This window comes from Pontibacter populi (genome assembly GCF_040278685.1).
GTDB classification, from domain to species: domain Bacteria; phylum Bacteroidota; class Bacteroidia; order Cytophagales; family Hymenobacteraceae; genus Pontibacter; species Pontibacter populi.
Window position 1 is genome coordinate 115,343 of sequence record NZ_JBEOKT010000009.1, and the last position, 57,439, is coordinate 172,781.

Sequence of the window (57,439 nt, forward strand, 5' to 3'; positions counted from 1 at the left end):
TACAGTTTGGCTCTTATACCAACATCACTTTACTTCCTATTATTGGCTATAGGGTTACAGATAAGTTGAGTGTGGGAACCGGCGTAGTCTACCATTTTATAAGTGGCGGTGGCATATCTCTGAATAACTATGGAGGCCGTGGATTAGCGCAGGTAGAGGTAGTTGATATTATGGAGGGCGCTTTGCTGGCACACGCTGAAGTGGAGATCCTCAGCCGGGAATATTTGCGCGATAATCCAAACAATACGTTCACAAAACTCAGAAAGACCATGACACTACCCATGGTTGGGGCTGGTTACAGGCAGCGAATCGGCGAAAAAGCTTCGTTAGACCTGCTGATACTATACAATGTAAACGATGATATTGTAAACCCTTATAGTAACCCGGTTATTCGTGCTGGTGTAAATATACCTTTCAGGAAATAAAACTTACAAACTATAAAATACAAAAGGACTGCCTTACAGGGCAGTCCTTTTGGTTTAAGGAGTATAGATCGTAGTGCTAGCCTCGTATGAGTCGTAAAAGCACCATGATAACGGCGATTACTAATAAAATGTGGATCAGTCCACCTACGGCATCAGGGAATCCCAGGAAGCCGATTAGCCAGAAGATCACAAGGATAACTGCTATAATATACAATAAATTTCCCATAGTTTTAATTGTTTAATGAAGTTGTACGTTGTTTGTTTAATTTATTAACGTGTAATCTAACTTGAGGTTAAACTCCCCGGATCAGGCGCAGCAGTACGGCAATTACAGCCAATACAAGCAACACATGAATAATGCCACCAACGGCATCCGGAAATCCTAAGAAGCCGATCAGCCAGAAAATTATCAGCACAACGGCTATGATATACAATAAATTTCCCATAGTTAAGAGTCTTTAGTTTATGACAACTGCCGTTTTGAATTCGGCTACACACCGGTAAATGCCAGCAGTTGTACTTTTTTGTTTAAGCTTTTACGCATATATATTACAAAGGATGTATTAACCGCAGGTTTTTTCTTAAATAATCTGATGTTGCAACCTTAATTGCATTTCAACCCCCACCCCTCCAGCTATATTTAACTACTTAAACAACAGGCAACTTACAATGATGCTAACATAAGCTATAGTCAGAAATCGACTACCTTCATATTTTTATAGCTTCCTGCACAATATGAACTATAGTTAGAAATGACATATAGGCTAAAAGTTGAAGTCTGCCAAGATGGTATTGAATACAACTATAGAATAAAAGATTTTCTTTTAGCTTTGTATGGATTACCAAACTATATGTTTACAGAACCTATGAAAAAAGTAGCAGTTATTGGCTCAGGTACGATGGGCAACGGCATAGCCCACGTTTTTGCACAAAATGGTTTCCAGGTATCTCTGGTTGATATAGCTGAAGAAGCATTGAACAAAGCGCTGGGTACCATCACCAAAAACCTGGACCGCATTATAGCCAAAGGCAACCTGACCGAAGAACAGAAACAACAAACCTTAGCAAATATTACCACCTGCACGAATATGCAGGATGGCGTGAAAGATGCCGATCTGGTAGTAGAAGCTGCTACCGAAAACGTTGACCTTAAACTGAAGATATTCCGTGACCTGAACAGCTTCGCCAAACCGGACGCTATTCTTGCCAGCAATACCTCCTCTATCTCCATTACTAAAATTGCATCGGTTACAGACCTCCCGGAAAGAGTTATAGGCATGCACTTCATGAACCCTGTACCGGTGATGAAGCTGGTAGAGATCATTCGTGGGTATTCTACATCTGATGAAGTAACGCAACAGGTAATGGACATGTCGCTGCAACTGGGCAAAGTACCTACCGAGTGTAACGACTACCCTGGCTTTGTTGCAAACCGCATCCTGATGCCGATGATAAATGAAGCGATCTATAGTTTATATGAAGGCGTAGCCGGCGTAGAAGAAATAGATACTATCATGAAATTGGGTATGGCTCACCCGATGGGTCCACTGCAACTAGCTGACTTTATAGGTCTGGATGTATGCTTGTCTATCCTGAATGTATTGTACGATGGCTTTGGCAACCCGAAATACGCACCATGCCCGTTGCTGGTAAACATGGTACAGGCCGGCCACAAAGGTGCAAAATCAGGTCAGGGCTTTTATTCCTGGACACATGGCACCAAAGAACTTATAGTTGCCGACAGATTTAAAAAGAAGTAATTGATGAAAGTTAGAGGTTAAATTGTTAGTTGGGTGATGGTTTAACATTCAAGAAACCGGCATAATTACAAAAAGCCGCTGCAGGTAATACTTGCAGCGGCTTTCTTATTATAAGAATCAGGTTTAATAAGATTTAAGGATTACCAGGATGATTTTAACCATCAGTAATTCTTAAAACTGTATACTATATAAACCAACTATAAAACAAAAGAGCCTCCACCATAAAGGCAAAGGCTCTTCTTATGCTATAGTTGATTACCGTTTCGTTTTCTGGTTTAACAATTTAACCTTCCAACAATCAACAATTAAACCTAAACCGCTACCGCATTATCACGCAGCGCGTCGTTTAAGGAAGTTTTCAGGTCTGTGCTTTCTTTACGTTGACCAATGATAAGGGCGCATGGCACCTGGAAATCGCCGGCCGGGAATTTTTTGGTATATGAACCCGGGATAACAACAGCGCGTGGTGGCACATAGCCTTTGTATTCTTTCGGCTCGCTGCCAGTCACGTCAATTATCTTAGAGCTACCGGTTATAGTTACACCAGCACCGATTACGGCTTCCTTACCAATGCGGCAGCCTTCAACCAGTATACTTCTTGATCCTATAAAGGCACCGTCTTCAATAATAACCGGGGCAGCCTGAACCGGCTCCAACACACCGCCAAGACCTACACCACCGCTAAGGTGTACGTTTTTGCCAACCTGGGCGCAACTACCAACTGTAGCCCAGGTATCTACCATAGTTCCTTCGCCTACCCAGGCACCAATGTTTACATAAGAAGGCATCATAATCACACCTTTAGAGAGGAACGAACCATAACGTGCTACTGCATGAGGTACTACACGTACGCCAAGCGCTGCATAGTTTGTCTTAAGGGCAATCTTATCATGAAACTCGAAAGGGCCTACTTCTATGGTTTTCATGGCCTGCATCGGGAAGTACAACAGCACCGCTTTCTTTACCCACTCGTTCACTTTCCAGTCGTCGCCAACCGGCTCGGCAACGCGCAGTCTGCCTTTATCTAAATCTTCTATCACAGCACGTACCGCATCTACAGTAGCCTGTTCCTGCAACAGTTCCCGGTTCTCCCAGGCCTGCTCTATTATCGTCTGAAGCGTCATCTAAAATATAGTTGATATTGAATAATGCGTAAAAGTATTAAATTTAACCGATGTCTGAAAAGAGAATTCTGCTTGCCTCGCTGTTAAAACCCGTGAACGATACCCGTATGTACGGCAAACTCGGGCTTTCGCTATGTAAGCTACCTTATGCCCAAGTGCATATCGCCGGTTTTGCAGCCCCTGTTCCTGACAATATCCCTGCAAACATGCAGCTGCACCCCATCTTTTCATTTAAAAGGCTAAGCTCCGGCAGACTTACAGCGCAACAGAAATTCTGGAGATTACTTCAAACTGTAAAACCCGATCTGTTTATAGTCTGCACACACGAATTGCTATTATCGGCATGGCTCTATGCCAGGAACCATAATTGCCGCCTGATCTATGATGTAAGAGAGAACTATAGTTTGAACCTTACAGCACAGGATGCCTACAACCCTATACTTAAAAGAGTTCTTGCAGCAGGCGTGAGAAGTATTGAGAAACTGACTGCCCCAACTATAGCTCACTTTCTGTTGGCTGAAAAAAGCTATGCTCAAGAGCTTCCTTTTATAGGTAACCGTTATACTATAGTAGAGAACAAGTATAAACCTGATACAGACTATAGATTACCAGACACCCCTGTAAAAATAAACCGTGAAAGGATAAAGTTGCTTTATTCTGGCACCATTGCAGGCATTTACGGCGTATTTGAAGCAGTAAAGTTAACAGAACAATTATATCACCTTAACCCTAACTCAACACTAACTATAATCGGATACTGTGCCCACGGCCCTACGTCGCAGAAGCTGAAGCAAACTATAGCTGACAAGCCATACATAACTTTAATTGGTGGAAACAAACTGGTACCTTACCCTGAAATACTACACGCTATTGCCACGCACGATATAGGTTTACTGCCGTATCACCCAAACCCGAGTACGTTTCGGTGCATCCCTACAAAACTATATGAGTATATGGCTTATGGCCTTCCCATACTTATACAGCAAAACCCTATTTGGCAAAACCTGTTATTAAATGCAGATGCAGGCCTAACGATTAACTTTAACAAAACAGGGGCAACCAATTTATTACAAACCATTTATGACACTATATTCTATAAAAATGGAATACCTACTGATATTTTCTGGGAGTCAGAGGAAGAAAAGTTAATACAGGTTGTGAGCCGTGTTTTAAAGCATTATAAAACCTAGATGCAAATAAATTTATTTTTAGACGAATCTAAATTTAAGAAATAACAGTATATTTGAAAACTTTAACAACTAAACTATGCGCAATTCAAAAATAGCTGGCGTTGGCCATTACGTACCTGAAACTATAGTTACCAACAAAGACCTGGAGCAGATCATGGAAACCTCTGATGAGTGGATCCGGGAGCGAACTGGTATAGTTGAGCGACGCTATTTTAAGGAAGGTACTGACACAACTGCCAACATGGGTGCCAATGCGGCTCGTATGGCGCTTAAGAATGCCGGACTCGAAGCTACTGACCTGGATCTGATCGTGTTTGCTACGCTAAGTCCTGATTATGTATTTCCGGGTTCTGGTGTGTTGTTGCAACGCGAACTTGGCCTGAAAGAGATACCTGCCCTGGATGTGCGTAACCAATGTTCCGGCTTTATCTACGCCCTGTCTGTGGCCGATCAGTTCATTAAAACAGGTATGTATAACAACGTGCTTGTAGTTGGCTCTGAGATTCACTCCAGCGGTCTTGACTTTTCTACCCGCGGTCGTGGGGTATCGGTAATTTTTGGAGATGGCGCTGGTGCTGTTGTATTAACTCCTTCTGAAAGCACCGACAAAGGCATACTAAGCACACACCTGCATGCCGATGGCGAATTTGCGGAAGAACTGGCTGTACTGGCCCCGGACACAAATAAAAAAGAACGCCTGACCCACGAAATGATCGACAATGGCTCTATCTACCCTTACATGAATGGCAATATGGTGTTCAAGCATGCCGTAACCCGCTTTCCGGAAGTGATTGAAGAAGCACTTAATAAAAACGGCTATAAAGCTACTGATATAGACATGCTTATACCCCACCAGGCTAACCTGAGAATTACTTCTTACATACAACAGAAAATGGGGTTGCCTGCTGAAAAAGTAATGAGCAACATCCATAAATACGGTAACACTACGGCGGCTTCTGTGCCTATTGCGCTAAGCGAAGCAATACAAGAGAACCGCATAAAAGAAGGTGACCTCGTTTGCCTGGCAGCCTTCGGAAGCGGCTTCACCTGGGCATCGGCACTTATTCGTTGGTAACTGTTCAATTTTGAATGACTGAATAACTGAAGGAGTGAATAAAGCAGGAACGTATATCTCCTTTAGCACTTTTCACATTCAGTTATTCATTCATTCACTCATTCAAAATTATAAAGGTGCTCAGTTTTACAGAAGAGAACTATATAAAAGCGATCTATAAGCTATCGGGCGGTGGCAGAGATGGGGTTAATACCAATGCCATTGCCGATGCTTTGGATACCAAGGCCGCGTCGGTAACCGATATGTTGCGTAAGCTCAGCGCTAAAGGCCTGGTAGATTATGTGAAGTATAAAGGTGTATCGCTCACGGAAGCAGGTGAACGTGTGGCCCTAAACGTGATCCGCAAACACAGGCTATGGGAAGTTTTTTTAGTTGATAAGCTTAAATTTAACTGGGATGAAGTGCACGAAGTAGCCGAAGAACTGGAACACATTAGTTCTGAGCTGCTTACCAAGCGACTGGATGAGTTTCTCGGTCACCCACAATTCGACCCGCACGGCGACCCGATACCATCTGAGAACGGCGAACTGAAACTGAAACCCCAGAAGCTGCTGGCCGATATGGAAGTACAGGATAATGGTATAGTGGTAGGTGTAAATGATTCGCAGCCGCTGTTCCTGCAATACCTCGATAAGATGGGGATTTTTTTGGGTGCAAAAATTAAAGTATTGGATAAGATACCTTACGATAGCTCCCTGGAGATCAACATAGAAAACAAAAAGAACCTGGTGGTTTCCAGTGAAGTGGCGCGCAATATTTTCCTCTCTGCTTAAGCTTATGCAACCTTACCGCTCTTCTCTCCTGCTACTGCTTTTCGTGTGCCTGCTTTCATGGGGTTGTAAGCAAACTATAACCAAAGGCCCGGTGCCCGAAGGTAAAAAAATGTATGTAGTCACCACCACCGGTATTCTCGCAGATGCTGTCAAGAATATAGTTGGCGATGCTGCCACCGTAGAAGCGGTTATGGGCAGTGGCGTAGACCCGCACCTGTACAAGGCCACGCAAGGCGACCTACAGAAACTGACCGATGCTGATCTTATAGTTTACAACGGCCTGCACCTGGAAGGCAAAATGGGCGAAGTACTTTCAAAACTCAACCGCTTTAAATCTGTGGTGGCCGCCGCCGAAGAATTGCCAAACGAAAGGTTACTACAATCGCAGGACTATGCCGATAGTTTTGACCCGCATGTGTGGTTCGATGTTTCGTTGTGGCAGCAGGTTGTGCAACACCTGGCAGACGAATTAAGGAAGAAAGATCCAAAAAATGCCAAACAATACGAACAAAATGCGGCAGCATATTTAAAGGAACTAGAGCAACTTCACAGCTATACCGGGCAGGCCATCGCTTCCATACCAGAGCAGCAGCGCATACTCATCACAGCACACGATGCTTTCGGTTATTTTGGAGAGGCCTATAAAATTGATGTCCGCGGCTTGCAGGGAATCTCAACGGTGTCGGAGTTTGGACTGCAGGATGTATCTGTGCTGGTAAATTTTATAGTTGATAACCGCATAAAAGCTGTGTTTGTTGAGTCTTCGGTTTCGCCTAAGGCAATAGAAGCAGTTGTAATCGGAAGCAGGAAGAAAGGCCATCAAGTACAAATTGGTGGAACCCTTTTTTCAGATGCGCTCGGTGAGGCAAGTACACCTGAAGGTACTTACACAGGCATGGTAAGGCACAATGTCAGCAATATTGTAACGGCTTTAAAATAAACAAATTATACCATGATACTTCATGTAGATAACCCGGTAGTGGAAGTGCACGATTTAACTGTTAGTTATGATCGCAAACCTGTGCTCTGGGGCGTAGACCTTACTTTGCCAGCCGGCTCGTTGGTGGGTGTGATAGGGCCAAATGGAGCTGGTAAGTCTACCCTTATTAAAGCCATTATGGACCTGTTACCGGCAAGCAGCGGCTACATCCGCATTTTTGATGAGCCGATAAAGGAGGTTCGCAACCGTATTTCGTATGTGCCGCAGCGTGAGTCTGTGGACTGGGACTTCCCGGCTTCGGTGTTTGATGTGGTGCTAATGGGTCGGTATGGCAAACTCGGTTTATTTAACCGGCCACGCAAAGCTGATAAAGATGCTGCCATGCAGGCCCTCGAAAAAGTAGGCATGCAAAGCTTTGCCGACCGGCAGATCTCCCAGTTATCCGGCGGACAACAGCAGCGCGTGTTTTTAGCAAGAGCACTGGCCCAGAACGCCGACATCTACTTTATGGACGAACCCTTTGCCGGGGTGGACATCGCTACTGAAACCGCCATTATAGAACTGCTAAGAACCATGCGCGCTCAAGGCAAAACGGTTATAGTAGTGCACCACGACCTGCAATCGGCCAGCGAGTATTTTGACTGGGTAGTATTACTGAACATGCGCCTGGTAGCATCCGGCCCCACAGAACAGGTACTGACACAGGAATTACTGGAGCAAACTTACGGTGGCAAGCTAACAGTACTCAGCAAAGTAGGCGACCTGCTCCGCAAACAGGAATTCCCGGCGAGAGAGAGTCGGAGTTAGAAAGTTTGGAAGTTAAAAGGTTAGAAAGTTATAGTTGTAGAGACGCATTACATTGCGTCTTATATGAGGGAAAAAACCATTTAACCTTCAACCATTCAACAATTAACAATTAAAAAGCATGCAGGAGTTTTTAGAGTTCTTTTCGTTTGCCGATGCCAACATCCGTTATGTAACGATTGGCTCGGTGCTGCTGGCGAGTAGTTCGGCGGTGGTGGGCTGCTTTTCGCTGCTTCGTAAGAGAGCTTTGGTTGGTGATGCGGTGGCGCATGCCGTGTTGCCGGGTGTTTGCCTTGCTTTTATAGTTTCAGGTACCAAAAACCCTCTTATTTTGCTGCTTGGGGCTTTTATAACTGGCTGGATCTCGCTGGTGCTTATAGATTACATCACTTCCCGGTCACGTATTAAAGAAGATACAGCCATCGGATTGGTACTGTCAGTTTTCTTCGGAATAGGCATATTGCTGCTCACCTCCATTCAACATTCAGGCAATGCAGCGCAGAGCGGTCTTGATAAGTTTTTGTTTGGTAAAGCAGCCTCACTGGTTGGCGAAGACCTTATCGTATTCGGGGCGGTAGCTATACTCCTGCTTATCACAACTATACTTTTTTACAAAGAGCTAAAACTACTGTGTTTTGACGAGACATTTGCAAAAAGTATTGGTTTCCCGGTGCGGTCGCTGGAGTTGTTGCTTACCACGCTTACCGTTTTTGCGGTGGTGGTGGGCATACAAGCCGTTGGTGTAGTGTTGATGGCAGCCATGCTGATCACCCCTGCCGCAGCAGCCCGTTTCTGGACCGAACGACTGGGTGTAATGCTGGTTCTGGCTGCCGTTATTGGTGCTTTTTCAGGAATATCAGGCGCTTTTGTTTCGTATACCGCTCCGGCTATGCCAACCGGCCCATGGATCGTACTGATCGTTTCGATGGTTGCTATCCTATCGTTTGCTTTTGCGCCTAAACGTGGCTGGGTTGCCCGTATGCTTCGCCGTCGTCATAATAAAATTCAGATACTGGAAGAAAACCTGCTGAAGTTATTTTACCAGCTGGGTGAGCAACACGAAGACTATTTCAGTAATAGGACCCTGGATAACATCCTTACCCGCCGCAACATACCCAAAAGTCAGGCTTTGGCTGGACTGGCAAAACTTAAACGGCAAGGCTATATTCAGCGTCATCCGGATGGCTGGGCACTAACCCGCGAAGGTGAGATAAGAGGCAAGCGTGTCGTTCGCCTGCACCGCCTCTGGGAACTATACCTGACCCAATATTTACAACTGGCCTCCGACCATGTGCACGAAGACGCAGAAACGATAGAACACATAATTACCCCGGAACTGGAGCAGAAACTGATGGAAGAACTCAACTACCCTGCCCTGGACCCACATCATACCCGGATTCCGTAGGAATCTGAATTATAAATTGTTGCAATACAAACATAAAATTGCTTACTGATAATTATTAACTGATAACTGAAAAGTGAACGCATTCTGGATAATACTGACCGGATCTTTGGTAGCTACCTGCTGTAGTTTGCTGGGTTGCTACCTTATACTTCGTCGCATGGCTATGGTAGGCGATGCTATTTCGCATGCCGTATTGCCGGGTATTGTTATTGCGTTCCTGTTCACGGGCTCACGTGACTCTATTCCTATGATCATCGGTGCCGGATTGTTAGGTGTACTGACGACTTTTCTGATTGAGTTCTTTCACCGCTATGCCCGTGTGCAGGCCGACGCATCTATTGGCATTACCTTTACCTGGCTATTCGCGATTGGCATTATTTTGATCTCCGTTTTTGCCGGACAGGTAGACCTTGACCAGGATTGCGTGCTTTATGGGGAGATTGCCTACGTTCCCCTGGACCTATGGCTGACGGAAGATGGCCTCAGCTACGGCCCGCAAACTATCTGGACCTTAGGCTTCGTAACTATACTTATCATTGCGTTTATCACGTTTGGGTATAAAGAGTTGTTTTTAACAGCTTTCGACCCGGGCTACGCTGCTGTTATCGGCATTTCCACTACACTCTGGTATTACCTGCTCATGACGGCTGTTTCACTTACAACGGTGGCCTCGTTTGAGTCGGTGGGTGCTATCCTGGTAGTGGCATTTTTAGTTGGTCCACCGGCAACGGCTTACCTGCTTACCGATAACTTTAAGACCATGCTGATATTTTCCGTGATCATCGGGATCGTGGCGTCTATAGTTGGTTATTACCTGGCTTACTGGCTCGACGGGTCTATTGCAGGTGCTATAGCAACAGTTACAGGAATACAGTTTACACTGGCTTTCCTGTTCTCGCCAACGCATGGGTTACTGCTGAAGAACAGGAAAACTATGGCTGTATAGCTAAGTTTCAGGCGTAAAAAGAAACTGTTTCGGGTTATGGTTTGTGTTAAGTCAAAGATCAGGACAAAATGAAAAAAGGTCTTTATATATTGCTCCCGCTGCTGGTACTTTTAGCTGGTATCTCTGCTTTCAAAATGAATACCGCCCAGGGCAACGGTAAACAAACCAAAACCGAAAAGGCTGAAACTATAAAATGGCTGACCATGGAAGAGGCCGAAGCCAAAATCAAGAAAGAGCCCCGCAAGATCTTTGTTGATGTGTATACGGACTGGTGCGGGTGGTGCAAAAAGATGGACAAAGACACGTTCTCTGATCCTGAAATAGCCGCTTATGTAAATAAACATTACTACGCCGTAAAACTGGATGCTGAAGGCAAAGACCCTATTACCGTAAAAGGCCACACCTACACGTTTAAGCCTGAATACAAATCGCATGAGTTGGCGCTGGCACTTCTGAACGGACAAATGAGCTACCCTACCACTGTATACCTCGACGAGCAGATGAACATGCTCACCCCTGTTCCCGGCTACCTCGACAAAGCGACTTTCAAAAGGATCATTAGTTACTTCGGCGACAACCACCACAAAACTATGACCTGGCAGGAATATGAGAAGAAGAAGTAAAATTTAGAGTTTAGTTCTTCATTTTGTCAACCTGAGCAAAGCCGAGGGATCTTATATTTCCTATAGTTTACTTAACTGTCATTTCGAACAGCGTGAGAAATCTATCTCAGCTTATAGTTGATATTCTTTCCAACTTCCACCAAGCTTTCTTTTCAAACTTCCTTTAATCCTGGGAGCTTTACTTGCCTATCGTTTCAATTCAGCTTTGGTGCCCTCACGGCCGGGAGGCCCCGTCTTCGGGCATCGCGCTGTGTACATTTCTTTTTCTCGTACCTCGAAATGCCTGCGGCACCGGAAATCTACAAGGCGCTCAACCCAAAGACTGAGATCTTTCTCATAGAAACTGCTTTTGTATAGTTTGGACCGGTAAGCTCCGACATTTATCGTGACTATAGTTCCGTAGGGACAGGTCGCGACCTGTCCGCTCGACACCATAAACTATAGAACTATAACCTCAACTATAGCGGAGTCAGAAATTCCCCTCTCGGGAGGGGCAGGGGTGGGTTTACGCTACCAGATCCCTCACGCTGTTCGAGATGACAAAGTAAAAGCAGAAAACTTCCCACCTTAGATAAAATTCTATGATCCTGGACTTGTTTCGGGAGAGGTTCTGGGAGTGGTTGGATAACGGCAACTATAGCCAGCGCTGCTGCAATTTTTGTCCCTATCGGGCCAGTTGAATCTGGAGACTCGCGCCAGCGCATTTCACAATCTACCCATCCCTTAACCCTTTATAAGCCTGCTCGAGCCAATACCCAACCTACAGAACTATAACTCTATTCCACATAGCATCAGATAAGTTCGTAAATTTGTGATATTACTTAAAGCGACACCTTGAACTCGAATATACTGACCACCGATACTATTGTAGCCGTAGCTACAGCCCCGGGCACTGGCGCCATTGCCGTTATCCGCTTGTCGGGCCCGGAAGCTATAACTATAACCAACTCCGTTTTTAAAGGCAAAAACCTGGAAGTGCAAGCCAGCCACACCCTGCATTTCGGAACGATACGTGATGGTGACAAGATAATTGACGAGGTACTGGTATCGTTGTTTGTAGCCCCTCACTCCTACACCAAAGAGAATGTGGTGGAGATATCCTGCCATGGCTCCGACTTTATAGTGCAGCAAATTATGCAATTGTTGCTTAAAAAGGGGGCTCGTCTGGCCAATGCCGGTGAGTTTACCAAGCGTGCCTTCCTTAACGGGCAGTTCGACCTGGCGCAGGCCGAAGCTGTTGCCGACCTCATCGCTTCCGACTCGGCCCTCTCCCATGAAGTAGCCATGAAACAGATGCGCGGCGGTTTTTCGCAGGAAATTAAGCGTTTACGCGGCGAACTGGTGCACTTTGCCTCTATGATCGAGTTGGAACTGGACTTCGGTGAAGAAGATGTGGAGTTTGCAGACCGTGAGCAGCTGCGCAGCCTTATCAATAACATTCAAACTATAATCCGGGAGTTGCTGAAGTCGTTTGAGTTGGGCAACGTGATAAAGAACGGCGTGCCTACGGTTATAGTTGGCAAACCCAATGCCGGTAAATCTACACTGCTGAACAAGCTTCTAAACGAGGAAAAAGCCATTGTATCGGACGTGCCGGGCACTACCCGCGACTTTATTGAAGACGAAATTAACATCGGGGGTATTACCTTCCGGTTTATTGATACGGCCGGCCTCCGCGAAACCACCGACAAGGTGGAGGCCATTGGGGTGGAGCGCACCCACCAGAAACTGAGCCAGTCGGCGCTTATTATTTACCTGTTTGATATTGCCGAAACCACCCCGGAAGAAGTGCAGGACGAAATTGCCAAACTGAACCCTAAAAACCTGCCCCTGCTGCCGGTAGCAAACAAAATAGATCAGGCTACACCAGAGAAACTGGCAAGCTTCGCAACTATAGATGGTCTGGTACAGATCGCCGCAGCTGAAGGTGCGAACCTCGAAAGCCTGAAGCAGGCCCTGACCGACAAAGTGAACCTGGGCAAACTAAATACCCAGCAACAAACTATAGTTACCAACCTCCGCCACGTAGACAGCCTGCAAAAAACCTACGAAGCCCTTGATGACGTGCTTAACGGACTAAGCCTGGGTATCAGTAATGACCTGGTGGCCGCCGACATCCGACGCGCCCTTTATAGTTTAGGTCAAATCACGGGTGAGATCACAACGGACGATCTGCTGGACAATATCTTTACTAAATTCTGCATCGGAAAGTAAGAGACATAGTTAACAGTTATTATAAATCCCTCCTGCCACAGCACGAGGGATTTATAGTTTACAGCCTGCCTTAGCTTATCCTGGTTACAATCTGATTACCAGTTAATATATCACATTTAACTGGCTTTACACTTTTACCCCAGTAAGTGCTGTTTTAATGCAGTGCTACAGTGTTGGGTTTAATGTTCTGGTTAAAACGGAAGAGGTTTTCCGGGTCGTATTTTGTTTTCACTTCCACCAGACGGTCGTAATTAGGACCGTAAGCAGCCGGAATACGCTCTTTTTCATCCTGGGTCAGGAAATTGACATATACACCACCAGTTGCATAATCTGCCGAGTCTTTAAAGAAGGCGCGGGCCCAGTTTATGCTCTTTTCATCTTCAGCAGCTGTTTCCCAGCGGGCATGCACATTCATAATAAAACTGGCATTGCGGTGTGGGTAGGCAGTTTCTTCATCACCCACACGTTCCATCTGCCCTCCTACCTGGCCCAGGAAAATTTCGGTGTGGGGTGATGGCAAACGGTGCACATAATCGATCATCAGATCAATAGCTTCATCGCTTAGTTCAGTAAAATTGTGTGATTTCCAGTAGTTGCGGGCACCCGGGGTAAGCAGCGGATCAAAGGCTTTCTGCCAGCCTGTGAACGGGTGCGGACCAATTACATCAGCTATCGGGTTGCCCCACTTACGGAGCGGTTCCAGTATCTTTTCTCCTTTTGCCATATCTCCTATGTGGCAGGCAGCTAATACCACTACTTCTTTGCCATGCCACTCTTCCGGCAGAAATGGCAGCGGAGGTGCTTTGCGCAGTACTACCCAAACAGCCGTTTCGTCGGGTAGCGTATGGGCATAATTCCGGTAAAACTGCAGCACCTCTTTTGCGTGTTTGAACGGATGTACAATTAACCCCGAAAGTACCTGCGGACCAACCGCGTGCAGTTGAAACTCAAAAGAAGTAACTACACCAAAGTTGCCGCCCCCACCACGTATAGCCCAGAACAGGTCAGGGTTCTGTTTTTTACTGGCATGCACCAGCTTACCTTCGGCAGTCACCACATCAGCCGACAACAGGTTATCTACAGTCATGCCGTACTTGCGGCTGAGCCAACCAAAGCCACCACCCAGGGTAAGTCCCGCTACTCCGGTGGTAGAGTTTATGCCAAGTGGTGTTGCCAGCCCAAAGGCCTGTGCTTCGTGGTCAAAGTCTGCTAATGTACAACCTGGCTCAACACGTGCGGTCTCAGCTTCAGGGTCTATCCGTACAGACCGCATCTGAGAAAGATCGATAAGGATACCTTTGTCACAGATGGCATTTCCTGCAATGTTATGGCCCCCGCCCCGCACTGCCACCAATAGCTCATGTGTACGTGCAAAATTTACAGCCTGTATCACGTCGGCTACGCCGGCGCAGCGTACTATAAGTCCCGGATGCCGGTCTATCATTCCGTTCCAGATAACCCTGGCAGCATCATACCCGGCCGATTCCGGTGTAAGGAGCTGTCCGCGCAGGCTGGCTGAAAATGCAGTAACTTCTTCATCTGAGAGTTGTGTGGTTGCTCCTTCGAGCGTACCCAACGTAAACATATGGCTCATTGGTACCTCCTTTTATTAAGTATAAAACAAACTAATCCGGTAAGTATACCACACACTACACCCTCTGTATGTTGTACGCATTCATACTAAAAATGCACTTAAAACATAAACAATAGAAGGTATTCTTGCTGTTTTTCCTGTAAATAACACATTTGTGCTAGTAAACATGTTCTAACTATAGCTGATGATTTCCTGAGCCAAAAGCAGAACGTATGTTGGCAGCGTCTATCTTTGCCTGGTAGCAGTAGCCACCTGTAAAACAGGCTGCAGTAACGACGTTTCCTGCCTGTCGGACAGGCTACCTCTATTTGATAAACACCTGATGAAGAAGACCTTTAGAATTGCCCTGTATGCACTTGGTTTTATTGTATTGCTGGCTTTTGTGGCGGGGTGCTCCTTCCTGAAACTGTCTCCCCAGTTTGGTGCCGAAGCGAAAGGTGACCGACTTAAGACCATGCAGCAATCTCCGAACTATAAAAACGGACAGTTTCGGAACCCGGTACCGACAAATATGGATATCGGCTTTAAAGGGTTTGTAAAGATCTTTTCGGCCAGGATCTTCGGGAATACCGATAACCAGGTGCCTGACTGGGAAATTCCGGTTATGAAGCTGGAGGCAGGTAAGTTTACCAACACCGTGCAGGACACCGCAACTATAGTTACCTGGCTCGGGCATTCTGCCTTTATGGTAGAGATAGATGGCAAGCGCTTGTTGCTTGATCCCATGCTGGGCGACATTGCCTCCCCGATCAGTTTTATCGGCCCGAAGCGTTTTTCTAAGCTGCCTGTTACCGTAGAGGAACTACCCCAAATAGATGCCGTGCTGATATCGCATGACCATTACGACCACCTCGACTATGGCTCTATTAAAAAGCTGAACGAGAAGACCGGGCACTTTTATGTAGCCCTGGGTGTGGGTGCCCATTTAGAACGCTGGGGTGTGCCTGCCGAAAAAATAACAGAAATGGACTGGTGGCAGGAAACAAAATTTAAAGGACTGACTTTTGCCGCTACGCCCTCGCGCCATTTCTCCGGCCGCGGATTCGACGACAGAATGAAGACACTTTGGATGTCGTGGGTGATTGTGGGCAAGGAAGACAGGATTTTTTTCAGCGGCGACTCCGGCTACTTTAACGGTTTTGCGGAGATCGGTAACAAGTATGGCCCTTTTGATATTACCTTGATGGAGTGCGGCCAGTACAACGAACTATGGCCCAACATCCACCTGATGCCCGAGCAAACCGTGCAGGCCCACCTCGACCTGAAAGGAAAACTGCTGATGCCCATCCACTGGGGAGCCTTCGCGTTGGCCATGCACACCTGGACCGACCCTATAGAACGGGTAACCACAGAAGCTGCCAGGTTGAAAGTACCAATTACAACACCGCTGATTGGGGAATCTATAGTTTTAGGAAAGAAAGCGCCGGGGAAGGTTTGGTGGAGGAAGTAGAAGTTGAAAGAAATTTGATTTTATTAATTTTAGATCATAATATCTTCGAGTTTGTATATTGCAGAAAAGCAATAAGAGAATGACAGCCAACTCTTCTGTACTTAAGACTTACTTAAAGAGGTTAACCAAATTACGTCAGGGTGTTACCAAGTATGGGAAAGCTCCACATAAGCCTATTCTTCTACTTGCGTTCATAGAGCAGTTTGAAAAAGGTGGAATTAAAGAAAACAGAGTATACATCTCACCAGAATTAGTAGCTCTGTTTAAAGAAACCTTTACTCTGCTTGTAAGAACTGCACATACTTCTGATTTTTCACTACCATTCTACCATCTATCTACTGAAGGTTTTTGGGCAGTTAGAACAAAGTTAGGCACACAGTTAAATATCCACATTAAAAGCATTACTACACTTAATGATGTAGTGGATTTCGGCTACTTTGCCGATGACCTCTATACTTTGTTAATTAACATTGAGAGCCGTAACATTCTTAAAACTGCACTTCTAGATTATTATTTCCCTGATACTAGGTCAGAGTACCTTAAAACAAAGCAGGGTAGTTATATTCAGAATTTACAAAGCTACTTACTTAATGAAAGCCAAGCTGAATATGCTTTAACTGTCAATGACACAGACGAAGAAGAACAGTATATACGTGGTGGCTTATTTAAAAAACTAGTACCCCAAGTTTATAACCATACTTGTTGCATATCTGGTATGCGTTTGGTTTCTAACCATGGATTCTCCATGATTGACGCCTGCCACATTGTTCCATTCAGCCTAAGTAAAGACGATAAGATTAATAATGGGCTAGCACTCTGTCCTAATTTGCACCGTGCTTTTGATAGAGGTCTGATTACTGTAAATGAAAACTTAACAGTATTAGTCTCTGATGCCATTGCTGAAGATTTAGCCAATAATTATGCACTTCAACACCTAAAAGGAAAACCATTGACTTTACCTTTTGGAGCAAAGCATTATCCCAATGCTTCAAATTTAGCATGGCATCGCCAGCATGTGTATAAAGGTTAATTTGATTAAATTACTCATTTACAACTACTATAACATTTATATAAAGTGTGCCTAAAGCTCTGATTTAAATATAACTATAAAGTAGTAGCAAGATGGCTGTAGGATAACTTTTACCATTTCACGTAAACGAAGTTTTCAAAGGCGGCTACCGCAATCTATAATTTATAGTTTCTAACTTGCACCGCTATACATTACAATCACACCATGTCGAAACAGCCACAATACACGACCGTTGCCAGCCAGGTTTTTAGCCAGTACCTTGATAATGAGATTGACCTGGAAACGCTGGTGGAAAGGCTGCGTGAGATAGAATTGCAGCTGATGTCTGATGAAGAAGAGGAAGACGACGAGGTAAGCAGCAAAAAGGTATGGTTCCGCTTTTTTGAAGGCGACCCGATGCAGACCATCATCAGCGATATCGAAAACGAACTTAACGACACCTCCCACCCGAGCAGCAAGATCCTTTTGCGTGGTATTGCTTTTGGCCTTGCCAATAACGAATTGGAGGTTCATTACAAATAGCCAGACTTACTTCAGTACCCGCCGCAGGTAATTGATCTGCCCCAGGTGGTAAGATAAGTGTGCCGTAAGGTGTACCAGGAAAAAGCCTGTTGTCATGGGTTTGCCCAGCACTTGCTCCGGGTAATCTTTCTCCAGGTCTGCTGTTTGTAGCTGTTGCAACGTTTGCGCTACAATCTCCCGGGTTAATTCTACCTGCTTTAGTAGCTCCACTTTAGGGACATCCTTGCTGCTGAATTCTGCCGGCCTGTCGCGCACGTAACCGCTTTTGCCAAGCTTAGCGCCAATATATGTGTTCAGGTTGCCGCACAAGTGCAGGCACAGGTTACCCGCTGAGTTAGTAATATTTCCTGATGTTCTCCATATGTTGGCTTCAGCAGTAAATGCATCTATTTCTTTGTACAGCTTCTCCAGGTCGCGGGTAAGTATAGTTGTCAGGTCTTGCAGAATCATTAGAAGTATGAAGTAAGTGGTATGAGGTAAGAAGGTCTTACTTATTCTATTCAGTATTTAGAAAGTAAGTTATTCAAAATTAAAGATTCCTTACAGTTCGCGAAATGTCCTTACAGTATTTTAACCTTCAAGTATAAACCGGGGCAGTTTGATGTGTAGCTAATAACGCAAATAATGGCTGAAGAGAATATATAAACTATCAGGTTACTAAAAACTACGTTACAATCATACTTCCACTATAACCAAAAAGCCGCTCCTGATTACAGGAGCGGCTTTTCTTTGGCTTTGTATGATACTTTGTTATTTCGTGATCATGATGCGGTGTGTTTCAGAATACGAGCCGGCTGTTACCTTAAAGAGGTAGATTCCCGATGTCAGTTTCTGCACATCCAGCACCGCTCCTTTCCTGGCTTCGTTTGCCTGTAGCTGCGTGGTCATCACTTCCTTGCCATACACGTCAACTACCTGTATACCTATACTTCCGGTCAGGCTTTCGGCCAGTTGCAGGTTCAGTTTGCCTTGCGCCGGGTTAGGGTACAGCATTGTTTTGGTTGGCCTGGCTGCTGCATTAGATACCAGCGTCTGGCTTAGGGTTCCGGCTTTCAGCACCAGCGTCTCAACGTTGGCAGTAGCATCGCCGCCGAAGCGCGAGGTTACTGTAGCCGAGTTAGTCAGCGTTACCGGGTTCGAGACGATGTCCACGTTATCTACATACCAGCCTGTAGCCGCAGTAAGTACATCAGACGCCATTTTAAACCTTACAAGTACTTTCTGTCCTTTATAGGAAGCCAGGTCAACTATAGTTTGCAGGTATCCATTGCTGTTGCCCGTAAATGCCGGGCCGCTTATAGTAGCTGCATTCTCCAGCGGAATCGAGCTGTTATAGCCGTTCTGGATCATTTTACTGCCAAGGTTGGTCCAGGTAAGGCCATTGTTTGTACTGATCTCCATAATACCACCATCAAAACCTTCTTCGGTTGCATAGCTGTGCCAAAAACGCATCAGTGCATTTTCGCCTATAGTTACCGGCGATGAAAGTGTCAGATACTGATCGCTTAAGTTGTCCGGGTCTGCTGCAAACCAGGCGTTTTTGCCGCTATATGGATTTTTGGAGCTTAGCATCCAGTTGTTGAGCAGCAGGGTGCTGCTTGTCTTCCATTTGGTAGCACCATTCTCCATGTCATCATTAAAGTAAACAGTTGTTCCGTCTCCTTTATTTACCTTCACCTTAAAGCTGCGATTTATAGTTTCGCCCTGTGCCATGCGCACTGCTTTAAAGCTCACGGTGTTGCCGGTTACTTTTACATCCTTGTTGCCATCCGTTACAAATGAGGTGCTGGCCGGTACGTTACTGGTTACGGTTACGCCGCTAACAGAACTTGCCGTGTTATTGGTTACCGTAATGTTATAGGTAAGTTCCTGGCCATCTGTAACCGGGCTTGGGTTAGCACTCATGTTAATGGCAAACTGTGGCGCACATGATGGCGGCATATCAAAGGCTTCTACCCCATCGGTCAGGTCGTTGTTGCTGCCTTGTTGTGCACTGTAGCCCAGGCCACGCTTGGCAAATGCTGCCCAGATGTAGCATTGGTTCGCACCACCGTTGTTAATCTGGTCGGCTGCAAGTATAGCATCGCGTGCATCTATAAAGCCCGGGCTGCACGGCTGTAGTTTCAGGCCATCCATTATCAACTGCAGGGCAATGTTGTTACCGCCTTTACCACTGTAGATGTTCGGGTCATAGCCATACTCGTCTATCAAGTTCCAGGTCAGGTCCCAAAGCATGGTTGCCCATATAAAGCCTACACCATGGGGCACTGAGATCTCCGGGTTCGCAATATCGCCATAGGTATAAGGGTTGATGGCCATGTCGGTACTGTACGGTGCCGGTCTGATACCGCCCCCATCTGTTGGCTGCGACTGCACATAGGTACCGATACCTCTGCGCTGCGGACCCGTATCGCCAGCCTTCATAGTCATGTATAAACCAAAGAAATCGCTCCAGCCTTCACCGCCCTGCTCTGCTCCTGTTAAGCACTGTGTACTTGGGCCACCTGTTAAGCGGGTAGAGATACCATGGCCATACTCATGCGCGATGATGCCATTATCCAGGTCGCCATCTTTCAGCGGAGGCACGCCACCTTCACGACGCAAGCTTCCTGCCAGGCCACCACTAAGTGCAGCAACCAGTTTCTCACCATCTGCTTTACTGATCATAATGGCCGGTATAAGCACGCCAGCACCGGTCTCATCACCACCCATCGACATTGGATCGCCATCTACGTTATTGATAACGATAACTCCAGTTGCCCCGGAAGCCTGTGCGTTCAACGCTTTAGAGATGAAAGAACAATCGCCGCGATAAACCAACGCAATGTTTCCGGTAATAGCAGCCTGGTTATTGAAAGGCAAAGGCACAGAACCGGCAGGCAGCGCAGGCGCAGCATTACAACCGTTGGCCGGGTCAGCCAGCACGATCTTACCAGATACACCTGTCTCGTCAATCTCCGGACCGAAGGCAGCCTGCACACCTGTGTAAGAACCCGCTACGGATGATGGCGTTGTTATGTGTAGTAATTTTGCTGGTAACGATGACGTCCAGAGATACATCTGCATGCGGCCCGGCACACCATCCTGCAAGGTCAGGAAGTTTGCATTGTTGGTGCCTCCTCCATCCTGTGCTTCGGCCAGTACACCGTCCAGTCCGGTACCCTGACCGGTAAAGTTTATCTGCTGAAAGTTACCGCTCACCTCGTCGAAACCGAACTGGTAGAAAACGTCATGCATCAGGTTATTCCAGTAGAACAGGTTGGTAGTTGCTGCCTGTATGTAGGTATCGGGTTCTTTGGTAAGATCAAGCGGGAAATCGAAAACCAGGTTTGCGCCACCATCCGGGCTAAGGCCTGCATTGGCTCCTGCCCTGTCTTCGTAGGCATGCACGTTGTTACCTTTGGTTATTGTATAGCTCAGGGTACCGTCGTTATGCCAGCCCATCGGCGAGGCTGTCATGTTCTCTTTGCCGGTAACCAGGGTTCTGTCGCCATGGCTTGGTGTTTCGAAAGGCACATCGTAAACACGGTAGGTACCGCTGCTGGCAACGGCGGCGGCACTGCTTACAGTTGCCGTTTCAGGGGCCACCATTTGCGTGTAAAGCAGTTGGTTTACTTTATGTTGCAGTCCTTTTTTAGCGGCTCGTGCTTTAGTAGTTCTGGTCACAGTTTGCGAGCTACCTTCCGGAGAATCTGTTACAACTTCCGGCCCCCAGTTGTCCTGTATCACCAAGTCTTCTTTTTTAAGTACCTGGCCGGTAGCAGCATCCACGCGCATACTCCAGTAATGCTGCGCATCCAGGTTATAGATCTCAAGCTCCCAGGCCAATCGTAGAGTACCATCTGCCATAGGCTGGTAAACAAGCTTTGCCGGAATAGGACTCAAAGAGATACCGCCATCAGTTAGCACCACGGCTTTGGCAGCAGCAGTTACCTTTCCCGTAGGCTTCTTTCTTTCCTTTATTTCCAGTGGTTTTTTAACAGTCAGTTTTAAGTTGCGGGCGGCGGCATTGGCTGCCTGCGGTGCAGAGAGTGCAGCGGTATTATTACGGATGGCAGCTCTCAGGTTCGGGATAAACCTGTTCCCCATATTTATAACCTGGCCGTCTTTTGAAATATTGATGTTAATATTAGCGCCAACTATTTCAATGCCCTGGAAGCGTTGACGAAGGTAGATATGTGTAACGCCATTATTTTTGCTGGTGTACTGGTCTGTTACGACATAGTCGGCCAGGTCGGCGGTGGTGAGTTTATGTTCTGCTTTAGTCTGCTGGATGTGCTGCATTGCCTTATCCAGCGCTGATTGAGAATTTGCGGTAAGCGGCAACAGGAAGAGGCAAATCCCCCACAGGCACAGCAACTGCTTTGTAATCCGTTGTTTCATTTTAGTTTAGTTAAAGGTGTTACATATGGTATTTTAAAAGGGAATGCTATAGTTAAAAAGGAGCTAACAATTGTAACTAAATCAGTTTATCAAAAATAAAATCACTCTAAATCAAACAGATAGTTATACTTTACAGCATCTCAGCTTATTGTACTATATAAGCATTTGAACTGATAATGAATCAATTACGCAGATGTGATAACATAAGGTTTGCGCGCCACAAGCATGCACAACACTGATATTGTATTTTGTTTAGGATAAACGATTTTAAGACGCACTTAACCCTCTGAAACTATAATTTATGCTTGTTGCAACATCAAATTATAGCTTTTAAAGCGTTGTTAAAGTAATTATTAAGACTATTTGTGATATTTCACTTTTTTGAAGCAGAGCTGAGGAATTAGAAAAGAAATTTTCCGGGTAAATGTGAGACTATATCACATTTCTTAATTTTTTCTTATACAAACAATATTTATAACTATAACATTATTGTCTGTTTATCTCTAAATTAGACTTTACCAAGTGAAAAAAATTTAACGATCTGTATTCCTAAGGTTGATGAACTAAAAACCAAGAGGTAATGGATTAAGGGAGGACTATATGAACGTTTCCATATATCCGCGTATATTTGATGTTGCTAGTCTTCTCAAGGCTACTTATCGTAACTCAACACCCAAACAACACAACTATACATGAGCAAATTAACTATTCAGAGCCTTGCTGAATTAACCCAGTACGAGGGCAAGGAAATGGGCGTATCGGAGTGGCATACCATAACGCAGGAGCAGATCACTAAATTTGCCGAAGCTACCCTGGATTACCAATGGATACATTTGGATGCAGAGCGTGCCAAAACAGAAACGCCTTTCGGGGCAACTATTGCACATGGCTACCTGACAGTTTCTCTATTGCCTTACCTTTGGAACCAGATAGCCTCTATCGAGAACCTGAAAATGCAGGTAAACTACGAGATAGAAAGCCTGCGTTTTAACCAGGCCGTAACCGTAAACAGCGATGTTAGGCTGGTAGCCAAACTGCTTTCTGTTAAAGACCTGCGTGGTATTGCCAAAGCCCGCCTCGAGGTAACACTGGAAATAAAAGACAGCAAAAAACCTGCATTTACTGGCATCATCACTTTCCTGTATCATTTCAACAATTAAGGAAGCGCCAGTTACGGCACAGGCAATTCATGAACAGATAACAGCGCAGGCAAGTATACTTATACTATGGATAGAGAAGATCTTGAAAACTGGGACGAGTCTCGTTACCTGGAACTGAATTCCTATTTCAGGGTGCGGATACAAATCCTGTTGGATACTGACCCGCACCTGAAGCAACTGATGCAACAACAACAAAGCCTGCAGCTCAGCGACCTGATAGACCAGCTATCAGACGAAGACCAGGAATTGTGGCGCGAGTTTCTGCAACTCGACAGCATTAAACTGCACATTGATATGCGTAATCACCTGGAAGGCAAAGGAACACCATATAACCCGCGCGATGGTTTTACCGGCCCTGATGATGACGATGAGGACCGTCCGCCGGTTTGGTAAAATGTGTTAAACTATAGTTGAGTTTGTATCACAAATAGCTTTGCCAACCTCACTTTTTTAACAGAAATAAGTATAGATATATATTATGCTGAATTTTTCGGTAGCTTTAACCAAACGTAACAATACGAATCATGGCAAAATCACAAGACGCTAAAAAAGAAGTAAAGAAGAAACCTGCTAAAACTACTAAGGAGAAAAAAGCAGAGAAACTGGATAAGAAGAAAAACAAGTCTTCTATGTAAACTATAGTTCAGGTATTTGCCTGGAATAAGCTTCTTTTAAAAGCCACCTGTACTGGGTGGCTTTTGCATTTTATGCCATCAAACAAAAATAGCTTTACAACCTAATTGAGATAACAAAAAACTGACAGCCCGGTTATAGTGTAATGGATGCTTAAACTGCTTTGGTTGTACTGTATTTTTATTATCCAACTATAGCTACTGGAAAGAGGAAGGCATTTCAGACTATAGTTAACCAGCGTTTAACATACTTTTACAGGCAGTTTCCCTGGCTCAAACTATAATTTTGGAGTTTTCAGATTTGCATTACTTTAACAGTAATGGTATTATATTTTTAGAAGAACTGCCAAAGCATTACACGAATTAACATGCAGATACAACTTTTTTGGTCGCAGCCGTTAATAGGTTTAGCTATAACCGGAATTTTGCTACATTGTAAAATTTAGATATTTAGAGCGAGCCAAATTTCATTTTATTACATTTTTGCATAATTTCGCCTTTATCACATTAGACACAACTACGGACATAAACAAATAAAACCAATGTCAGATTTCGCTGAAATTATTTTAGAAGGTAAATCCTACAAAATGCCAATTGTAGTAGGTACCGAAGATGAAAAAGCAATCGATATCAATAACCTGCGTTCAGAGAGCGGCTACATTACGCTCGACTCAGGTTATAAAAATACTGGCGCCACTGAAAGCGCTATTACGTTCCTGGATGGCGAAGAAGGAATTCTGCGTTACAGAGGTTACCCGATTGAGCAACTTGCTGAGGAATCCAGCTTTATTGAGGTAGCATATCTGCTGATCTATGGCTCGTTGCCAACGCAGGAGCAATTAGATAGCTTCACGAACGAGATCAAGATTCATACACTGGTAAACGAGGACATGCGCAAGATCCTGGACGGTTTTCCGTCAGCGGCCCACCCAATGGGTATTCTATCGGCGCTTGTTAGCTCACTAACTGCTTTCTACCCGGAGTCGCTTAACCCGAACCAGAAAAAAGAAGAACTAGACCTTTCTATAGTGCGCTTAATGGCTAAAATGCCAACTATAGCAGCCTGGTCTTATAAAAACTCTATCGGTCATCCGGTAAATTATCCAAAAAACAAGCTGGACTATTGCTCGAACTTCCTGCACATGATGTTCGCGTACCCAACTGAGGATTACCAGATCGACCCTGTAGTTGTAAAAGCACTTAACAAACTGCTTATCCTGCACGCTGACCACGAGCAAAACTGCTCTACTTCCACCGTGCGTTTGGTAGGCTCTGCCAATGCTAGCTTATACTCTTCTGTATCTGCTGGTATCTCTGCACTTTGGGGTCCGCTACACGGTGGTGCAAACCAGGCCGTGATTGAAATGCTAGAGCAGATAAAAGCAGATGGTGGTGACTCTAAGAAATTTATCGCGAAAGCAAAAGACAAAGACGATCCTTTCAGACTGATGGGCTTTGGCCACAGAGTTTACAAAAACTTCGACCCGCGCGCTACGATCATCAAGAAAGCAGCAGACGAAGTATTAACTGCCCTTGGTGTAAAAGATCCTATCCTGGATATTGCGAAAGAACTGGAAGAAGCAGCACTCACTGATCAGTATTTCGTAGATCGTAAACTATACCCTAATGTAGACTTCTACTCAGGTATCATTTACAGAGCTCTTGGTATACCGACAGATATGTTCACCGTAATGTTCGCATTAGGTCGCCTGCCAGGCTGGATATCGCAGTGGAAAGAAATGCGTGAGCAGAAAGAGCCGATCGGCCGTCCAAGACAGGTTTACGTTGGCGAAAAAGAGCGTAACTACGTTCAGATGAATGGTAGATAATTAGCTACTAGATATTTATAGAAAAAGGCTGGTCATACGATCAGCCTTTTTTGTTTTTGTTTGAATCCGGATCTGTAGGATAAAGCTATAGTTTATAGTTACCATCTTCTGCTGGTGCGAGCCTGCTGATTCGTGACTTACGATGGTGTTGAGTCTCCCGACTTAACTGGCCCGATAGGGACAAGCATGGAAAAGGCTGAAGCTATAGTTCAATAGTTGCTGTGGTCCAAACACCCCTAACCCCTGAGAGTTACGCTCGCTACCTTTGAAATCTCTTCTCGGTAGTCTAGGCGGGTAGTAAACCCACCCCTGCCCCTCCCGAGAGGGGATTTTTTGCTTTTGCTATAGTTGGGGTATAGTGCTATAGTTGCAGCTTATCGCGTGTACAGGTCGCGACCTGCCCCTACTACAGGCTTGTAGAGACGCAATACGTTGCGTATTGTTTCTAATTGCTTGAACCAAAACTATAGGACAAATAAGATCCTTCGACTTCACCCAGAAAACAAAGGGAAACTACAACACCTGCATCTCAATCCTTCTGTTCAGCTGACGGTTTTCTTCAGAAGTATTGGGCTTAACTGGTTTGGTTTCTCCGAAGCCTTTGTAGCGAATTCGTGTACCATTAATACCGTGAGCTGTCAGGTAATCAACAACGGCTTTAGCGCGTTTTTCAGAAAGCACTTTGTTTGCTGCATCAGAACCAACATCATCCGTATGGCCGGTGATCTCTATTTTGAGGTCTTTATTCTGGCGCATGAAATTGATGAGTTTGTTCAGTTCCGTTTCTGATCTTTTCTCAAGGTTATACTTTGCTGATGGGAAGAACAGGTTGGTTAGTACAGTGGCAGATCCTGCTTTTATCGGCTTCAGGTAAACATCCAGGGCTACAGGCGTCAGGTTTTTTCGGGAGGAATAATCGAAATTGAGGCTGTTCATCATAAACTGCGGCGCACTCACAAAAAGAGCATATTGTCTGCCTTCGGTAAGCACCACCGTATAGTCGCCACTCATTTTATCAGACTGCACCTGCTGCACCAGCGAGTCCAGTTCTATATCGTAAAGTTGCACGGTAGCTGCCAATGGCTTTTTGGTATCTGCATTGTATACGCGTCCCTGTGCGTAGGTGCTTTTAGATTTAGCTTTCCACACTTCCGGAACGTCCAACGAATAAAGCTGCACGGAAGAAGCTCCGGTATCGGTGTTCATGCTACGGGCATAAAAGCCTAACTTGTTATCAGGAGTAATGTATAGCGAACTTTCATCAGCGTGGGTGTTCAACGGATAGCCCAGGTTCTTAGGGGTTTCCCATTTTTTTTGCGAAGCTAAACTCGTCATAAACACATCCAAACCGCCCAGGCCTTTATGGCCATCACTTACAAAATATAGCGTTGACCCACTGACATGAATGAATGGTGCCAGGTCGCGGCCTTTTGAGTTTACAGGTTCCCCCATGTTACGGGGCTTTAACCACGAGCCATCTTCCTGCAGGTTTGTTACCCAGATATCCTCCTTGCCTACACCTCCACCACGCATAGAGCTAAAATATAATGTACGCCCATCGGCAGAAAGACTAGGCTGCGAATCCCAAGCCTTGGAGTTAACAGTGGTGCCCATATTTTTAGGTTTGCTCCACTCATTACCTGTCCTGAAGGAAATATACAGATCGCAGTCACCGAAACTATCCGGACGGCTGCAGGATGTAAAAACCAGTGTTTTACCGTCGCCGGAAATAGTAGCAGCACCCTCGTTGGCAGGCGTGTTTATAGTTTCGGAAATAGAGGCCGGTGCACCCCAATTACCATTCTTAATTTCACTTATATAGATATTTTCGTCGTGGTCAGGCTGGTTGCCCATGCGGGCTGTAAATATTAGGTAACGCTGATCGGCGGTAGTAGACGGAAAATATTGTAGCGGGTAGCGGTTTATAGTTGAAGGTAACTGTATGGTGTTGAATTTAACCGGCGACTTCATGGCTTCCAAAGCGTAGTCAACCGTTTCGACCTGGTTTTTTACGTAGGTAATGTAGCGCGTATGTTTTGTGTTGGCTTTTAAATAAGCGTCGTAGTTGATTTTAGCCGTTTCATAGTTACCTCTTTCAAAATTAAGCTCGGCCAGGTCCAGGTAATAGTTTGCGAAAGACGGGTTATAGGGCATCAGTTTCAGGCCCTGCTGCAACTGCTCATAAGATGCGGTTTTGTTACCCATCATCTTGTTCAGGTTAGATGCCTTCAGGTACGCTTCTGCAAAGTTTGGGTCTCTCTCCACTGCTTCGGATAACAACTCGAGCGCTTTCATGAAATCGCGCGACCGGGCATAGTCATCTGCTTTCAGATACAGGCTTTCGGCTTTTTTATTAGTTGTAGTCAGCAATTGTTTCTGGGCAAACCCGGCTACTGACAGGAAAAAGCTCAGGAGAAAAACAAGCAGGTGCTTCGGCATAAGGTGTTAAGGAATATCCATGTACTTGTGCGTCTGTAACGACACACGCCACTTCGGATTTGATTTCACATATTCTACTATGAAAGGCATCAATTGGTTAGCTTTGCTCCACTCCGGTTGCAGGTAGAGTTTTGTGTGCTCTCCTACTCTCGCCGCATGCTCTTCAGCCCATTTAAAATCACTCTTATTAAAGATGATCACTTTAAGCTCGTCGGCAAACGGATACACAGAAGCATCGGGCGCTTTAAACTTTTTGGGAGATAAACAAACCCAGTCCCAGTAACCACTCAGCGGGTAAGCACCCGACGTTTCGATCATCGTACGTATACCATTTTCCTGGAGCTGAGAAGTTAACGGATTGAGATTATAAAGCAATGGCTCCCCTCCCGTAACCACCACGGTTTTACCCGGAAAAGGACTGGCCATTTCCACGATCTCTTCAATAGTTGTAAGCGGGTGCAGCTCGGCATCCCAGCTCTCTTTCACGTCGCACCAATGGCAGCCCACGTCGCAACCGCCCAATCTTATAAAGTAAGCTGCAGTTCCGGTGTTGCCACCTTCGCCCTGTATAGTGTAAAAAGCCTCCATCAGCGGTAAACGGCTACCGTCTTTGGGCACCTGATGAATAGAAGCTGTTTTAAATGTTTTTGTAGACTCCAATATACTGTTCCTTACGCACCGCTTATAATTCAGTGCTTTTACCTGCTATCTTCAACTCTGTCTGGCTCTGTAAAAAGCCTGCAGAACTTACAAAGGTAACTAAATTTGCAACAAGGTTTATAGTGTCTTCTGTTCCACAGTGTTTAACTTAAAACTTGCTATACTTATATCGTGGCCTGATATCATAGGAGATTTACTAAACTATAGTTCTATAGTTAGCTTTGATGTCTTTATGGTTGCGAACTGTCCGCGCAGGCTAGAACTATAAAGCCACCTATACCTATAACAGTAGTATCCCCTTGAGGACAAGTGAGAACGGGAGTTCGAAACTTGCGAGCATAGCTCAATAGGGGTGTTAAATCACCAACAATAAAACTTTAAGGCAAACTATAACAAAGACATAGAACTCCCCGCCTTGGACTACCGAGAAGAGATTTCGAAGGTAGCGAGCGTAGCTCTGAGGGGTTGGGGGTGGTGGGACCACGGCAAATATAACACAATAGCCACAGCTACTACTTGCCTTGTCCCTGTCGGGACAGTTGAGTCAGGAGACTCAACACCATCGTAAATCACGAGTCTGGAGCCTCGCGCCAGCAGAAGATGGTTACTATAAATTATAGCTTGATCCTGAAAATCCTGATTTAGACTAAAATAAACTCCCCCTCCTGTTTTCAGGAGGGGGTAAGGGGAGATTATGCGTAGATCTCGCGCTTGGCTGCGCGTAAGGTATTTTTCAGCAGCATAGCTATAGTTAACGGACCAACGCCACCAGGCACAGGAGTAATATAACTGCACTTTGGAGCTACATTGTCAAAATCCACATCGCCGCGCAGCCTGTAACCAGATTTGCGACTGGCATCCGGAACGCGGGTTGTACCAACATCTATCACGACAGCACCCTCTTTCACCATATCAGCCGTTAGCAAGCCAGGCATGCCTACTGCAGAAATAATGATATCAGCCTGACGTGTGTAGTGAGCCAAATCTACTGTGTTGCGGTGGCAAAGCGTTACGGTGGAGTTGCCCGGGTAAGAGGCCTTAGCCATCAGGATACTCATAGGTGAGCCAACTATATTGCTGCGCCCGATAACGACGCAGTGCTTACCATTTGTTTCGATATTGTAGCGTTCGATCAGTTGCAGAATACCAAAGGGCGTAGCCGGTAAAAAGCTTGTAAGGCCGGCTACCATACGCCCGACATTAGCAGGATGGAAACCATCTACGTCTTTTTTGGGGTCAACGGCTTCCAGTACTTTCTGGGTATTGATGTGTCTTGGCAACGGCAACTGAACTATAAATCCATCAATTTCATCGTTGTTGTTCAACTCCTGAATCTTATCCAGCAATTCTTCTTCGGTCACATCGTCTTCGTACCGGATAAGCGTGGAGCCAAAGCCGACTTTTTCACAGGCCAGCACTTTGTTGGTTACATAGGTTACAGAGCCACCATCGTTTCCAACCAGTATAGCCGCAAGATGTGGCACTTTCCCTCCCTGTGCTTTAATCTCAGCTACTTCAGCAGCTATCTCTTGTTGTATGGCTTCGGATGTTTTTTTGCCGTCGAGCAGGATCATAGTTTGTATAGTTATGAATTAATTACAAGTCAATATAAGAGTCATTAATAAGGTCTTCGTCTTCTATCAGGAGCAGGTCTTTATAGTAACTGCACTGTTGCTTCAAAGTTTCTGTCCCTAACGAACCGTCCAGGTCTATGGCTTCAATTTCAATAAACTGCCCCAGCCCTTCTACCTGGTCGATGTGAAATTTTACGTTATCTATAAAGTAGATCTTCCGCAACTTCCTGATCTCTGACGTAACTTCCAGGCCGTGGCAAACAGCATCTATAGTTGCGCTTCCCGGATTCTTGAGGTACATCATTACTTCAGTCTGCAATGCCCCACCTGCCCAAAACCTGTTATAGTGTATGAGCACGTTCTCTATAGTGCCTTTCCTCAACTTTAGCTTGCCAACCTCCACTTTATAAAATGTATCCGTCTGATTATCCAGCCCTTTGTATTCTGCATTGTGTTGCCGCAGTATACTTTCAACTTCAGCTGGCTCATAGCAACGGGCTTTTATAGTTATGTCGGCGTACATTTTATCTGACAAAAGACTACTTGATAATAGACAAAGGATAAAATCTTTAAAAAGTTATTTGCCTGTTGTCACAAATATCCTTTGTTAAGATGTATATAAGCGACAAGCCCCGGCGCGCAGTCAGCACGTCGGGGCTTGTATATATTAGTCGAGTTTAAGCACGGCTAAGAAGGCTTCTTGCGGAATTTCCACGTTGCCTACCTGGCGCATGCGTTTCTTACCTTTCTTCTGTTTCTCCAGTAGTTTACGCTTTCTCGAGATGTCACCTCCGTAGCATTTAGCCAGTACGTTCTTACGCAGGGCCTTTACTGTTTCCCTGGCGATGATCTTCTGGCCAATAGCTGCCTGAATGGCAATCTCGAACATCTGGCGCGGCAGCAACTCACGAAGTTTCTCGCAAAGGCGCTTGCCCCAGTCATATGCTTTATCCCGGTGAACTATAGCTGACAAAGCATCAACCGGCTCACCGTTCAGCATTACGTCCAGCTTCACCATGTTCGACTGCCGGAAACCGATCAGTTCATAGTCAAGCGAAGCATAACCACGCGAAATGGTTTTCAGCTTATCAAAGAAGTCAAACACGATCTCAGCAAGTGGCATTTCAAACGTTAGCTCAACACGGTCGCTGGTCAGGTAAGTCTGGTTCTTTAAAATACCGCGCTTATCCATACACAGTGTAATGATCGGGCCCACAAACTCAGACTTTGAAATGATCTGTGCTTTAATGAACGGCTCTTCTACGTGATCGATATAGTTAGGCTCCGGCATTTCAGACGGAGCACTTACCTTCATCAGTTGTCCTTTAGTTGTATGCACATGAAACTGAACCGATGGGACCGTCGTGATAACGGTCATGTCGAATTCACGCTCCAAACGCTCCTGCACAATTTCCATGTGCAGCATACCCAGGAATCCGCAACGGAAACCAAAACCAAGTGCCGCAGAAGTTTCAGGCTCCCAAACAAGCGAGGCATCGTTCAGTTGCAGTTTCTCCATCGAAGCACGCAGTTCTTCGTATTCGCTGGTCTCTACCGGGTAAATACCGGCAAATACCATGGGCTTTACATCTTCAAAACCCTGTATGCTTTCGCCTGGTTTATCAACGTGCGTAATGGTATCACCAACTTTTACTTCTTTCGCATTTTTAATACCCGAGATCAGGTAGCCCACATTACCGGCACCCATTACCTGGCGTGCTTCCTGGTTTAGTTTGAGTACACCAATTTCATCGGCTTCGTAGGTTTTGCCCGTGTTAATGAACTTCACCTTCTCCCCTTTTTTAAGCGTTCCGTTAAAAATACGGAAGTACACTTCGATACCTCTGTAAGAATTGAAAACAGAGTCGAAGATCAGGGCCTGTAATGGTGCTTCCGGATCGCCTTTCGGAGCCGGAATACGGTCACAGATAGCGTTCAGAATCTCTTCTATGCCAATACCGGTTTTGCCAGATGCATGAATGATATCTTCTTTTTCACAGCCAATAAGCTCAATGATCTGGTCAGATACCTCTTCGGGCATAGCATGCGGCAAGTCGATCTTGTTCAGAACCGGTATAATTTCCAGGTCGTTGCCTATGGCCAGGTACAAGTTTGAAATGGTCTGCGCTTCAATACCCTGCGATGAGTCCACGATCAGTAATGCGCCTTCGCAGGCAGCAATAGAGCGGGAAACCTCATACGAAAAGTCAACGTGACCTGGGGTATCGATCAGGTTCAGCACATACTCTTCGCCTTTGTAATTATAGTTCATCTGGATGGCGTGGCTCTTAATAGTAATGCCGCGCTCGCGCTCCAGGTCCATGTTATCGAGCAGTTGGTTTTGCATCTCACGCTCCGCTACTGTCGAGGTAAATTCTAACAGGCGATCGGCCAGTGTACTCTTACCATGGTCGATGTGGGCAATGATGCAGAAATTGCGAATGTTCTTCATAAATATCTATACGAAGAACAAAGTTAAGAAGAAAGTGCGTTTGTTGCTGCTTCCGCGCTAAAATGATTTCAATCAGTAACTATAGATTTACAGATTTTACTTATTTTAACATAGCCTGCAGAAGACTATCACTATTGTAAATGCAATTAAATCTGTATATTGAAGCATTAACGCGACACCACTTTAGTTCACCCATGTCTGAAACACAAACTACCTCTACTACCACCGAAAAAATAGCCGAACTCGAAAAGCAGTTACTTGAACTACGGGGAAAATGTGATTTCCTGGAAAGAATTGTACACGAAGTACCCGCCAACATTTATTTATCTGATCTGGAGCAGGGACTGGTGTGGTGCAACAAAACCAACGAAGAAAGTTTAGGCTACTCCCTGGAAGAGATTCGGGAAATGGGTGGCTTAGAGTATATGTATAATATTGTACACCCTGACGATCATCATATTCCGGATGATAGCATTACCCATTACCAGAACTTTGAGGGCGCAGAATATGGTGGTGTATTCAGAGCAAAGCATAGGCATGAAAAAGAATATAAATGGTTTATTGGGTGGGCGAAAGCGTTCAGTAAAAATGGAGCCGACCAGGTAAAAGAACTGCTTTGTGTGGATGTGGACATGAGCCCCCGTATGAATACTGATAAACAGTTGGTGCAGGCACTCCGCGACAACCTGAAACACAAAAATAAACTCCTGATAAAATGCCTGCGCAAACGGGAAATAGAAGTGCTTGACCTGGTCTGTAAAGGGTATAACACCAAAGCCATTGCCGAAAAATTATTTATCAGCCCCAATACAGTAAGCACGCACCGTAAGCATATTCAGCAAAAACTTGGAACCGCAAACGTTGCCGACCTGGTATCGTTGGGCAAAGAGGCTGGTTTGGGGTAATCACGCTCAAAAGTATTCACACAATCAAAGGTTCAAACTGTAAGCTTTCACAAAATACAAAGCTACCTCGCACTCCTCTACTCCGTATTGAAAATTATCTGAACATCAGAAAGATAGTATTCATACTATAGTCAAATCCTGCGCATCCTTTAATCTTATAAATCTTAGTCCTATCTTCGCATCATATTTGAATAAACCGTATTACTAAAGTATGTCATTTACTACAGTAGAACCATATAAGCCTGTCAACCATATCCGTATAGTTACAGCTGCTTCTTTATTCGACGGCCACGATGCTGCCATTAACATCATGCGTCGTATCATTCAAGCCTCGGGTGCGGAAGTAATTCACTTAGGTCATAACCGTTCGGTGCAGGAAATCGTGGATTGCGCGATCCAGGAAGATGCGCAGGCCATTGCGATTACCTCTTACCAGGGTGGCCACATCGAGTATTTCAAGTACATGTACGACCTGCTGAATGAGCGCGGCTGCGGCCATATCCGTTTATTTGGCGGCGGCGGCGGTGTTATACTTCCTTCAGAAATCGAAGAACTGCAGGGTTATGGTATAGCCCGTATCTATTCACCGGATGATGGTCGAGCCATGGGTCTGCAAGGTATGATAAACGACATGCTGCAGAAATGCGATTTCCCGACAGGCCAGAACCTGAACGGTGAGGTAAAGCATCTCAAGGACAAAGATCCGAAATCAATTGCCCGTTTGATATCTGCTGCTGAGAACTTCCCGGAAGAGGCCAGAGCTATACTTGATGAAGTGAAAGAGCAGGCTAAACTGGTTAAGACTCCTGTTTTAGGTATTACCGGCACAGGTGGTGCGGGTAAATCATCTTTAGTAGATGAGCTGGTACGTCGCTTCCTGCTGGACTTCCCGGACAAGAAAATTGCAATCATTTCGGTAGACCCATCGAAACGCAAAACCGGTGGTGCTCTGCTAGGTGACAGAATCCGTATGAACTCTATCTCCAATGACAGAGTTTACATGCGCTCGCTTGCAACCCGCCAAAGCAACCTGGCCCTGAGCAAGTATGTGCAGGATGCTGTGGACATTGTTAAAGCTGCTGATTTCGATCTTATTATATTAGAAACATCTGGTATCGGTCAGTCTGACACTGAGATCATCGAGCACTCTGATATGAGTTTGTATGTGATGACGCCGGAGTACGGTGCCGCCACGCAGCTTGAGAAGATTGACATGCTGGACTTTGCCGATGTTATTGCCTTGAACAAATTCGACAAGCGTGGTGCACTCGATGCGATCCGCGATGTGAAGAAGCAGTACAAGCGTAACCACCAGCTTTGGGATATAAACGACGACGATATTCCGGTATTCGGAACTATAGCCTCTCAGTTTAACGACCCGGGCATGAACCGCCTGTACCGTGCCGTGATGGCCAATATCCAGGAAAAAACTGGTGTAGAGTTCAACTCTAACCTGCATACTTCGCAGGAGATGTCGGAGAAAGTATACATCATCCCTCCTGCCCGTACGCGTTACCTTTCTGAAATCTCTGAAACTATCCGCAACTATGACAAGTGGAGCAAAGACCAGGCAGAAGTAGCGCAGAAACTATACGGCATCAAAAAGTCTATCGAAGCAGTTCAAACTATAGAAATTGCCGATAAAGACAGATTAGTAAAGCAACTGGAAGAAGCCTACGCTGAAGTAGAACTGAACCTGGACGGACAGAACAAGAAGATTCTGGAGAACTGGAAAGACAAAGTTCAGGCTTATAAGAACGAGTTCTACGTGTTCAAAGTACGCGACAAGGAACTGAAAATAAAGACACACACCGAGTCGCTTTCTCATCTACAGATTCCTAAAGTTTCTACTCCTCGCTACGAAGCCTGGGGTGACCTACTGGCGTGGAACCTGCAGGAGAACGTACCGGGCGAATTCCCTTACACGGCAGGTGTGTTCCCGTTCAAGCGCGAAGGCGAGGACCCAACCCGTATGTTTGCCGGCGAAGGCGGACCAGAGCGAACAAACCGTCGCTTCCACTACGTGAGCCTGGGTATGCCAGCCAAGCGTTTGTCTACAGCCTTCGACTCTGTAACACTTTACGGTGAAGACCCGGATTACAGACCAGACATCTACGGTAAAATCGGTAACTCAGGCGTAAGCATCTGCTGCCTGGACGACGCCAAGAAATTATACTCCGGCTTTAACCTGGCCGACCCGATGACCTCGGTTTCGATGACCATAAACGGTCCGGCTGCCATACTTACCGGCTTCTTTATGAACGCGGCCATCGACCAGCAGTGCGAACTATACATTAAAGAGCATGGCCTGGAAGATGAGATCAACAAGAAGATCGAAGCTATCTATAAAGAAAAAGGCGTTGCCCGTCCGAGTTATCAGGGAGAGCTGCCAAAAGGGAACGATGGCTTAGGTTTGATGCTTTTAGGTGTAACCGGCGATCAGGTATTGCCTGCCGAAGTATACGAACCGATCAAGACCCGTACATTAGCTGCAGTGCGCGGTACAGTGCAGGCCGATATCCTGAAAGAAGACCAGGCACAGAATACCTGTATTTTCTCAACAGAGTTCTCGCTTCGTTTGATGGGTGACGTGCAGGCTTACTTCATCAACAAGAACGTACGTAACTTCTACTCGGTATCTATCTCTGGTTACCACATTGCCGAGGCAGGTGCCAACCCTATTTCTCAGCTGGCCTTTACATTGGCAAACGGCTTTACCTTTGTAGAGTATTATGTAAGCCGCGGCATGGACATCAACAAGTTTGCGCCAAACCTGAGCTTCTTCTTCTCCAACGGTATCGATCCGGAATATGCTGTGATAGGCCGTGTGGCACGCAGAATCTGGGCGAAGGCGATGAAGCACAAGTATAACGCAGATGCCCGTTCGCAGATGCTGAAATACCATATTCAGACATCCGGCCGTTCGCTGCACGCACAGGAAATCGACTTTAACGATATCCGTACCACGCTGCAGGCCCTTTATGCGATCTACGACAACTGTAATTCGCTACATACCAACGCTTACGACGAGGCTATTACAACGCCAACTGAAGCGTCTGTTCGTCGTGCCATGGCGATTCAGCTGATCATTAACCGTGAGTTGGGGCTGGCTAAAAATGAGAATCCGCTGCAGGGCTCGTTCATCATCGAAGAACTGACTGACCTGGTGGAAGAAGCTGTACTGGTTGAGTTCGATAGAATTACAGAGCGTGGCGGTGTGCTGGGTGCAATGGAAACGATGTACCAGCGCGGCAAGATCCAGGAAGAAAGTTTATACTACGAGACACTGAAGCATACAGGCGAGTACCCGATCATTGGTGTGAACACGTTCCTTTCTTCAACAGGTTCTCCTACTGTGTTGCCAACAGAGGTTATTCGTGCTACTGAAGAAGAGAAACAATACCAGATCTCGATGCTGCAATCGCTGCAAAAAGGTAACGAGAACAAGACCGCTGAAATGCTGAAGCGCATTCAGCAGGTGGCAATAAACAACGGCAACATTTTCGAAGAGATGATGGAAACCGTGAAGTTTTGCTCGCTGGGTCAGATCACGAATGCGCTTTTTGAAGTAGGCGGACAGTACCGCAGAAATATGTAAACTATAGTTCAGACTATAGCAAAATGCGTAAAAGGAGCTGGTAAAGACTGGCTCCTTTTTTTGTTTTTAATATTATGAGACAAATACATAACAATAGATTTACAATATAATAATACAAAGAAGTAACCCTGCTTACCATAACACGTTATAGCAACTATAACAACCCTTTACATTCCCAAATACCATGAAGCGACTCTCGACAATTTCCTCGTTGCTGCTGATAGGCACATCGTTCGGCTTCTTTATGAAAAGCTGGCTGACTCCGCATGATATGCACTTGGACCTCTCTGATGAAGAAGTACATTTGTACCTTTAATTAGATTAAATTATAAAACATATAAAAGCGGACCCTGCGGTTCGCTTTTTCCGTTTAGTAGATTATTAGGTTAAAAAAATCATAACCGGTACTTTTATACTTTCTTTCACAAAGCAACAAAACATGACATTAGAAGAAAAGATCAGCTACATTATTGGCCGCGACATGGCAGGCAACCTTAAAAAACAAGGTATAGATGTTAACCCGGATGCGTTCATCAAAGGCATGAAAGAAGCCATTGAAGGCAAACCGTCTACATTATCGCAGGCCGAAGTGCAGGAAGCCATGATGCAGCTACAGCAGGAAATGGGTGCTAAACAAGGTGCAGCCGGTGCCGAAAACCAACAAGCAGGTGAAGCATTCCTGGCCGAAAATAAAAACAAGGAAGGTGTTAAAACGCTGCCAAGCGGATTGCAGTACGAGGTACTGAACGAAGGTACAGGCAAATCTCCATCTGCTTCTGATAAAGTTACCACACACTATCACGGTACATTAATAGACGGAACTGTATTCGACTCGTCTTACGAGCGTGGCCAGCCAGCCACTTTCCCGGTTAATGGTGTAATTGCCGGCTGGACAGAAGCCCTTCAGTTAATGAAAGAAGGTGCAAAATGGAGATTGTACATTCCATCTGCGCTTGCATATGGTTCACAAGGCGCCGGCGATGTGATCGGACCAAATACTACCCTTATTTTTGATGTTGAGCTTATCTCAGTTCACTAAACAATAGATTTATCAAGCACAAAGGCCAGGCTATTAACGTAGCCTGGCCTTTGTGCTTATAGTTTAACTATAATGGTTAATTAACTTGGGAAGGATGCACTTCAGCAAGCCAGCGCAGACACTCTTCGTAATACAGGAAATGATTCATGATCAGGAGATTGTCATTATCTATAAAATCGTCTCCATCCAGGTCATGTATTAAACTCTCGTATAAGTATACCGGTAGAATTACTGCAATAAAAACATCTTGTTTAAGCAGGCGAAGTATCTGGGGAAAGATATTTTTAAATACCCATATCTGATCTTCTTTGCGGATCAGTTGCCTGTTTTTCAGATCCAGTATCCATTTCGCGGGCTTGTGTATTCTAACCATTCGCAGAATATGCGAGTATCCCTCCCGGAACTCTTTTGTTCCTACTTCACCATGCCATTTAACGTGTAAGATCTCGGTCGAAGTATTGTAAAAGACCTCTAAGTTGTCTGTAAGATGTTCATCACTTGGATAGCAGATATCCGAAACGACCTTACTACTATAAGCCTGCGTCATAGTTTGATTTAACATACTTTAGCTAAGTATTTTAACTGACTGATTAGGATTTATTTTGCGGCGGTTATAATTGTATTAAGGCAATAATACCTTATTTATAGTTGCAAAGCAAGCTAATATTAACTTATCATTATAAATTTTATAGTTAATACACAATTTAACAACATACTTTTAACGTAGCTATCCAATAAATTATTTTATAAATTTTAAGTTAGTAACTATAGCTTTTAAGTTAATCCGAACAAAACATTTGTTGTATCGTTCTAAAATCAGTTAAATGCAAACCATTAACCATTAAAAGCATGGCAGAAAATCAGAATGAGGGAGCTAAGTTCCTGAGCAGTGTACATAAGTATTTTGATAATGCAGCCAAGTATTCCAGTCTCTCTTCCGGTATACTTACTCAGATAAAGGTCTGCAACAGTGTGTACAAAGTTTCTTTCCCGATTGAGATTGATGGCAACATTGAAGTGGTAGAAGGAATTCGTGTACAGCACAGCCATCACAAACTACCTTCGAAAGGTGGCATACGCTTTAGCATGCAGGTTGATGAAGACGAAGTAAAAGCACTGGCTACCCTGATGACTTTTAAATGCGCGGTGGTAGATGTGCCTTTTGGAGGCGCGAAGGGCGGTGTAAAAATAAACCCACGTACCAGCTCTGTCAAAACCCTGGAGAAAGTTACAAGGCGTTACGCTGCCGAGCTGATAAAGAAAAACCTGATCGGGCCGGGAATGGACGTACCTGCGCCAGACTACGGAACCGGTAGCCGCGAAATGGCCTGGATAGCGGATACCTACCAGGCTTTAAAATATGGCGAAACAAACGCGCTGGGTTGTGTAACCGGTAAACCCGTTGGACAGGGTGGCATAAGGGGGCGTGCTGAAGCAACCGGGCTTGGAGTGTATTTTGGAATACGCGAGGCGCTTGCTGACTCTGAACTGCTGCAAGGAAAAGGCCTGGATGGTGGTACCATGCAAGGCAAGCGTATTATAGTTCAGGGCTTAGGCAATGTCGGTTATCATGCGGCCTGGTTCTGCCAGCAGGATGGTGCTATAATCACGGGCATTGCGGAGCGTGAAGGTGGCATTTTTAACCCTGATGGAATTGATGTGGAGGAAGCCTTTAAACACCGCAGCGAAACTGGTTCTATCCTAAATTTCAAGAACTGTAAGAACATAGAAAATACCCTGGATCTGCTGGAAACAGAATGTGATATTCTGATACCGGCAGCCCTGGAGAACCAGATACACCTTGGTAATGCAGCTAAGGTAAAAGCGAAGATCGTTGCGGAAGGTGCCAATGGGCCTGTAACGCAGGAAGCAGAAGAAATACTGCTAAAAAATAACATTGTGATATTGCCAGACCTTTACCTAAATGCAGGGGGCGTGACCGTATCTTACTTTGAGTGGCTTAAAAACCTGTCGAATGTGCGCTTTGGGCGTATGGGTAAGCGTGCTGAAGAAGCCAGTTACAAACGCCTTGTTAATGCCATCGAGTCTACTTCGGGCAAGAACATGACAGCCCAGGAAAAAGCAATTTTAACTAAAGGCTCCGATGAGGTGAACCTGGTGCGCTCCGGACTGGAAGATACGATGATAAATGCTTACCATGAGATACGCGAAACAATGCGGCAAAAGAATATACCTGATATGAGGACTGCTGCATTCCTGACAGCCATCGAGAAGATCGGGGTAAGTTATGAGGCGCTGGGTATTTTCCCTTGATCCGTACCTATAGTTATAACCTTGCAGAGGTCGGGAACAATACAGTATCCTGACCTTTTTTTACGCTTTCGAGCCAATGTATAGCCTCTTCCCTGACGGTAAAATAATTAAAGAGAATAAAATCGTGTGAGGTAGCAGCTTCAGTAGCTGTATAATTTGTAATGATTGCTTTAAAGTGATCTTCATTGAAAACTACCGCTACACAAACTTCTGTGTTCAGAGTAATCTGTAGTTTACTATAATAAACATTATTCAGCCAAGCTTCCTGCTCACGCTCCAATGGTCCGATCAGGGAAAGATCAGTACAATATAACATCACAGGCCTTTCTTCCTGTACAAACGCAAGCCCTCGCAGGTATGTATCTATAAAAGCGTTATCCGTTGGTTTCGCCTTCCAGATCACCTGCAATATTTCCAATTCACTGTTAAAAATGATGTCAGAAAATTTTGTAGAATGTACTACCATGCCATCACAAGCAATAATTTTACTATTTAGCACGAAATATATACTTTTAAAATAACAGTTCAAAATTTTGAATTGTATTGCATAAAGAATAGAAAAACCTGTATATCTCTTACAACACCTACCTTCAGGAATATAACCATTCTATAAAACACTGCTAACCCCTTTTGCTATAGTTTCAACCTATAGCCTTCCTTTAAATTATAACTTCAAGTAATACAGTATGCAATAAGCTATGCAGGTATAAAAAGACCAGTAAATTGTTTGTAAACTATAGCTATTATTATAACAATAAGTGCAAATTAGTATTAAACAAAAAAGAGAAGCATGGCCCATCATTGCCATGCTTCTCTTTTTTGTTTTTATAGTACAATAAGAGGTTTAAGAATTACTTATACCTAACCATTTATTGTATATTTTCACTTGTTCAGCAGAAGGATTATTGATCTTCTCGAGTTTATACCTTACGCGGTCGTCCTTGAGTATTTTCACCTGCATTACCTGCAAAATACCATCGCGCGCAATTAGCACTTCCATTTCATCGCCGGGTTGCAAACCATTAACATAACGGTCCAGATCGCTGCCTACTCTGAAGCCGTTTACTGCGATAATTTCATCCTTTACATTAAGTCCTGCCTCGTATGCGCTGCTCCCTTTTGTAATGGATGATATAGTTACACGACCATCGTTAAAGCTTGTGTTGGCACCCCAACTGCCCGTGTTTGCGTTTGCGTTTACATTTACTACTTTCAGGCCGGCTGCTTTAAAGTATTCTGAATAATCCGGTGACTTGGTACCATTCACATAATCTCTGAAAAAGGCATCCATGTCGTGACCTGCCACGCGCTCTACTTCTGCTTTAAATTCGGCTTCTGTAAACCCACGGTCCAGCTGCTTATAGTAGCGGTTGTACATGTTGCGCATCACATCATCCAGGCTCTTGGTGCCATTCGTACTTTTCATGATCTCCATGTTCAGTAAATGCCCCAACACGCCACCTTTTGTATAATAAGATACTTCAGCATTGTTGGAGTTCTCGTTCTGGCGGTAATATTTTATCCAGGCATCAAAGCCCGATTCGCTTACCGTCTGCACTTTGTTACCCGGCGTGTTTTCAACGTTACTACTGCTGCCTGCTACTACATCCAGGTAACGCTGCTCCGGCATCAGGCCTGCCCTGCGCACGATCAGGTCATCGTAATAACTTGTAAGGCCTTCCGATACCCAAAGTAGTGTTGTATAGTTCTCTTGGTTATAGTTGAACGGGCCAAGCGGCGCCGGGCGCAGGCGCTTTACATTCCATAGGTGAAAATACTCGTGCGCAACCAGGCTCAGGAAACCAGTATAGCCGCTCTCTGAACCATAGTTGAAACGACTGGTCTGCAGAGTAGTAGAATTAAGATGCTCCAGTCCGCCACCACCACGCTGCATATTATGAACTATAAATACATAACGGTCTACGGGTAGTTCACCAAAGATCTTGATAGACTCTTCTGATACGCGCTTCATGTCGGCCATTAAACGCTCCGGCTCATAATTGCCTTCGCCATACATGGCAACCTCATGGGTTACACCGCCAGCTTCGTAGGTGTAGATCTCGTGGTTGCCTATCTCCAACGGCGAATCAGCCAGCACGTCATAGTTCGGGAAAGTATAGGTAAACTTAGCGGTTGACTTTAAACCGGTTGATACTTTGCTGAAACTAGAGTGCGGTTTTACTACCAGTGTTCCGTCTTCTTTTTCATAGCCTTCAGGGTACATAAAAATGCTGGTACCATTTACATAACCGTGCGAGGCATCTAAAAAACTCGTACGAACAGTAAGCTCAAAAGCATATACTTTATAGTTTACCTTTACTTCCGATGCCCGGTTACTGTACACGCGCCAGGTGTTTTTGTCTATCTTTTCGGCACGCAATGCCTTTCCTTTTCCGTCGGTGGCAGTAAAGCCCTCCACGTTTTTGGCAAATTCGCGAACCAGGTAAGAGCCGGGAGCCCAGACAGGCATTGTAAAATCAATGTATTTTTTCCTGGCGCCCTGTAGTTCCGCAGTAACTTCAAAATAGTGCGTGTGCGGTTCGGGCATTTCCAGAGTATAGCGCAGTTCTGCGGCAAATGCCGGCGAAATGAAACTGGCAAGCGATAATAGAAATATTAAGAGATAAAATTTAGGTTGGTTAATGGAGTGAAACATGTTTTGAGTTTAGATTTGTTTAACAAGCATGTTACAATAATTATGCTTGTTTTCAAAATCCGGAACCTCAAAACAGCTTAGCGTACGTGGTCTGCCTTATGCGACAACAGCCATTGTTCAGCTTCGTTCACGTTGTTAAAGGTATCAATAATGATAAAGGAATTATAGCTTTTCAGCCCATAAGCACCTACCTCTTTCAGCATGCGGTTATAGCAAACCTCCGAAACCACAAGTGCAATATAGTTCTCCTGGCCAAGCATCATGAGTTGCGGAAAAAACTGTACCTGGCACCATGTTTCCTCTTCCTCGCTCAAAGCACCAATCGTTCTCAGGTCGAAAAGCCACGTATTTGCAGGATGTTTCTTAACATATTCCAAAGCCATCATCAGCCCTTTCTTAAAGTCCTCAAGATTTGGCATGGATTTACAGTCAATATAGACCCACTCTTTGCCTTCCGGCAATTCCACAGAAAAAACCCCTGATCTATAAAGCACCATTATCGGAACTGTTTAAATTAATATTGCAAAAATATAATAATTATTCTTATATAACCCAAACTTTAATCACTTTTGTTCTACTATAAACCTGAAAGGTGGTTAAAGCTGAACTTTAGACGGTGGATTAGCCTTATTATAGTGTAAAGGAATAAAATTTTGAAGTAAAGCTTTCGGTTATGCTTACATATTTTGTTTGGCATGGTATTGGAAAGCTTATCCGAAACTAACCCTCTGACTATGAAGAAAAACTTAATCTTATTACTTGCCCCGGTAGTGTTGCTGATCGTAATGCTTGCTTTTGGTTATAACCTCACCAATGCTCCTGAAGCTTTAGTAGAAGAAACAACTGTAGTTCAGGTTAACCACAAGCGTAATGCATCCGCTAAGCCTGAAGACAATTGGGTGAAGATGGAGAGGACCACACGGTCAGCTGGTGTTTACAGTACTTCAGAACCTCAGGAGATTATAGAATATGCCCTGACCTTGATCGGCTCGCCTTATGAGTATGCCGGCATCACTCCTTCCGGTTTTGACTGCTCCGGTTTTGTAACACATGTTTTCGAAAACTATAACATAGATGTACCACATTCATCGGCGATGCAGGCAAACGAAGGTGTGCCAGTAGCTAAAGACGAGGCTGCTCCCGGCGACCTGGTGATCTTTACAGGTACTAACGAATACGACAGAACGCCTGGCCACGTGGGTATTGTGATCTCCGAACCCGGCGATACGATCTCATTTGTTCATTCATCATCTAATGGTGGCGTGAAGATCAGCAAAGTGCAGGGTACACGTTACGATGTTCGTTTCCTGGAAGTGCGCCGCGTATTATAAGCATACATTTATCACAACATATAGGGTTTTTCTCGTACAAGGCTATGTACCAGAAAAACCCTTTTGTATGTGGCATCCTTACATCATAAACTCGATAAACGCGGTTGTTCTTATAGTTGCGGGACTAATCGTTTACTTTATACAACCAGGCCGGCCGGTGCTTGCTTTGGTGGCTCCCGGTTTAGGTATTATGCTGTTGGCCTGTACTTATCACCTGCGGCAGCATAACAGGTTTGTAACCCACACGGTTACGGCCATAACGCTACTGGCAGCTATAGTTGTAATTATGCGCTTAAATGCAGCCGGTGAAGAATGGGATACCAGACATGTCTTACTATTTGTGATGGGGCTGAGCTGCCTGGTAGCTACGGCGGTGTTTATCGGTACTTTTATAAAAGAGCGCAGGCTGCGAAACAATTCTATTTACAAAGAGGATCTGTAACTATAGCCGGCTATAAAAGCAAAACACCTGATGTAGCCCGTCAAGTTACACCAGGTGTTTCAGAATCCTAAAAAGTCTTAACAAGCGGCTTCCTGTTGTTCAGGTTACCATCCGAAGACCTTCAGTAATATTAAGCTGTGCAAACAGCAAAAATCCCGTTTACGAAGCCGATTCACAGATTACGTGAATACAATTACTTAGGCTCGTTAAAACTTGTTTGGGATTAGACATTTGTACCTCCTTTCTCTATAGTCCAACATAAACCCTGAACCTTCGACCGAAATTATATAAGGTTGTTAGACCAGAGCCCGTAGCACTCGCTACTATAACTTATTACTAAAGCTAAATAAACGCCATTAAGTTCACAAGGGTTATCACTATTTTTTTTAAATTTTCTAGTTGGTCAAAACGGCAACCATTGTTAAAAAATAGCCCAGAGACTACAAAAACCCTCTTTACATTTTTAAAATCCTGATAACCACAACTATAGATTATGGTATTCTTCCAATTATGAGCAGTGGTAAAAAATTTAAGGACCCGTATTTGCATTAGCCTGTAACAAGAGCTGCCAGCAGGCATTAAAATCAGTTAAAAGTGCGCCGGTGACTCCTGTAATAGTATATAAAATGAATTATTTTCACTATTTTTCGTTGCAATAATCAAACAACTAACCGATCATGAAAAAACATCTGCTTGCTCTAGTGGCTATCATGCTTTTCAGCACCTATGCATGGGCCCAGTCTTTATCACCTGTTGGTATCTGGACAAACGAAGAAGGTAAAGCCCGATTCGAGATTTATAAATGTGGCACTAAACTGTGTGGCAAACTGGTGACATTGAAAGAGCCGCTCCGTAACGGGAAACCAAAAATGGACGATAACAACCCTGACAAGAAACTTCAGAAACGCCCGTTGCTTGGTCTAGAGTTTATGAAAGGCTTTGAATATGATGGCGATAACAAATGGGATGATGGCACGATCTACGATCCGGAAAGCGGAAAGACCTATTCTTGCTACATGAAGATGACCGGCAAAGATAAAATGGAAGTGAAAGGTTATATAGGCATATCGCTGATAGGCAGAACACAGAACTGGACAAGAGTAAAATAGCATCACCTATAGATGTAAAAAAAGAAAGGCCGGCGCATTGCCGGCCTTTCTTTTAACCCTTTACCATGCTTTTTACTTGGTTCGGGTATATAAGGTTTTGGTTATAGTTAAATAACGTGTTCTATCTTATATTTCTGGTCACGAAACTCAAAGGTTTCACCGGCAGTCTTGCCAGCCATTGCCTTAAATACCGGCGACATACCTGAAATGGCAAAGAACGTCTCCCCTTCCACCTCTATCTGCCCCAGGCTAACCCCGATAAAATAGTTCTGCAGGTTGGTATGTACTACGGCGCCAAAAGCAATTTCCTTATTCTCTTTGGTTGCGTTTATCCGTTTCAGCACACTCATCGTTGTTATCAGCTCATCCAGCTGGCGGGCATACATGTCGCGCTGTATCTGGCAAGCCTCTCTAAACGACTCAAATTTATCCTCTATGGCACCCTGGTGTTCATTAGCGCTTTCCTGGGCGTCGTCCATAGCATCTTTCGCAGCTTTAATCTGATTATTCAGTATTTTCGTGCATTCCTGCAACAGCCGCTTTTTTAGTTCTAATTCTTGTGCAACCATTTTCTTATAAGTATAAGTTTAAACTATACCTTCTATTGCCGGTTATGATACCATCGCGCTTAGAGGTAATAGCAATTGAAACATCAAATTCTGAGTGATAAACTTATTAAACTGCAAATAAAACCTGAAGCGTGTAAGATAATAAACTATTCAGGGTAACGGATGTTTTTGCTTTAAATTACTAAATGTCGTTAAACGGATTTTTGAAACGATTGTTGGGGCTGTTTCGCAATAAGCCAGTATGCTACAAACTGCAACGTTCTGAGCGTTACCAGGCCAAGTATAAGGCATGGACAAACAGCACTGAGTGCAAAGAACTTACAGCTGCATTTTATAAAGCATATCACTACAAGAAAGCTGGTGTGCAGTGCAGTTTCCGGGTGCAGTTAATAAACGACGAACACCGCCAGGGCGTCATTTTATTTCATGATCCAGCCATTCCCCAGAAAGCATTCTCATACTTGTTCGATCACCTGAAAGACCAGGTAAAGCTGCAGGGGTACAAGGTAAAAAGTGCCGACAAACGTCGCATTGTGCATGAGCGTTACAACCAACAGATAGAAACGTACTACCTTACCCCATTGCCTGCCGATGTGCCCGGTAGTATACTCTGTAACCAACTATATGGCAACATACTTATTGAGCAGACACGTGTAAATCATCACCCGGGTTTCATCAGACTTATAGCCGATACGATACCCGGTTCATTTTTTAGTGAGCCCCTTCCTTTTGCCGATCTGCTTAGCCACATAATGCAGCCAACAGAAAAACTGCAAAACCGTAAATAACCCTACCTATTATACTTTTTGGTAAGATCCTGCTATAATTTTGCATAAGCTTAATGTTATTTGTATACTTATACAGGTTTTAAGGGCATATAAATCACTCTTGCATGAAGCATTGTTTACTCTTATTACTTGTTGTGCTGCTTTGTTCGGTATCTGTAAAAGCTACACACATAGTTGGCGGCGAATTTGCCCTTAACCACCGTAGCGGCAACACTTACCTGCTGACCCTTAACCTCTACTTCGACGACATTAACGGTGACCCGGGAGCCTTAGACCCTAACATCACGGTTAATATTTTTGAGAAAGGCACCAATAAGTGGATTATGGCCAAAACGCTGCCTTACCGATCCAGAACTGCTGTACCATATACCAACATCGACTGTACTATAGGGGAACTGCGAACCAGCAAGATCGTTTATTCGGATTTCCTTACCCTTGATCCCGCTGTTTTTTTTCACGCAGCGGGCTATTATGTAACGTGGGAGCGCTGCTGCCGCAACGAAACAATTGATAATATTGTAGCACCTTACGATGCTGCCCAGACCTTTTATATGGAATTCCCGGCGGTAGTGCAGAATGGGGTTACGTTCCACAATTCATCCCCAACACTTTTCCCTCCGCTCAGCGATTATGCCTGTGTAAACGAGCTTTTTTATTTTGATTTCAGTGGCTCTGATGAGAACGGCGACTCGCTGGTTTATGACATGATCACGCCGCTTAACGGGTACACCACACCCCGTATGCCGTACTATGGTATACAAGGGTTTGAGAACGTAAAGCCCGGCACTGCTCCTTATCCTGAGATCAGGTGGAACCCCGGATTTAGTGGCACAAATCAGATAATCGGCAACCCTCCCATCAATATCGACAGCAAAACCGGACGGTTGATTATGCGCCCGAGCCGGACTGGTTTGTATGTATTTGGTATCAGGGTGCAGGAATTCAGGAACAATAAAAAGATTGGCGAAGTGCGTCGCGATTTCCAGGTACTGGTGCTGGACTGCCCTACCAACGAAACACCAAAAATTGTAGCCCGGGACCAGGGTAAAAAAGAGTTCTATAAGGAGTCTGAAATCCTGGAGATCACTCCGAACAGTAACCGATGTGTCGATATTTACTTTACAGACCCTGACCTGTCTGAATTTGTAACTATAAAAGCCGTTCCAGTAAACTTTTCAGCATCCAACTTTACCTTATCCGGCACACTGCAGGGAATTGTGAACCAGGGAGGTGCGCAGGATTCGTTAAAAGCAACACTCTGTTTTGCCGACTGCTTTGATACGCCTAACAAAATTTACGAACTGGACCTGGTAGTGCAGGACGACGGCTGTAGCTTACCACGCCAGGATACTGTCAGGGTTAGTTTCAGGATGCAGGTCGTAAATAATGTCCCGACTATAGCTACCACACCCAACGAAAGAGTTATAACCTTAGATCGTGGTCAGGCTTTTGAAATGGATGTATTCGGGAAGGATGTAGACTTGGATGGCCTGACGTTGAGTGCTGCCGGAGAAGGCTTTGACATGAATGCGGTTGGTATGCAGTTTAACAGTAGTGGCGGCGAAGGAACGGCAACCGGGAAATTCAGTTGGCAGGTAGAATGTACTTCCGAAGAACAGGCTGTAAGGCGCGTTACCTTTACCCTGAAAGAAGACGCCTGCGCCGCATCACCAGACCAGAAAGTAACGATAGAATTCAGGATAAAAGCACCTAATAATGCGCCTACATTAACATCAGATAAAGCACCTATCCTATACGAACTCGACCTGGACCAGCCTTTTGAAGCCAACCTCTTCGGCGACGACATAGACCTTGACCCGTTAACATTGACTGCTGTTGGTGACGGATTTAACTTAGAGGACTATGGTATAGAGTTTACCGCCACCCAGGGAGAAGGCGAAGCCAGGGGTTTGTTCAAACTGATTGGAAGTTGCCAGATGGCTGAAACGGGAACATTGCGCGTTAATTTTATACTGGATGAAGAGACCTGCAACCCGGCCCCGGAACCTGTACTAACGATGGAGTTTAAAGTACGTGTACCGCAACTGCAAAGCTTTATACCTGCCAATATATTTACCCCGAACGGCGATGGCCGGAACGACTATTTTGAGATACCTGATCTTCCGGCAAATTTCTGCAATGCCCAATTTGCCAGCATAAAAGTATTTAACCGCTGGGGCAAGGAGGTTTACCAAAGCAACCAGAATACCTTTAAATGGGATGGCAAAAACGTAAATGACGGGGTTTATTATTACGTGATCGATTTTGGGAGCACGCAATACAAAGGCAGTGTAACTATAGTTCGGTAGGGTTAAAACATAAACAGGAATACCAGGTACAGCCCAAGCCACATAAAATCAAGGAAGTGCCAGTAACTGGTAAGCATCGATAGTTGCAACTGGCGATACGGATCTCTTATGAAGATCAGGCTCCGGACACTATCGGTGGCTACATGCGCTGTTTTAAGAAAAAGGAAAAACAGGAAGATCACTCCTCCTACTAAATGCAGAATGTGCAACGCCGAGATAAGGTAAAGGTACGTTCCGGAAGCTTTGCCGGTAAACGTGATGCCAGCTGCAGTCATTTCACGCCAGCCCAGTAATTGCGATCCTACAAACAATAAACTAAGCACCAACGTGCCACCGAGGTAGCGGGTCATTTTATTAAGCTTATCTTTTTTATAGATGCCGGGCACCCGACTGATAGTATAACTACTCAGCAGCAGTAAAACCGTACCAACGCTAAAGAATTTCGGCAACTGTACATTTTCTGCCATAAACCCACCAGTGCGCATAAAGGCGATCAGTAAAATAAGAAACAACACACCGATTCCAACCATACTCAGGTAAAGCAGCATCCTGATGGGGTGCATACGTTCTATTTGCTTAAAAGCAGATAGTTGCCTGTAGCCTACCTTATTTTTTTTATCTGAGTCCATTTAAATTATACTACAACCGGCAGCATACCAGCAGAAAAGCCCAACATTACACTTCAAGTTTATATACCTATACGGAAACAGCTTTGTTTTGCATGCCACCAGATAAATATAGTTTGGAGTCAGTGCCATTTTCCTTAAAAACTATATGGTAGCATCCCCTGTTTTAAAATTTATAGCTGGCTGGAGTTACCTAGCATGTGCTGCATCCGTTAAAAGATTAACTTAATCAGGGGTACTATGTTTCTTAAAAATCTACTTCTTTATTTGATCGTGCTGTTGGTGACAGTAGCAGAAGCAAGCGCGCAAACCCGAACTAGCTATACTGCGAACAATTATATCACTATCGTGCTCGAAAGCCCGAATGGCCGTTATGAGTTCAAATCGCCGTCGTTACTGGTGCGCTATAACCGCTTAACGGACCAACTGGAATGCAGTGTGCTTATAAATTCGTTGTTACCTACCAGCGATACTGTGCCGCCAACTATGGCGTACGATGTGTTATATGGAGCTAAATTCCCGGAATTTACTTTTGAGATCGATGTGCCGGAGGATATCATCAGCAGCGAAAGACCTTACCCAGAACCATTGAACCAGCGAACCTATATTACCTTGCAGGGCATTACTAACCAAACCCGTGTGCCCGTAGTATTCGCCCCGGACAGGAACAGGCTCAGCTTTGGTACTAACTTCGACTTGATGCTTGATAATTTTGAAGCAAGTATTCCCGTCAGATATTTGCCAATCTTAACCGGCCGCCTGCTCATCAACATCAGTAATGCACGTTGGATAGACCAGTATTGACAATCTTATACCTACCATAGTACTGCCTCTTTGTGACTTTTGATTGTAGGAAATAGATGCTTGTTTACTATATTTACAAAAAAAATCGCACCTTATACACATGAGAAACACGTTACTAACTGGTTTACTATTAAGCACATTTCTATTTAGCTGTGGCCAGTCTGAAAATGCCAACGAAGCTACTGCTAACACTGCCGAAACTGCTGAGCCGAATGTGTATGGATCTGATTTTACAGAGCAAAATACGTTATCTGTTACGCAGCTTCAGGATGCTGTGAGCGAACAGGATTCTGTAAAAGCAACTGTTAGCGGCGTAATAGTGGAAAGTTGTCAGTCTAAAGGCTGCTGGATGGATGTGAAGCTTTCTGATAACAGTACCATGAAAGTTACTTTCCGGGATTATGGTTTCTTTTTGCCGGTAGAGAACCTGGAAGGCAAAACAGTAGTGTTTACAGGCACCGCCAAACGCGAAGTGATTTCTGTAGATGACCAGCGACACTATGCCGAGGATGCCGGTAAATCAGCCCACGAAATAGCAGCCATCAACACCCCGAGAGAAGAACTCCGGTTTGTCTCTGATGGTGTGAAGATCAAATAGAACTATAGTTTATAGCTTATTGTGTTCAAGCCACCTCCGGGTGGCTTTTTTGTTTTATGTATTTAGGGTTGGCTTACCTCTTACGAAACAATTCCCACCTTTAGGAGGGCAGGGAGGGGTTTTATAGTTGTCGTTATCTAACCACCCCCAACCCCTCAGAGCTATGCTCACTACCTTCGCAATCTCTTCCCGTTAGTTTAAAGCGTGGAGTTTTTATGCTTTTTACTTTTTCATCTCGAACAGCGTGAGTGATCTGGTACAGTTTAACATCCCCCTTCGCCCCCTTCAAAGGGGGACTTTCTGCCTTTGCTATTGTTGGGGTTATAGTTTTATAGTTACAGCCTGTCGCGCGGACAGGTCGCGACCTGTCCCTACGGAACTATAACCACGATAAATCTCGAAGCTTACCGTTCAAACTATAGAAAAGTAGTTGCTATGAGAAATATCACAGTCTTTGGGTTGAGCGCCTTTGATTTGTTGCGGTGCCGTAAGGCAACCTGAGGTAACGAGGGTAGCTTCAAATCAGCAGCGCGATGCCCGAAGACGGGGCCTCCCGGCCGTGAGGGCACCAAAGCATAAAATGAAACGGTAGGTAAGTAAAGCTCCCAGGGTTAGATGTAGTTTGAAAGGATAGCTTTGTTCGGAAAACAGAGTATCAACTATAGAACTCAGATTTCTCCTGACGTCGAAATGACAAAAAAGAAATTGAAGAACACATAGGATACATCGGCTACCGCTCGGGATGACTGGACTAAAACTGCAACTATAGAATCCAGATTTCTCCCTTTGGTCGAAATGGCAAAAGAGAACTATAAACTTTATCAATCTACTTTTATTCACGTTGCTCGCTACCGCGCTTTTAGATATTTTTACGTGAAGTATAAACCGAAACTATGGCAACACCACACGACGTAGCTACAGAAGTTAAGCAGCTGACCGAACGCATAAACTACCTTAATTACCAGTATTACCAGAACAGCATATCTGAAGTACCAGACTTTGAGTTTGATATGATGCTGAAACGCCTGCAGGAACTGGAAGAACAACATCCCGAACTGCGTCAGGCTAACTCACCAACCCAGCGCGTGGGCGGAACTATAACCAAAAGCTTTAAGACTGTTTTCCACCGGTATCCGATGCTTTCGCTGAGCAATACCTACTCAGAAGAAGACCTGCGCGAATTTGATAACCGCGTGCAGAAAGCCATCGGGCATGAGGTGGAATATGTGTGCGAACAGAAATTTGACGGTGTGGCCATCAGTTTAACTTACGAGAACGGCATTTTGGTGCAGGGCGCTACGCGTGGCGATGGAACTCGGGGCGATGATATAACCAATAACGTTCGTACCATTCGCGATATACCGTTGCAGGCACATGGAGAGGGTTATCCAGAACTATTTGAAGTACGTGGTGAGGTATTTCTGCCTTTGCAGGTATTCGAACAACTGAACCTTGAGCGCGAGGAAAATGGCGAACAGCTACTTGCCAATCCACGCAATGCTGCATCGGGAACACTAAAGCAGCAGGACTCCAGTATAGTTGCCAGCCGTAAACTGGGCTGCTTTTCCTATAGTTTCCATAGTTCGCCGCTCCCCTTCGATTCGCATTCCGAAAGCTTGGAGGCTATCCAGAAATGGGGCTTTAAAGTTTCGGATACATGGCGCAAGTGCAGCTCTATAGATAAGGTACTGGAATACATAAATGAGTGGGAACAGAAGCGCCACGAACTGCCTATTGCTACTGACGGCGTGGTGGTAAAAGTAAACAGCTACGCGCTGCAGGAAGAGCTGGGCTTTACGGCTAAAAGCCCGCGTTGGGCGATTGCTTATAAATACCCGGCTATGAGCGCAGCTACCAAGTTGCAGGGCATACAATACCAGGTAGGCCGAACCGGCGCCGTTACACCAGTAGCATTGCTGGAGCCGGTATTATTGGCCGGAACTGTCGTTAAACGTGCATCGGTACATAATGCAAACGAAATTCAGCGACTGGACCTGCGCCTTGGCGATATTGTTTTTGTTGAGAAAGGTGGCGAGATCATCCCTAAAATTACCGGAGTAGACCTTACCAAACGCCCTGCCGACAGCACACCTATAGTTTACCCTACTGAGTGCCCTGCCTGCCATACGCCTTTGGTACGTGTAGAAGGTGAAGCACAGTTTTATTGCCCGAACGAAAAAGGTTGCGAACCTCAGATACTGGCTAAGCTGGAACATTTTATCAGTCGAAAAGCCATGAACGTGGATGAGCTGGGCCCGAAAACACTGGAGCAACTGTACAAAGCTGGTTTTGTGCGCAACGTAGCCGACCTGTACAACCTGACGTTCGAGCAGCTGGCAAACCTGGAACGTATGGGCGAGAAATCAGCAAACAATATTCTGAATAGCCTTGCCAAATCTAAAGAAACGCCTTTTGAGCGTGTGCTTTTTGCGTTGGGGATCCGGTTTGTTGGTAGTACAGTCGCTAAAAAACTGGCAGACCAGTTCCCGGACATAGCAGCTTTAAGAGGAGCTACTTACGAAGAGTTGATTGCCGTAAATGAGATTGGTGGCCGAATAGCAAACTCCATTCAAGAGTACTTTACTGAGCCTGATCATATCGAACTACTGGAAAGGTTACAGGCTGCCGGCATTCAGTTTAAATCTGAGAAAGTGCAGCCCGAAATGCAGAGCGACAAACTGGAAGGAAAAACTTTCGTGATCTCAGGCGTTTTTGAAACCATAAGCCGCGACGAACTACAGCAACTCATTATCAGTCATGGCGGTAAAGTGGTGAGCTCTATCTCAGCCAAACTCTCTTACCTGGTAGCCGGCGATAAAATGGGGCCTGCTAAACTCGAGAAAGCCAACAAACTGGGCATCACTATCCTGTCAGAAGATCAGTTTTTAGGAATGATCCAGTAACATAAAAAATAGCGCCACCTGTTTTACAAGTGGCGCTATTTGCAAAAACAAACAACAAACGATTTACTATTGAGCTTTAATCAAGTACTGGCAAACACTGCAGCATGCTTCCCCGCTCTGATTATATACAAAGGAAGCAACATTTAATTCCCAACAAAATACATTATACCAACAGCCCGAAACTATAGACCAACAACACAAAGCACCCGAGTAAAAGTTGATCTGGCAGATTAACTAATTGGCAGATACTTATTACCGCTTATGAAAGTAAACCAGGCAACCAAGTACACTAGGGCTGTTTATCTTTCAAAAAATCAGCTTAGTAGTTAATTAACTTCAGTTGGTAGAGTGCCAGTGCAAGTATAGTTATAACTGTATTTATTTTATTTATCTTTATCCTGAAGAGCGGTGCACCATTAATGCTGCTGCTATAGTTTCCATCATAAGCCCGTATTTAGTTTGAGCGCATTACCTTTTGTGTTCCCTGAAATTACCATGAAAAAGCGATTCCAGATCGTGTTGCATGTTATTGTGTGGCTTGCTTTCGGGGCCTGGGTGCTGTATTATATCAATGGTAATAAGGCGCTTACTACACATCGTGTGCTGGATGTGCTGGTTGGTCTGGCTTTCTGGCTGCTTATTTTTTATGTAAACTGGTCGTACCTGATTCCGAAGTACCTGGCCCGCAATCGCCTGATGCTTTACATCATAAATGTACTGGCCCTGCTCCTGCTTTATGGCCTGGCCAAATCACCCCTCGATTTTTATATTTTCAGGGAATTTAACCCGAACATGAAGGCCGTGTTTACTACAGAGCGCTTACTGCAGTACGGTCTGGGCGGATTGGTGCTGGTTTTTATAAGTTCCGGCCTGAAAGTAACAGGCAATTATATCCGGAACGAGCGCCGTAACAAAGAACTTGAAAACCAAAAGCTTGTAGCTGAACTGGCCTTCCTGAAGTCGCAGGTAAACCCCCATTTTCTGTTCAATACGCTCAACAACATTTACTCGCTGGCTTACAAGCAACACCCTGAAACACCGGATGCCATTATGAAGCTGTCTCTGCTGATGCGCTACATGCTTTATGAAAGTAATGATACGCTGGTAAGTTTGCAGAAAGAAGTGGAACATATCCATAATTTTATAGATCTGCAAAAGCTGCGCCTGCGCGAACAGACCAGTATACAGTTTAATGTAAACGGCGAGCTGGAAGGTAAACAGATAGCACCGATGCTAATGATGACCCTGGTAGAGAACGCTTTTAAGCATGGCCTGGTAAGCAAGAACGAGATCGGGATACAGATTAACCTTACAGTAACGGATCACGAACTGCAGTTTAGTACAGTAAACAACATCAGCACACATAAAAAGCGCGAATTTGGTGGCATTGGGCTCGAAAACCTGCGCCGTCGCCTGAAGCTGCTGTACACTAACAGGCATACCCTCACTTTTGAAGAAAAAGACGGCGTATTTTACGCCACCATGAAACTATACTTCCAAACACCTAACACACTAAAACTATGACCATCCGCTGCATTGCCGTAGACGACGAACCGCTTGCCCTCGACATACTGGAAAGTTACATCAGTAAGCTGCCTTTTCTGCAACTTGTAAAGACCTGTTCCAGTGCCACTGAAGCCATGCAGGTTTTGCAGGAAGAACAGGTTGATCTGATGTTTCTGGACATTGAAATGCCTGAGCTGACCGGTATACAGTTTCTGAACATTTTAAAAAACCAGCCACTGGTAATTTTTACCACCGCTTACCCCGAGTATGCCATGGAAGGTTTTAACCACGATGCTGTAGATTACCTGCTAAAGCCTATCCCCTTCGACCGTTTTCTAAAGGCGGTAACCAAAGCGCAGGAACGCATGCAGCAACGCCACCCGAAACAAGGCGAGCAAACTATAGTTACCCAGGCCGCCGCACCCGAGCAGGAGTTCATGTTCGTGAAAGCCGACTATAAAACTATTCGCGTTGACTTTAAGGATATACTCTGGATAGAAGGCCTGAAGGATTATGTGATCATCCAGACGAAAGACCAGAAGATCATCACGCTGCTATCCATGAACAAGATGATGGAGAAACTGCCGGAGTCTAAATTTCTGCGCGTGCACCGTTCTTTTATAGTTTCCCTGCAAAAAATCGACAGCATCGAGAAAAGCCGCATCCGCATTGGCCAGAAAGAAATTCCGATAGGTGAAGTGTACAAAGACCAGTTCCTGAAATGGGTGGAAGAGAATAATATTATGTAGGTGGGGAATTAGGAATGAGTAATTTGGAATGAGTAATGACTAAAATGCAGCCGCCTTTGCTGTGTGTTTTCACCAGCAAAAAACCTGTTAAAATATTTAATAACTCCACACATAGTACAGATAGTGGGAGTAGGTACTCCTACTAGCCAATAGTTGTGGGGCATTTTAAATATATAAAATTGAAAAAATATCTAATCCTGATTTGTATTGTGCTATTATACAGTTGCCA

The 57,439-nt window shown here is 44.9% G+C and carries 50 protein-coding genes (1 of these 50 only partly in view); 32 read left to right on the forward strand and 18 right to left on the reverse strand.

The features are described 5' to 3' along the window. A protein-coding gene (locus ABS362_RS11810) for a hypothetical protein (protein WP_350412683.1) crosses the window boundary here: on the forward strand, positions 1-425 show its 3' portion. It extends 295 nt beyond the left edge of the window; 425 of the gene's 720 nt are visible here — the last part of the coding sequence; the start codon falls outside the window, past its left edge; its stop codon occupies positions 423-425. A gap of 76 nt (positions 426-501) precedes the next feature. On the opposite strand, the gene ABS362_RS11815 is transcribed toward ABS362_RS11810, so the two are convergent. Continuing rightward, on the reverse strand, positions 502-651 hold the full coding sequence (locus tag ABS362_RS11815) for a lmo0937 family membrane protein (RefSeq protein ID WP_162345496.1): 150 nt from the start codon (positions 649-651) through the stop codon (positions 502-504). A gap of 67 nt (positions 652-718) precedes the next feature. Beyond that, positions 719-871, reverse strand: a complete 153-nt coding sequence (locus tag ABS362_RS11820; RefSeq protein ID WP_162426218.1) for a lmo0937 family membrane protein — start codon at positions 869-871, stop codon at positions 719-721. Positions 872-1,291: 420 nt separating this feature from the next. Here ABS362_RS11820 and ABS362_RS11825 point away from each other — a divergent pair, with 420 nt between their 5' ends. Beyond that, complete coding sequence (locus tag ABS362_RS11825) at positions 1,292-2,185, forward strand: 3-hydroxyacyl-CoA dehydrogenase family protein (protein ID WP_350412684.1); 894 nt, start codon at positions 1,292-1,294, stop codon at positions 2,183-2,185. Between the two features lie 311 nt (positions 2,186-2,496). On the opposite strand, the gene ABS362_RS11830 is transcribed toward ABS362_RS11825, so the two are convergent. Further along, positions 2,497-3,309 (reverse strand): 2,3,4,5-tetrahydropyridine-2,6-dicarboxylate N-succinyltransferase, encoded by an 813-nt coding sequence (locus ABS362_RS11830; RefSeq protein ID WP_350412685.1) that lies wholly within the window; start codon positions 3,307-3,309, stop codon positions 2,497-2,499. A 50-nt stretch (positions 3,310-3,359) separates the two neighbouring features. Between ABS362_RS11830 and ABS362_RS11835 the strand changes: the two genes are divergently transcribed. The 8 genes from ABS362_RS11835 (at position 3,360) to ABS362_RS11870 (ending at position 11,065) form a co-directional block, all read left to right on the forward strand. Then, positions 3,360-4,499 carry a glycosyltransferase family protein gene (locus ABS362_RS11835; protein WP_350412686.1) on the forward strand — a complete coding sequence of 380 codons (1,140 nt, stop codon included), beginning with the start codon at positions 3,360-3,362 and terminating at the stop codon, positions 4,497-4,499. Positions 4,500-4,575: 76 nt separating this feature from the next. Further along, complete coding sequence (locus ABS362_RS11840) at positions 4,576-5,574, forward strand: 3-oxoacyl-ACP synthase III family protein (RefSeq protein WP_350412687.1); 999 nt, start codon at positions 4,576-4,578, stop codon at positions 5,572-5,574. Positions 5,575-5,690: 116 nt separating this feature from the next. Beyond that, the gene (locus ABS362_RS11845) at positions 5,691-6,347 is read left to right on the forward strand and encodes a metal-dependent transcriptional regulator (RefSeq protein WP_350412688.1); all 657 of its coding nucleotides are present in this window, start codon (positions 5,691-5,693) and stop codon (positions 6,345-6,347) included. A 4-nt stretch (positions 6,348-6,351) separates the two neighbouring features. Further along, a complete protein-coding gene (locus ABS362_RS11850; RefSeq protein ID WP_350412689.1) occupies positions 6,352-7,287 on the forward strand; it encodes a metal ABC transporter solute-binding protein, Zn/Mn family in 936 nt (311 codons plus the stop codon). 12 nt (positions 7,288-7,299) lie between these two features. Further along, on the forward strand, positions 7,300-8,094 hold the full coding sequence (locus ABS362_RS11855; protein ID WP_350412690.1) for a metal ABC transporter ATP-binding protein: 795 nt from the start codon (positions 7,300-7,302) through the stop codon (positions 8,092-8,094). A 118-nt stretch (positions 8,095-8,212) separates the two neighbouring features. Beyond that, positions 8,213-9,496, forward strand: coding sequence for a metal ABC transporter permease (locus ABS362_RS11860; RefSeq protein WP_350412691.1), 1,284 nt, complete (start codon positions 8,213-8,215; stop codon positions 9,494-9,496). A gap of 73 nt (positions 9,497-9,569) precedes the next feature. After that, positions 9,570-10,442 carry a metal ABC transporter permease gene (locus tag ABS362_RS11865; RefSeq protein WP_350412692.1) on the forward strand — a complete coding sequence of 291 codons (873 nt, stop codon included), beginning with the start codon at positions 9,570-9,572 and terminating at the stop codon, positions 10,440-10,442. A 68-nt stretch (positions 10,443-10,510) separates the two neighbouring features. Beyond that, the gene (locus ABS362_RS11870; RefSeq protein ID WP_350412693.1) at positions 10,511-11,065 is read left to right on the forward strand and encodes a thioredoxin family protein; all 555 of its coding nucleotides are present in this window, start codon (positions 10,511-10,513) and stop codon (positions 11,063-11,065) included. 186 nt (positions 11,066-11,251) lie between these two features. Here ABS362_RS11870 and ABS362_RS11875 read toward each other — a convergent pair whose 3' ends face one another. After that, entirely contained in the window at positions 11,252-11,500 is a 249-nt protein-coding gene (locus ABS362_RS11875; protein WP_350412694.1) for a hypothetical protein, read from the reverse strand. 399 nt (positions 11,501-11,899) lie between these two features. On the opposite strand from ABS362_RS11875, the gene mnmE reads away from it, so the two are divergent. Then, positions 11,900-13,279, forward strand: a complete 1,380-nt coding sequence (mnmE, locus tag ABS362_RS11880; RefSeq protein WP_350412695.1) for a tRNA uridine-5-carboxymethylaminomethyl(34) synthesis GTPase MnmE — start codon at positions 11,900-11,902, stop codon at positions 13,277-13,279. 154 nt (positions 13,280-13,433) lie between these two features. Here the strand turns inward: mnmE and ABS362_RS11885 are convergent, their stop codons facing one another. Further along, on the reverse strand, positions 13,434-14,873 hold the full coding sequence (locus ABS362_RS11885) for an FAD-binding oxidoreductase (RefSeq protein ID WP_350412696.1): 1,440 nt from the start codon (positions 14,871-14,873) through the stop codon (positions 13,434-13,436). 322 nt (positions 14,874-15,195) lie between these two features. Between ABS362_RS11885 and ABS362_RS11890 the strand changes: the two genes are divergently transcribed. The 3 genes from ABS362_RS11890 to ABS362_RS11900 all read left to right on the forward strand — a co-directional run bounded on the left by ABS362_RS11890 (position 15,196) and on the right by ABS362_RS11900 (position 17,875). Next, positions 15,196-16,323, forward strand: coding sequence for an MBL fold metallo-hydrolase (locus ABS362_RS11890; RefSeq protein WP_350412697.1), 1,128 nt, complete (start codon positions 15,196-15,198; stop codon positions 16,321-16,323). Between the two features lie 79 nt (positions 16,324-16,402). Continuing rightward, positions 16,403-17,353, forward strand: a complete 951-nt coding sequence (locus tag ABS362_RS11895) for an HNH endonuclease (RefSeq protein ID WP_350412698.1) — start codon at positions 16,403-16,405, stop codon at positions 17,351-17,353. A 204-nt stretch (positions 17,354-17,557) separates the two neighbouring features. Further along, positions 17,558-17,875 (forward strand): hypothetical protein, encoded by a 318-nt coding sequence (locus ABS362_RS11900; protein ID WP_350412699.1) that lies wholly within the window; start codon positions 17,558-17,560, stop codon positions 17,873-17,875. Between the two features lie 6 nt (positions 17,876-17,881). On the opposite strand, the gene ABS362_RS11905 is transcribed toward ABS362_RS11900, so the two are convergent. Together ABS362_RS11905 and ABS362_RS11910 are read right to left on the reverse strand one after the other, a co-directional pair. After that, positions 17,882-18,325: a DinB family protein gene (locus tag ABS362_RS11905; protein WP_350412700.1), complete on the reverse strand. Its 444-nt coding sequence runs from the start codon at positions 18,323-18,325 to the stop codon at positions 17,882-17,884. Between the two features lie 300 nt (positions 18,326-18,625). Further along, positions 18,626-22,258: a T9SS-dependent M36 family metallopeptidase gene (locus tag ABS362_RS11910; RefSeq protein ID WP_350412701.1), complete on the reverse strand. Its 3,633-nt coding sequence runs from the start codon at positions 22,256-22,258 to the stop codon at positions 18,626-18,628. Between the two features lie 692 nt (positions 22,259-22,950). Here ABS362_RS11910 and ABS362_RS11915 point away from each other — a divergent pair. From ABS362_RS11915 to ABS362_RS11925, 3 genes are all read left to right on the forward strand, one after another. Further along, complete coding sequence (locus ABS362_RS11915) at positions 22,951-23,418, forward strand: MaoC family dehydratase (protein ID WP_350412702.1); 468 nt, start codon at positions 22,951-22,953, stop codon at positions 23,416-23,418. A 66-nt stretch (positions 23,419-23,484) separates the two neighbouring features. Further along, positions 23,485-23,811 (forward strand): hypothetical protein, encoded by a 327-nt coding sequence (locus tag ABS362_RS11920; RefSeq protein WP_350412703.1) that lies wholly within the window; start codon positions 23,485-23,487, stop codon positions 23,809-23,811. Between the two features lie 781 nt (positions 23,812-24,592). Then, positions 24,593-25,879 carry a citrate synthase gene (locus ABS362_RS11925; protein WP_350412704.1) on the forward strand — a complete coding sequence of 429 codons (1,287 nt, stop codon included), beginning with the start codon at positions 24,593-24,595 and terminating at the stop codon, positions 25,877-25,879. 513 nt (positions 25,880-26,392) lie between these two features. On the opposite strand, the gene ABS362_RS11930 is transcribed toward ABS362_RS11925, so the two are convergent. From ABS362_RS11930 to lepA, 5 genes are all read right to left on the reverse strand, one after another. Beyond that, positions 26,393-28,318: an OmpA family protein gene (locus ABS362_RS11930; RefSeq protein ID WP_350412705.1), complete on the reverse strand. Its 1,926-nt coding sequence runs from the start codon at positions 28,316-28,318 to the stop codon at positions 26,393-26,395. A 6-nt stretch (positions 28,319-28,324) separates the two neighbouring features. Further along, a complete protein-coding gene (locus ABS362_RS11935) occupies positions 28,325-28,978 on the reverse strand; it encodes a 7-carboxy-7-deazaguanine synthase QueE (protein WP_350412706.1) in 654 nt (217 codons plus the stop codon). Between the two features lie 692 nt (positions 28,979-29,670). Further along, the gene (locus ABS362_RS11940; protein WP_350412707.1) at positions 29,671-30,552 is read right to left on the reverse strand and encodes a bifunctional 5,10-methylenetetrahydrofolate dehydrogenase/5,10-methenyltetrahydrofolate cyclohydrolase; all 882 of its coding nucleotides are present in this window, start codon (positions 30,550-30,552) and stop codon (positions 29,671-29,673) included. A 22-nt stretch (positions 30,553-30,574) separates the two neighbouring features. Continuing rightward, positions 30,575-31,087 carry a class IV adenylate cyclase gene (locus ABS362_RS11945; RefSeq protein ID WP_350412708.1) on the reverse strand — a complete coding sequence of 171 codons (513 nt, stop codon included), beginning with the start codon at positions 31,085-31,087 and terminating at the stop codon, positions 30,575-30,577. Between the two features lie 132 nt (positions 31,088-31,219). Beyond that, on the reverse strand, positions 31,220-33,004 hold the full coding sequence (lepA, locus tag ABS362_RS11950; protein ID WP_350412709.1) for a translation elongation factor 4: 1,785 nt from the start codon (positions 33,002-33,004) through the stop codon (positions 31,220-31,222). 194 nt (positions 33,005-33,198) lie between these two features. On the opposite strand from lepA, the gene ABS362_RS11955 reads away from it, so the two are divergent. The 4 genes from ABS362_RS11955 (at position 33,199) to bamJ (ending at position 38,546) form a co-directional block, all read left to right on the forward strand. Further along, a complete protein-coding gene (locus tag ABS362_RS11955; RefSeq protein ID WP_350412710.1) occupies positions 33,199-33,909 on the forward strand; it encodes a LuxR C-terminal-related transcriptional regulator in 711 nt (236 codons plus the stop codon). A 211-nt stretch (positions 33,910-34,120) separates the two neighbouring features. Then, complete coding sequence (locus tag ABS362_RS11960; RefSeq protein ID WP_350412711.1) at positions 34,121-37,507, forward strand: methylmalonyl-CoA mutase family protein; 3,387 nt, start codon at positions 34,121-34,123, stop codon at positions 37,505-37,507. Positions 37,508-37,691: 184 nt separating this feature from the next. Further along, on the forward strand, positions 37,692-37,823 hold the full coding sequence (locus tag ABS362_RS11965; RefSeq protein ID WP_350412712.1) for a hypothetical protein: 132 nt from the start codon (positions 37,692-37,694) through the stop codon (positions 37,821-37,823). Between the two features lie 123 nt (positions 37,824-37,946). Next, positions 37,947-38,546 (forward strand): BamJ family beta-barrel-assembly machinery protein, encoded by a 600-nt coding sequence (bamJ, locus tag ABS362_RS11970; RefSeq protein ID WP_350412713.1) that lies wholly within the window; start codon positions 37,947-37,949, stop codon positions 38,544-38,546. 76 nt (positions 38,547-38,622) lie between these two features. Here bamJ and ABS362_RS11975 read toward each other — a convergent pair whose 3' ends face one another. Beyond that, complete coding sequence (locus ABS362_RS11975; protein ID WP_350412714.1) at positions 38,623-39,108, reverse strand: hypothetical protein; 486 nt, start codon at positions 39,106-39,108, stop codon at positions 38,623-38,625. A gap of 287 nt (positions 39,109-39,395) precedes the next feature. Between ABS362_RS11975 and ABS362_RS11980 the strand changes: the two genes are divergently transcribed. Continuing rightward, complete coding sequence (locus ABS362_RS11980) at positions 39,396-40,820, forward strand: Glu/Leu/Phe/Val family dehydrogenase (protein WP_350412715.1); 1,425 nt, start codon at positions 39,396-39,398, stop codon at positions 40,818-40,820. 13 nt (positions 40,821-40,833) lie between these two features. Here the strand turns inward: ABS362_RS11980 and ABS362_RS11985 are convergent, their stop codons facing one another. The 3 genes from ABS362_RS11985 to ABS362_RS11995 all read right to left on the reverse strand — a co-directional run bounded on the left by ABS362_RS11985 (position 40,834) and on the right by ABS362_RS11995 (position 43,973). Next, on the reverse strand, positions 40,834-41,286 hold the full coding sequence (locus tag ABS362_RS11985) for a hypothetical protein (protein WP_350412716.1): 453 nt from the start codon (positions 41,284-41,286) through the stop codon (positions 40,834-40,836). 378 nt (positions 41,287-41,664) lie between these two features. Further along, a complete protein-coding gene (locus ABS362_RS11990) occupies positions 41,665-43,476 on the reverse strand; it encodes a M61 family metallopeptidase (protein WP_350412717.1) in 1,812 nt (603 codons plus the stop codon). Positions 43,477-43,553: 77 nt separating this feature from the next. Next, positions 43,554-43,973 carry a hypothetical protein gene (locus ABS362_RS11995; protein WP_350412718.1) on the reverse strand — a complete coding sequence of 140 codons (420 nt, stop codon included), beginning with the start codon at positions 43,971-43,973 and terminating at the stop codon, positions 43,554-43,556. 237 nt (positions 43,974-44,210) lie between these two features. On the opposite strand from ABS362_RS11995, the gene ABS362_RS12000 reads away from it, so the two are divergent. The 3 genes from ABS362_RS12000 (at position 44,211) to ABS362_RS12010 (ending at position 46,358) form a co-directional block, all read left to right on the forward strand. After that, positions 44,211-44,807 (forward strand): C40 family peptidase, encoded by a 597-nt coding sequence (locus ABS362_RS12000; RefSeq protein ID WP_350412719.1) that lies wholly within the window; start codon positions 44,211-44,213, stop codon positions 44,805-44,807. Between the two features lie 67 nt (positions 44,808-44,874). Further along, positions 44,875-45,249, forward strand: a complete 375-nt coding sequence (locus ABS362_RS12005; protein WP_350412720.1) for a hypothetical protein — start codon at positions 44,875-44,877, stop codon at positions 45,247-45,249. Between the two features lie 677 nt (positions 45,250-45,926). Then, positions 45,927-46,358 carry a DUF2147 domain-containing protein gene (locus ABS362_RS12010; protein WP_350412721.1) on the forward strand — a complete coding sequence of 144 codons (432 nt, stop codon included), beginning with the start codon at positions 45,927-45,929 and terminating at the stop codon, positions 46,356-46,358. Between the two features lie 107 nt (positions 46,359-46,465). Here the strand turns inward: ABS362_RS12010 and ABS362_RS12015 are convergent, their stop codons facing one another. Further along, entirely contained in the window at positions 46,466-46,927 is a 462-nt protein-coding gene (locus tag ABS362_RS12015) for a hypothetical protein (RefSeq protein WP_350412722.1), read from the reverse strand. 203 nt (positions 46,928-47,130) lie between these two features. Here ABS362_RS12015 and ABS362_RS12020 point away from each other — a divergent pair, with 203 nt between their 5' ends. Continuing rightward, the gene (locus ABS362_RS12020; protein WP_350412723.1) at positions 47,131-47,715 is read left to right on the forward strand and encodes a hypothetical protein; all 585 of its coding nucleotides are present in this window, start codon (positions 47,131-47,133) and stop codon (positions 47,713-47,715) included. Between the two features lie 104 nt (positions 47,716-47,819). Next, complete coding sequence (locus ABS362_RS12025) at positions 47,820-50,024, forward strand: T9SS type B sorting domain-containing protein (protein ID WP_350412724.1); 2,205 nt, start codon at positions 47,820-47,822, stop codon at positions 50,022-50,024. 2 nt (positions 50,025-50,026) lie between these two features. Here ABS362_RS12025 and ABS362_RS12030 read toward each other — a convergent pair whose 3' ends face one another. Next, positions 50,027-50,653, reverse strand: coding sequence for a cytochrome c oxidase subunit 3 (locus ABS362_RS12030; RefSeq protein ID WP_350412725.1), 627 nt, complete (start codon positions 50,651-50,653; stop codon positions 50,027-50,029). Between the two features lie 237 nt (positions 50,654-50,890). Here ABS362_RS12030 and ABS362_RS12035 point away from each other — a divergent pair, with 237 nt between their 5' ends. The 5 genes from ABS362_RS12035 to ABS362_RS12055 all read left to right on the forward strand — a co-directional run bounded on the left by ABS362_RS12035 (position 50,891) and on the right by ABS362_RS12055 (position 57,210). Continuing rightward, on the forward strand, positions 50,891-51,454 hold the full coding sequence (locus ABS362_RS12035) for a hypothetical protein (protein ID WP_350412726.1): 564 nt from the start codon (positions 50,891-50,893) through the stop codon (positions 51,452-51,454). A 100-nt stretch (positions 51,455-51,554) separates the two neighbouring features. Continuing rightward, positions 51,555-52,052: a DUF4920 domain-containing protein gene (locus ABS362_RS12040; RefSeq protein ID WP_350412727.1), complete on the forward strand. Its 498-nt coding sequence runs from the start codon at positions 51,555-51,557 to the stop codon at positions 52,050-52,052. 893 nt (positions 52,053-52,945) lie between these two features. Continuing rightward, complete coding sequence (ligA, locus tag ABS362_RS12045; protein ID WP_350412728.1) at positions 52,946-54,955, forward strand: NAD-dependent DNA ligase LigA; 2,010 nt, start codon at positions 52,946-52,948, stop codon at positions 54,953-54,955. A 495-nt stretch (positions 54,956-55,450) separates the two neighbouring features. Next, positions 55,451-56,479, forward strand: a complete 1,029-nt coding sequence (locus tag ABS362_RS12050) for a sensor histidine kinase (protein ID WP_350412729.1) — start codon at positions 55,451-55,453, stop codon at positions 56,477-56,479. Continuing rightward, on the forward strand, positions 56,476-57,210 hold the full coding sequence (locus ABS362_RS12055; RefSeq protein WP_350412730.1) for a LytR/AlgR family response regulator transcription factor: 735 nt from the start codon (positions 56,476-56,478) through the stop codon (positions 57,208-57,210). Before ABS362_RS12050 ends, ABS362_RS12055 begins: the two co-directional genes overlap by 4 nt. Positions 57,211-57,439 lie beyond the last annotated feature (229 nt).

Coding starts and splice junctions, on each gene's coding strand:
- ABS362_RS11815 (WP_162345496.1), bottom strand. CDS start 651: ATGGGAAATTTATTGTATATTATAGCAGTTATCCTTGTGATCTTCTGG.
- ABS362_RS11820 (WP_162426218.1), bottom strand. CDS start 871: ATGGGAAATTTATTGTATATCATAGCCGTTGTGCTGATAATTTTCTGG.
- ABS362_RS11825 (WP_350412684.1), top strand. CDS start 1,292: ATGAAAAAAGTAGCAGTTATTGGCTCAGGTACGATGGGCAACGGCATA.
- ABS362_RS11830 (WP_350412685.1), bottom strand. CDS start 3,309: ATGACGCTTCAGACGATAATAGAGCAGGCCTGGGAGAACCGGGAACTG.
- ABS362_RS11835 (WP_350412686.1), top strand. CDS start 3,360: ATGTCTGAAAAGAGAATTCTGCTTGCCTCGCTGTTAAAACCCGTGAAC.
- ABS362_RS11840 (WP_350412687.1), top strand. CDS start 4,576: ATGCGCAATTCAAAAATAGCTGGCGTTGGCCATTACGTACCTGAAACT.
- ABS362_RS11850 (WP_350412689.1), top strand. CDS start 6,352: ATGCAACCTTACCGCTCTTCTCTCCTGCTACTGCTTTTCGTGTGCCTG.
- ABS362_RS11855 (WP_350412690.1), top strand. CDS start 7,300: ATGATACTTCATGTAGATAACCCGGTAGTGGAAGTGCACGATTTAACT.
- ABS362_RS11860 (WP_350412691.1), top strand. CDS start 8,213: ATGCAGGAGTTTTTAGAGTTCTTTTCGTTTGCCGATGCCAACATCCGT.
- ABS362_RS11870 (WP_350412693.1), top strand. CDS start 10,511: ATGAAAAAAGGTCTTTATATATTGCTCCCGCTGCTGGTACTTTTAGCT.
- ABS362_RS11875 (WP_350412694.1), bottom strand. CDS start 11,500: ATGGTGTCGAGCGGACAGGTCGCGACCTGTCCCTACGGAACTATAGTC.
- ABS362_RS11885 (WP_350412696.1), bottom strand. CDS start 14,873: ATGAGCCATATGTTTACGTTGGGTACGCTCGAAGGAGCAACCACACAA.
- ABS362_RS11890 (WP_350412697.1), top strand. CDS start 15,196: ATGAAGAAGACCTTTAGAATTGCCCTGTATGCACTTGGTTTTATTGTA.
- ABS362_RS11895 (WP_350412698.1), top strand. CDS start 16,403: ATGACAGCCAACTCTTCTGTACTTAAGACTTACTTAAAGAGGTTAACC.
- ABS362_RS11900 (WP_350412699.1), top strand. CDS start 17,558: ATGTCGAAACAGCCACAATACACGACCGTTGCCAGCCAGGTTTTTAGC.
- ABS362_RS11905 (WP_350412700.1), bottom strand. CDS start 18,325: ATGATTCTGCAAGACCTGACAACTATACTTACCCGCGACCTGGAGAAG.
- ABS362_RS11910 (WP_350412701.1), bottom strand. CDS start 22,258: ATGAAACAACGGATTACAAAGCAGTTGCTGTGCCTGTGGGGGATTTGC.
- ABS362_RS11915 (WP_350412702.1), top strand. CDS start 22,951: ATGAGCAAATTAACTATTCAGAGCCTTGCTGAATTAACCCAGTACGAG.
- ABS362_RS11920 (WP_350412703.1), top strand. CDS start 23,485: ATGGATAGAGAAGATCTTGAAAACTGGGACGAGTCTCGTTACCTGGAA.
- ABS362_RS11925 (WP_350412704.1), top strand. CDS start 24,593: ATGTCAGATTTCGCTGAAATTATTTTAGAAGGTAAATCCTACAAAATG.
- ABS362_RS11930 (WP_350412705.1), bottom strand. CDS start 28,318: ATGCCGAAGCACCTGCTTGTTTTTCTCCTGAGCTTTTTCCTGTCAGTA.
- ABS362_RS11940 (WP_350412707.1), bottom strand. CDS start 30,552: ATGATCCTGCTCGACGGCAAAAAAACATCCGAAGCCATACAACAAGAG.
- lepA (WP_350412709.1), bottom strand. CDS start 33,004: ATGAAGAACATTCGCAATTTCTGCATCATTGCCCACATCGACCATGGT.
- ABS362_RS11955 (WP_350412710.1), top strand. CDS start 33,199: ATGTCTGAAACACAAACTACCTCTACTACCACCGAAAAAATAGCCGAA.
- ABS362_RS11960 (WP_350412711.1), top strand. CDS start 34,121: ATGTCATTTACTACAGTAGAACCATATAAGCCTGTCAACCATATCCGT.
- ABS362_RS11965 (WP_350412712.1), top strand. CDS start 37,692: ATGAAGCGACTCTCGACAATTTCCTCGTTGCTGCTGATAGGCACATCG.
- bamJ (WP_350412713.1), top strand. CDS start 37,947: ATGACATTAGAAGAAAAGATCAGCTACATTATTGGCCGCGACATGGCA.
- ABS362_RS11975 (WP_350412714.1), bottom strand. CDS start 39,108: ATGTTAAATCAAACTATGACGCAGGCTTATAGTAGTAAGGTCGTTTCG.
- ABS362_RS11980 (WP_350412715.1), top strand. CDS start 39,396: ATGGCAGAAAATCAGAATGAGGGAGCTAAGTTCCTGAGCAGTGTACAT.
- ABS362_RS11985 (WP_350412716.1), bottom strand. CDS start 41,286: ATGGTAGTACATTCTACAAAATTTTCTGACATCATTTTTAACAGTGAA.
- ABS362_RS11990 (WP_350412717.1), bottom strand. CDS start 43,476: ATGTTTCACTCCATTAACCAACCTAAATTTTATCTCTTAATATTTCTA.
- ABS362_RS11995 (WP_350412718.1), bottom strand. CDS start 43,973: ATGGTGCTTTATAGATCAGGGGTTTTTTCTGTGGAATTGCCGGAAGGC.
- ABS362_RS12000 (WP_350412719.1), top strand. CDS start 44,211: ATGAAGAAAAACTTAATCTTATTACTTGCCCCGGTAGTGTTGCTGATC.
- ABS362_RS12005 (WP_350412720.1), top strand. CDS start 44,875: ATGTGGCATCCTTACATCATAAACTCGATAAACGCGGTTGTTCTTATA.
- ABS362_RS12010 (WP_350412721.1), top strand. CDS start 45,927: ATGAAAAAACATCTGCTTGCTCTAGTGGCTATCATGCTTTTCAGCACC.
- ABS362_RS12015 (WP_350412722.1), bottom strand. CDS start 46,927: ATGGTTGCACAAGAATTAGAACTAAAAAAGCGGCTGTTGCAGGAATGC.
- ABS362_RS12025 (WP_350412724.1), top strand. CDS start 47,820: ATGAAGCATTGTTTACTCTTATTACTTGTTGTGCTGCTTTGTTCGGTA.
- ABS362_RS12030 (WP_350412725.1), bottom strand. CDS start 50,653: ATGGACTCAGATAAAAAAAATAAGGTAGGCTACAGGCAACTATCTGCT.
- ABS362_RS12035 (WP_350412726.1), top strand. CDS start 50,891: ATGTTTCTTAAAAATCTACTTCTTTATTTGATCGTGCTGTTGGTGACA.
- ABS362_RS12040 (WP_350412727.1), top strand. CDS start 51,555: ATGAGAAACACGTTACTAACTGGTTTACTATTAAGCACATTTCTATTT.
- ligA (WP_350412728.1), top strand. CDS start 52,946: ATGGCAACACCACACGACGTAGCTACAGAAGTTAAGCAGCTGACCGAA.
- ABS362_RS12050 (WP_350412729.1), top strand. CDS start 55,451: ATGAAAAAGCGATTCCAGATCGTGTTGCATGTTATTGTGTGGCTTGCT.
- ABS362_RS12055 (WP_350412730.1), top strand. CDS start 56,476: ATGACCATCCGCTGCATTGCCGTAGACGACGAACCGCTTGCCCTCGAC.